Consider the following 56,494-nt stretch of genomic DNA (forward strand, 5'->3'; position numbering starts at 1 on the left):
CCGTCGCGGAGGCGGTGGAAGCCGTGGAAGCCGTGGAAGGCGCGGGAGCCGCGGAGGCAGTCGATTCGTCCATGACCATCCGTGCTGCCAGGGCAGTGAATCCGCGGCTCACCAGCCCCGCACACCCCCCGGACGGCGCTGCACGGCGCGCCGGGGGGACCCCGGCGTGCCTAGCGTGGCACCACGTAACGGGTCCGACACACCGGAGGTCAGCATGGCCCTGCGCCGTTCCCTGTCCCGCGTCGCCACGGGCGCCGCCGCCATCGCCCTGCTCTGCGCCGGGGTCGCGCCCGCCGTCGCCGGGCAGAGCCACCCCACCCCGCCGGAGGAGCGGTTCTACCAGGGCGTCGTCACCGCCCGCGGCGGGCTCCAGCTGCACACCTCACCCACCCGTGGCAGCGAGGTGATCGGCTTCGCCCCCCAGGGCGCGGTGGTCGACATCTTCTGCAAGACGCCCGGCGAGACCGTCGACGGCAACCCGCTGTGGTACCTGCTCGCCGACGGAACCTGGGCCTGGGGCCCCGCCCGCTACATCGACAACATCGGTCCCGCGCCCCGTTGGTGCGGCCCGACGCACTGACATAACGGGACATCACGGCCCACGCTTGCTACGTTCCGACCCATGACCACCCAGGCCACGCGGGACTGGAAGGCGGCCGGCCCCCCGTCCGCCACGGCGGCGCCCGTCAGCCGCCGGGGCGCGGAGCTCGCCCTGATCGTCCTCGCCGTGTTCCTCTCCGTGTGCGGCTACTGCGCCGTCGGCCTGGCCCGCACCGGTCACGTCCCGCCCGACGCCGTCCGTCACGGCGCCGGGCTCGGGGCGCTGGCCCTGGCCGCGCACGTGGTGGTGCGGCTGCGGGCGCCCCACGCGGACCCACTGCCGCTGCCCATCGCGGTGCTGCTCAACGGCCTGGGCCTGGTGCTGATCCACCGCCTCGACCTGGAGACCCCCGGTGAGCGGGCCGCGCCCGCGCAGCTGGTGTGGTCGACGTTGGGGGTCGGGCTGTTCATCGCCGTGGTGTGGCTGCTGCGCGATCACCGCACGCTGCGGCCCGCCGCCCGGGCCTGCGGGATCGCCGCGACGGTGCTGCTGGTGCTCCCGGTGTTCTTCCCCGCGGTCAACGGCGCCCGGATCTGGATCCGGATGGCCGGCTTCTCGCTGCAGCCGGCCGAGTTCGCCAAGGTGCTGCTGGTGGTGTTCTTCGCCGGGCACCTGGCCACGCACCGCGAGGCGCTCGCCGGGACCGGACGACGGGCGTGGGGGCCGGTGGTGGCGATCTGGCTGCTGAGCGTCGGCATCCTGGTCCTGGAACGGGACCTGGGGACGTCGCTGCTCTTCTTCGCCCTGTTCGTGATCCTCCTCTACGTGGCCACCGGCCGCCTCGGCTGGATCGCGCTGGGGCTGGTGCTGCTGTCGGCCGCCGCGACGGCCGTGGCGCGGATGGAACCGCATGTGCGCGGGCGGATGGCCGACTGGCTGGACCCGTTCGCCTCCGTCGAGGCGGGGCTGGGCGCCGGACAGCTCGCCCAGTCCCTCTTCGCCTTCGCGGCGGGCGGGCTGTTCGGGGAAGGGCTGGGCCAGGGGCAGTCGGTGCTGATCGGCTTCGCCGCCAAGTCGGACTTCATCCTGGCCACGGCGGGCGAGGAGCTCGGCCTGGCCGGGCTGAGCGCCGTCATCGTGCTGTACGCGCTGCTGGTCGAACGGGGCTACCGGGCCGCCCTGTCGACGCCGGACCGGTTCGGGCGGCTGCTGGCGGTGGGGCTCGCCTCACTGGTCGCCGTCCAGGTGTTCGTGATCGCGGGCGGCGTGACCGGGCTCATCCCGCTCACCGGGATGGCGATGCCCTTCCTCGCGCAGGGCGGGTCCTCGGTGGTCACCAACTGGGTGATCGTCGCCCTGCTGATCCGCCTCGGCGACGCGGCTGCCCGGCACGAGGCGGACGACGCGGAGGAGGCCGAGGAGGCGGGCGACATGGGGAACGCGGGTACTGCGGAGGCCGCGGGCACCACGAGGAGCACGGGCGACGCGGAGGACGCGGGCGCCACGGGGCACGCCCCCGCGGCCTCGGCCTCGGCCGCCGAAGGCCGGCGCGCGCCGTGACCCGGACCGTGCGCCACGCCGGGCTGTTCTGCCTGCTGCTGCTCGCCGCGCTGCTGGTGAACGCGACGCGGGTGCAACTGTTCGAGGGCGGGGCGTACGAGCACAACCCGGCCAACCGGCGGGCCGACATCGACCGCTACCACCACCCGCGCGGCGACATCCTGGTCGGCGACCGCCCGGTGACCGGCTCGGTCGACACCGGAGGGCGGCTGCGGCACGAACGCACCTACGCCGACGGCCCGTTGTACGCCCCCGTCACCGGCTTCGCCTCGCAGGCGTACGGCACCACCCTGCTGGAGCACGCCGAGGACGACGTCCTCACCGGCCGCCACCCCCTGCTCTCCGCGCTCCCGCTGCTGGGCGGCCCGGCCGACAGCGGGGGCGACGTGCTCACCACCGTGCAGCCACAGGCGCAGCGGGCCGCGTTCGACGGGCTGGGCGGCCGCAAGGGCGCGGTGGTGGCGCTGGAGCCGGCCACCGGGCGGATCCTGGCGATGGTCTCCACCCCCTCCTACGACCCGGCCGACCTGTCCGGCAACGGGCCGTCGTCGGCGCGGGCCTGGCGCCGGCTGCTGGCGGACCCGGACCAGCCGATGCTCAACCGGGCGGTGCGGCAGACCTATCCCCCTGGCTCCACCTTCAAGGTGGTCACCGCGGCGGCCGCGCTCGAGGCCAGGGTGGTGCGGGACCTGGACCAGCGGGTGGGCGAGCCCGGCCCGTACCGGCTGCCGGGCACGGACACCGAGCTGGCCGACGAACGGGCCGAGTGCGGCGGCGCCACCCTGCGGCAGGCCTTCGAGTGGTCCTGCAACACGGTCTTCGCGCGGCTCGGCGTCCGGGTGGGCGCGGAGCGGATGGCACGCACGGCGCGGGCGTTCGGATTCAACGACGACGGGCTGCGGATCCCGTTCGGTGTGGCCCGCTCCACCTTCGACCCGCGGGTCGACCCGGCGCAGCTGGCGCTGTCCTCGATCGGGCAGTACAACACCCGGGCCACGCCGCTGCAGATGGCGCGGGTCGCGGCGGTGGTGGCCGGGGGCGGGATGACGCGCACCCCCTATCTGGTGGAGCGGACCACCACCGGCCGGGGCACGACGATCGGCCGGGCCGGCCCGCGGGGCCTGCGGCAGGTGGTGCGGCCGGCGACGGCGCGGCTGCTGCGGGAGCTGATGACGGGGGTCGTCACCGACGGCACGGGTGGCCAGGCGGCGATCCCGGGCGCGGTGGTGGGCGGCAAGACGGGGACCGCGCAGCACGGGGTGGGGAACGCGGGGACGCCGTACGCGTGGTTCGTGTCCTGGGCGCGGGCGGAGCGGGAACTGGAACCGCGGGTCGCGGTGGCGGTGGTCGTCGAGGACGCGGCGGCTGACCGGGGCGACATCACCGGGGGCGACGTCGCGGCGCCCGTCGCCCGCGCGGTGATGCGGGCGGCCCTCGCCGCACCCTGACCCCAACCGCACTGCCACCGGGTCGAGTTGGGCCCCCCTCGGTCGCGTGGACATTTGGTGACCGGTGCCGTTCGGGGGATTGACGCGCTTGCTGACGCGCAGTCTCATAAGGGGTGTACCCGACGGTAACACTCGCACGACGAGGTGGAGAGCCATGACGACCGTGACGGACGCCGACACGCTCGCCGGACTGCGCGACGCGCTGGGTCTGCTCAAGGACCGCGAGCAGGTGGCCAAGCGGCTGCTCGACTCGTCGGCGAAGCACTCGTTCGACCCGGACAAGGAGCTGGACTGGGACGCGCCCTTCGAGGAGGGCAAGTGGTTCTGGCCGCCCGAGCTGGTGTCGCTGTACGGCACCCCGCTGTGGAAGCGGATGAGTGAGGAGCAGCGCATCGAGCTCTCCAAGCACGAGGCGGCCGCCCTGTGCTCGCTGGGCATCTGGTTCGAGATCATCCTGATGCAGCTGCTCTGCCGGCACATCTACGACAAGAATCCGACCAGCAACCACGTCCGGTACGCCCTCACCGAGATCGAGGACGAGTGCCGGCACTCGAAGATGTTCGCCCGGTTCATCCAGCGGTCCGGCTGCCCGGAGTACCCGGTCAGCCCCGTGCACCAGAACCTGGGCCGGCTCTTCAAGACCGTCTCCACCACCCCGGGGTCCTTCACGGCCACCCTCCTGGGCGAGGAGATCCTCGACTGGATGCAGCGGCTGACCTTCCCGGACGAGCGGGTCCAGACCCTCACCCGCGGCGTCACCCGGATCCACGTGGTGGAGGAGGCGCGCCACGTCCGGTACGCCCGTGAGGAGCTGCGCCGCCAGATGGTGACCGCGCCGCGCTGGTCGCGGGAGTTCACCCGGGTCACCTCGGGCGAGTTCGCGCGGGTCTTCTCGGTCGCCTTCGTCAACCCGGAGGTGTACACCAACGTCGGCCTCGACAAGCGGCAGGCGATGGAGGAGGTCAGGAACAGCGGCCACCGCCGGGACGTGATGCAGACCGGTGCGAAGAAGCTGACCGACTTCCTGGACGACATCGGCGTGCTGCGCGGCGTGGGCCGCAAGCTCTGGCAGACCTCCGGCCTGCTCGCCTGAGCCGCCGCGGGGTCGGCGACCCTGCGGTGGCGGCCCTGCCCGGTGCTCCGCTCCCCACCCGCGACACTGGTGGGGTGAAGACTGAAGAGACGCCCTTCGAGGGCGGCCCGCTGGACGGCAGGACGCTGCCCGTCCTGCTGGGCGCGACCGGGCAGCCGCCCAGGTACTACAAGGTCCCGGTGCCCGACCCGGACGGCGGGCGGCCCACCGTCCTGGTGTACCGGCGCGAGCCGCGCGGGCACGGCCGCCGGCTGGGGCTGCCGGTCGGCTGGAAGTTCGTCTTCGTACCCGACGCGACCGGCGACGAGGGCCGCCCCCGATGGCCCTGGTCCCGTCGTCCCCCGAAGCGGCCGGACGGGCCCGGTTCCACCGACGGGTGACCTCGTTGCGCCGCCCGCCGACCTCCGGCGCGCGGACGGTGACGGGCGCACCCATCCTGCCGGTGCGGAGCGGAAGTCCCGCCCCGTGTCGGAGGTGACGTCATGTCAGCACGCCCGTCGCGCGGGCGCGTTCCCCGCCTGCTGTGTGCCGCCGCGGTCGCGGCCGGCGCCCTGACCCCGGTGGCCCCGGCCGCCGCCGAGGACGATCCGGCGCCGCCCTCCGCGGCCCGGCAGCGGCCGGTCGCCGTGCTCCTCGCCGATCTGCGCACCCTGCACCGGCAGGCCGGGCAGGCGGCCGAGGAGTACCAGGACGCCGGCGTGCTGCTGCGCGGGCAGCGGGCGCGGGTGGCCCGGCTGGACGCCGAGCTGGCCCGTGCCCGGCTCTCCCTCGACGACAGCCGCGCGGCGGCCGGGGCGTTCGCACGGGCGCAGTACCGGAACACGGCGGGCGCCCTCTCGCCCTACCTGCGGGTGCTGTTCGCCCGCGACCCGCAGACGGCGGTGGAGGAGGGCAGGCTGGTCGCCCGCGCCTCGGACGCGCACGCGCGCGCGGTGGGACGGCTCACCGGCGGCGAGCACCGGGTGCGTGACCTGGCCCGGCGGGCACGTGCCGCGCTGGACCGGCAGCTGGTGCTGGCCGCGCAGCGGAAGAGGGCCGACCAGCGGGTCCGCGACAAGCTGGGCCGTATCGAGAAGCTGCTCGCCGCGCTGACGCCCGCGCAGCTGAAGGCGCTGGCCGCCTACGAGCGGCGCGCGGGGGCCGGCCGCAGTTGAGGCCCTCCGGAAACGCGCCGCCGCCCGGCACGGGGCCGGGCGGCGGTCAGGTCGTGGTGCGGCGAGGGCGGACCCGGGCGTCAGCCGCTGACGGAGGCCAGGTAGGCGCCCGTCTTCTCCGGGTCGAACCAGAAGTTGTCGAAGTCCGCCGGGTCGTTGAAACCGTTGGCGATCCGGTCGGCCACCGGCTGGAGCTGCCCGGCGGCGCCGATCAGGTTGAGGACGTGCTCCGGCGGCGGGGTCAGCATGGCGTTGGTCCACTTGGTGACGTGCTGGGCGGTGTCCCAGTAGCGGTCGAAGGTGGCCTGCATCCACTCCTCGTCGAACGGCTTGTCGCCGTGCTCGACGATGGACGCCAGGTAGGCCGCGGCGCACTTGGAGGCGGAGTTGGAGCCCTGGCCGGTGATGGGGTCGTTGGCCACCACCACGTCGGCGACGCCGAGCACCGCGCCGCCGCCGGGCAGCCGGCCGATGGGGTTGCGCACCGTCGGGGCGTAGCGGCCGGAGAGGGTGCCGCCCGCGTCGGTGAGCTCCACGTTGGTGGCCCGCGCGTACTCCCACGGCGTGAAGCGCTCCATCAGCTCCAGGGTGAGCGCGAGGTGCTCGGAGGGGTCCTTGACGCCCTGGAAGACGTCCAGCGGACCGCCGGGGACGCCCTCCCAGAAGAGGATGTCGGCGCGTCCGGAGAGGGTGTACGTCGGCATGATGAACAGCTCGCCGACGCCCGGCACCAGGTTGCAGCGGACCGCGTCGAACTCCGGGTGCTCCGGGCGCGGGCCCATGCCGTGGACGTACGACACGGCGAGCGCGCGCTGCGGCTCGGTGAACGGGGAGCGGGAGGCGTCCCGCTGGAACATGGAGACGAGCTCGCCCTTGCCGGCCGAGACCAGCACCAGGTCGTAGGTGCGGGAGAAGTACTCCAGGTCGGAGACGGCGGCGCCGTGGATGACGAGCTGGCCGCCGCGCTGGGCGAAGGTCTCCATCCAGCCGGCCATCTTGACCCGCTGGTCGACGGACTGGGCGTGGCCGTCCAGCTTGCCGACCCAGTCGATGAGGCGCTGCGACTCGGGGCCGGCGACCGACACGCCCAGACCCTCGATCCGGGGCGCCTGGGACTCCCAGATGTTCAGCTGGAGGTCGCGCTCGTGCTGGAGGGCGGTGTGGAACATGCACTGCGTCGACATGACGCGGCCGGAGCGGATCTCGTCCGCCGTCCGGTTGGACATCAGGGTGACCTCGTAGCCGTGCTGCTGAAGGCCGAGGGCGAGCTGGAGACCGGACTGGCCGGCTCCGACGACGAGTATCTTCCGCATGCGGGATGTCTCCTACTCGGGACGCTGGGGGACGCGCCCGGGTGCTCGGGTGTGACGGACAGGCCTCTTCGTTAGGGCCTGTTCGGGCAGGACCTGTTCGGACGGGCCTATTCGGGGAGCGCCTCGAGGGCGTGGCCGACCAGGGCCAGCAGGGTCTCGATCACCGCGATCCGGCTGCGGGCGTCGATGACCATGACCGGTACGGCCGAGGGTATGGACAGCGCCTCCCGGACGTCCTCCGGTTCGAAGCGCTCGCTGCCCTCGAAGTGGTTGACGGCCACCACGTACGGCAGACCGCAGCTCTCGAAGTAGTCGAGGGCCGGCCAGCTGTCCTTGAGGCGGCGGGTGTCCGCCAGCACGACGGCGCCGACCGCGCCCCGGGCCAGGTCGTCCCACATGAACCAGAACCGCTGCTGGCCGGGGGTGCCGAACAGGTAGAGGACCAGGTCGTCGTCGAGGGTGATCCGGCCGAAGTCCATCGCCACGGTGGTCGTGGTCTTGCCGGGCGTGGCGGTGATGTCGTCGGTGCCGGCACTGGCCTCCGTCATCAGGGCCTCGGTCTCCAGAGGCTGGATCTCCGAGACCGTGCCGACCAGCGTGGTCTTGCCGACGCCGAAGCCGCCGGCCACCAGGATCTTGGTGGCCACCGGCGCCCGGTTGCGGTCGGTCTGCCACGGCCGGAGGACCTCCTCCTCGGCGTCGGCCACGGCGGCCGGCACGGCCTCGGGGACGCCGGCGTTCCTGGCGTCAGAGACGGCGAAGGCCATGGAGCACCCTTTCGAGCAGTGCGCGGTCGGGACGGCCGGTGGGGTGCCCGGTCCCGTACACGCGGATCTTTCCCTGGTCCGCGAGGTCGCTCAGCAGTACGCGGACGACGCCCAGCGGCATCTTGAGCAGTGCGGCGATCTCCGCCACCGTGCGCATGCGGCGGCAGAGTTCGACGATGGCCCGCATCTCCGGCATCACCCGGCCGACGAGGGAGCCGTTCGGCAGCTCCTTGCGCTCCGGGGGCGCGTCCAGCGCCGCCACGAAGGTCTCCACCAGCAGCACGTGGCCGAAGCGGGTCCGGCCGCCGGTGAGCGAGTAGGGCCGCACGCGGGCGGGTTTGCGGTCCCCGCCGCGCACCGGGAGTTTCGAGGCGCTCATCGTCCGCTCCTCACGTCGCCGGCCTTCCGTTCCATCGAGTCACGGAGCTCGTCGCGCAGTTCGGGGGTCAGCACGTGTCCGGCACGGCCCACGAAGAGCGCCATGTGGTACGCGATCACGCTCATGTCGCAGTCCGGCGCGGCGTGCGCGCCGAGCAGGGAGCCGTCGCTGATCGCCATGACGAAGAGGCTGCCCTCCTCCATGGCGATCATGGTCTGGCGGACGCCGCCGAACTCCAGCAGCTTGCAGGCGCCGACGGTCAGGCTGCCGATGCCGGACACCACGGTGGCCAGGTCGGCGGCCGAGCCGCGCGGGCCGGTGGGGGCGTCCTTCTTCTCCTTCGGGGCGTGGTCGGCCAGGTCGGAGGAGAGCAGGAGCAGTCCGTCGGAGGAGACGACCGCCACCGACAGGAGCCCGGGCACCTCCTCGACGAGGTTGGTCAACAGCCAGTGCAGGTTGCGAGCCTCACTGCTCAGTCCGACGGTGCTGGGCGCGGTCAACTGCTTGCCTCCTCGACGGTTCCCCCCATGGCCTGCTCGGATGCGTTCCCCTGACGAGGGCCCGGCGCGCCGGTGGCGTCGCCTCGTCCCTCCCCCTGCGGTCCGGGCGCCCCCTGCGCACCCGGTCCGCCCGTCGACCCCGCCAGCTCCGCCTCGACGTCGCGGCGGCCGGCCCGGGATCCCGTGTGGAACCCGCCCAGCCTGCGCCGCAGCGCGTCGGCGTCCACCGCGCCCGTGCGCGGGCGCGGGGCAGGGGCGGACACCACCTTGGGCGTGCGCTTGGGCAGGCCCTTGTCGGTCACCGGCTCGGCCTCGGCCTCGTCGGCGACGCGCTCGTGCCGCTCGGGGCCGATGGCGTACGGGTCCGTCGCCCCCTGCCCGTCCGCGTCGGCGTCCGCGCCGTCGCCCTGACCGGCGCCGTGGTCGGTGGCGTGGTCGGAGCGGTGGCCGGCGGTGGAGTCGGTGCGCCGGTCGGCGGCGTGGTCGGCGGCGTGACCCGCGGCGATGCGTTCGGCGTCCTCGCCGGACATCTGGGCGGGCAGCCGGAAGGTCGCCGTCTCCTCGGCCACGGCCTCGTGCCGGTCCCCACCGGCCCGGGCCGCGTCGGCCACCTCGTCGTCGTCCGCGACGGTCCCGGCCGCCTCGTCGTCGTCGTCCGCGGCGGTCCCGGTCGCCTCGGCGGCGGTGTCCTCACCGGCGTCCGTGGCGGCGGGGGTACGCGCCTCCGGCGGGAGGGCGGCCCCCGCCGGCGTGGCCGTGCCCGAGGTGGTGGCCGTGGGCCCGGCCACGGAGGCGCGGGCCGCCTCGGCGGCGGCCTCGGCCGCGCCGATGGCCTTCTCGGCCGCGGCGATCACCGGGTCCTTCGCCTGCTCGACGACGGGCGCCGTCACGCCGGGCGCGTCGCCGTCGCCCGAGACGGTCCCCGCCTGCGGCCGGGGCGTCGGAGCGGGACCCGCCTCCACCGCCTCGGCGGCGAGCAGGTCCTCCCCCGCGGCCGGCTCCGCGCCGCACGGCAGGGCCGCCTTCGCCTCGGTGCGGCCGCGCAGCACGTTGGAGTTGGCCTCCGCGTCGGCGCCCGGCAGCGAGGTCGGAGCCCCCTGCCGGCCGACCGGAGCGGTGGTGACCGGAGCGGCGGCCGGGGCCGCCGCCAGCAGCGACGTGGGCAGCACCGCGACCGCGGTGACCCCGCCCTGCTTCTGCTCCCGCAGCCGCACCCGCACCCCGTGCCGGTGCGCGAGGCGGGACACGACGTAGAGGCCGAGGCCCAGGCCGTCGTCGCCGTCCGGGGCGTGCGGCTGTTCGGGGTCGAAGTCGGCCAGGCGGCTGTTGAGGCGCTCCAGGCGCTCCTCGGTGACGCCGATGCCCTCGTCCTGCACGGAGAGCATCACCTCACCGCTCTCCAGCAGCCACCCGGAGACCTCCACCGGCAGCTCCGGCGGCGAGAACGCGGTGGCGTTCTCCAGCAGCTCGGCCAGCAGGTGGCTGAGGTCGTCGGCGGCGAAGCCCGCCAGGTGCGCGGCCGGCGGCAGCGCGCCGATCCGCACGCGCTCGTACCGCTCGATCTCGCTGACCGCGGCCCGCACCACGTCGACCAGCGGGACCGGCCCGGCGTGCTGCTGTCCGTGCTCGACGCCCGCCAGCACCAGCAGGTTCTCGCTGTGGCGGCGCATCACGGTGGCGAAGTGGTCCACCTTGAAGAGCGTGGACAGACCCTCGGGGTCCTCCTCGCGGGCCTCCAGGCCCTCGATGACGGTGAGCTGACGCTCGACCAGCCCGAGGATGCGCAGCGCCAGGCTGACGTACGGGCCCTCGGTCGAGTTCTGCGACCGGTCCAGCTCCTCCTGCGCGGACTTCAGCTCGGCGCGCAGCTCCTCGCGCGCGTCGGCCATCCGCTGCCGCTCGCCGATCAGGTGCTTGCGGTCGGCCTCCAGCGTGCTGATCCGCTCCTGGAGGGCCAGCGCGTGAGCGTGCAGGGTGTTGACGGAGCGCACGACCTGGGCGAACTCGTCCTTGCGGCCGGTGAACCGGATGGGCTCCTCGTCCTCCGGCTTGTCCGCGAGACGCGCCGAGCCGAGGCGCAGCACGGCCAGCGGCCTGGTCAGCGAGCGGGCCAGCCCGGTGGCGATGCCGATCGCGAGCAGCAGCAGCGCGACCAGCGCGGCGATGCGGATCTCCAGCTCGGTGACGTCGTCGGCGCGCAGCTCCTCCAGGGCCTTGACCCGGCTCTCGTAGAGCGAGGACTCGGCGCCGCGCATCAGGTCGAGGCGGGCGGACAGCGCGGCGGAGAGCTTCTTCGGGTCGGTGGCCAGTTCCTTGTCGTTCAGTACCGGCCGGTCCGTGAGGGTCCGCAGGTACTTGCCCGCGGTCTCGGACTCCCGGCCGGTGACCGTGGAGTCGAAGGCGTCCGCCGCCTCCTCGGGGGCGTTGGCGCGGAACTCGGCCAGCGCGGCGTCGGAACGGACCCGGGCCTGCTGGGCTGCCGAGGTCAGCGCGTCGCGCCGGGAGGCGTCGGCCGGGGTGGACACCCGGGAGGTGGAGGTGGTGCCGGTGACCGGGTCGTAGACGGGGGTGGAGGTGCTCGGCACCGCCAGCGCGGCCAGCAGCAGACCGCGGGCGGCCGCCGCCTGCTGGACGGCGGTGTCCAGGTCGGCCAGCGCGTGCGCGCCCGCCCCGGCGCGCGGCGGCATGCGGTCGGCCAGCTCGCCGGCCAGGCGGTGCAGTTCCGCGATGGCCCTGGAGTACGCCTCGTGCGCCTCGAGAGCGCTGCTCTTGCCGGAGAGCGCCGCTCTGCGGACGCTCGCGATCTCGTCGAGGTCGGCCCGGAGCGCGGCAGGGAGGTCCGCGTCCTCGCGCAGATCCTCTATCTCCCGGTCCACCCGGGCGCCGCGCTGCTCGGAGGGCGCCCGCGACTCGGGGCGTCCCCCCGCGATGTACGGGGTGACCTCGTCCCGCTCGTCGGCGAGGGCGTGGGCGAGGGTCAGCGCGTCCTGGGTCTGCCGGGTGAGCGTGACCAGGTCCTTGCTCTCGTCCAGCCGCCCCGCGGAGGAGAGGAGGGAGGGGGCGCCGGCTCCCGCGACCGCGGCGGCCACCACGGCCACCGCGACGATGAGCCGGTTGCGTACATGCGTGGGCCGGCCCCGGCCCACCTCGCCGCCGGCCGGGGCGGACGCGCCCGGGGTGCCGGTGGGGGTGGGCGAGTTCTCCGTGCCCTCGCGGGAGGCCTTCTTCTTGCCCGTACGCCGAGGCCGCGTCTTCTGCACCGGTGCTCGCATTCCTGACTCGTGTACCCAAGGCCCGGGTGACCTGCCGTCAACTGGGGCGACACTCACCCGGTACGGTTCCGGTTTTCGGTGTCCGACCCTCCCAGTGCCGGTGGGCGGTGACCGGTCATCAACCGCCCCGCCACCCGAAGGAGTGAACATCGGAGGGTAGTTGAGGGGCAAGTTCCAGCCCCCCACCCGCAGGGTCGTCCGGACGGGTGTCCGGAGCCCCAGGTGGACGACCGACACGGACTTTGGCAGGATTCGCCGCCACGCCTTCACAATCGCACCGCAATCCCCACCAACCGGGCAGCGACGCGGAGTTCCGCCGGGTGACGGTGGAGGTGCTGGTGCTCCCCCTGTCCCGGAAGCCGCCTGCGGGGCGTGCGGGTGCAGACTGGGCGGATGCGCACCGAACTTGCCTCCGAGCCCTCCGAACTCGGCTTTCCCAACGAGGACTTCGTCTCCGTCGGACTGCCCGCCTCCGGTCTCGGCGGCGTGGTGGTGGTGCTCGACGGGGTCACTCCCCCACGGGGTGAGACCGGCTGTGCGCACTCCGTACCGTGGTTCACCGCCCGGCTCGGCGGGGCACTGACCGAACTGTCCCTTTCCCGGCGGGATCTCACGCTGCCCGAGGTGCTGGCCTCGGCCGTCGCGCGTACGGCCGCGGCCCACGCGGACCGCTGTGACCTTTCTCACCCGCGCACGCCGCAAGCCACGGTGGCCCTCGCCCGCTGGGACGCCGGGACGCTGGAACACCTGGTGCTGGCCGACTCGGTGCTGCTGGTGGAGCGCTCGGGGGGAGACGGTGAAGGCCCTGCGGTGACCGCCCTGACCGACGACCGGCTCGCCCGGATCCCCCGGGAGCGGCTGCGGTCGGCGGCGGTGGTCGACGCGACGCTGCGGAACAAGGAGGGCGGCTTCTGGACCGCGGCGGCGGACCCCTCGGTCGCGGAACGCGCCGTCACGGGTTCCGCGCCGCGGGAGGGGGTGCGGTCCCTGACCGCGCTCACCGACGGGGCGACGCGGTGGGTCGAGGTCTTCGGCCGCGGCGGCTGGGCCGACGTCGTCTCCCTCCTCCACGCCCGGGGGGCGGCGGCACTCGTCGCGGAGGTCCGCGAACTGGAACGCGCCGACGCACAGGACCGCCGCCTGCTGGGCCCCTCCAAGACCCACGACGACGCCACGGTCGCCCACATCGTCTTCTGACCCCCGGGCCACCCCCCGGCGGGAGGCTTCGCCTCACCCCGCTGGGGGCAATCGTGCCGCTGGGGCGGCACGGGTGGGCCCAGCCAGCACGTACGCACCCGACCCCACGCCCGCAAGGGCCAAGTCGCGGTCACCGCCGCAGGCAGCGCGTACGCACGCGACCTCACGCCCCGCGAGGCCCAGGCGCGGTCAGCGCGCCGCAGGCGGCCCCGTACCGCCCCCGCCGCCCCCGCGTTGCAGCCGCCCCCCGCCGGGGCGAGCATGGCGAAAGGTAGCCCCGCCGCCGGAAGGACCCCGCGTGCGCAGACGCAGAGCCGCCGCCGCCGTGACCGCGGCCGCCGCCCTCACCGCCCCCCTGCTCCTCGCGGCCTCCCCCGCGCCGGACCCCGGAGGCCCCGGCGGCCCCGGGGAACCCAAGGACCCCGCGGCCGCCGCGAACGCCCTCGCCGCCCGCCTCGTGCGCGCCGCCGACGCGAGGGACGCGCACACCCACCTCGGCGCGTTCCAACGCATCGCCGACGCCCACGGCGGCAACCGCGCCGCCGGCACCCCCGGCGGCGAGGCCACCGCCGCGTACCTCCGCAAGGCCCTCCAGCGGGCCGGCTACCGCGTCACCACCGTCCCGTTCACCTTCACCTACGCCGAGGCCCTCGCCGAGAAGCTGGGCGTCACCACCCCCGGAACGCCCCCGCGGGACGTCGACGTGGCGCTGATGACGTACACCGTCTCCACCCCCGAGGGCGGCCTCACCGCCCCCCTCACCGCGCCGGCCCCCAAGACCGGGGGCGACGGGACCGCGGACGCGACCCCCGGCTGCGAACCGTCCGACTACGCCCCGCACGACGTCAAGGGCAAGGTCGTGCTGATCCCCCGCGGCGCCTGCTCGTTCGCCGAGAAGCAGAAGGCCGCCGCCACCGCCGGCGCCGTCGCCGCGCTGATCGTGAACAACGCGGACGGCCCGCTGCGCGGCACCCTCGGCGACCCCTCCGCCGCCGTGATCCCCACCGGCGGCGTCACCCGCGAGGACGGCGCGGCCCTCGCCGCCGCGGCCGCGAAGGCGGGGACCACCGTCACCCTCGACCTGCGCGAGCGCCGCGAGCAGCGCACCGCCCACAACGTGATCGCCGAGACCCGCGGCGGCGACCCGTCCCGCACGGTGATGGCCGGCGCCCACCTGGATTCGGTCGTCGAGGGCCCCGGCGTCAACGACAACGGCTCCGGCTCCGCGGGCCTCCTGGAGGTGGCCCTCGAACTCGCGCGGGCCGAGCGCCGCCCGGCCGACCGGGTGCGTTTCGCCTGGTGGGACGCCGAGGAGTTCGGCCTGCTCGGCTCCACGGACTACGTCTCCAAGCTGTCGCCCGAAGAACGCGAGCAGATCCGGCTGTACCTGAACTTCGACATGATCGCCTCGCCCAACGCCGCCCAGTTCGTCTACGACGGCGACGACTCGGACGGCGCCGGCGAGGGCCCCGGCCCCGCCGGCTCCGCCCAGCTGGAGCGCGGGATCAACGATTTCCTCGACCGTCGCGGCCTGCGCCACCTCGGCGCGGACTTCGACGGCCGGTCGGACTACGGCCCGTTCATCGAGGCGGGCATCCCCGCCGGGGGGACGTTCACCGGCGCGGAGGGCGTGAAGACCGAGGAGATGGCCGCCCTCTTCGGCGGCACGGCGGGCAAGCCCTTCGACCCCTGCTACCACCAGGCGTGCGACGACCTCGACAACGTCTCGATGAAGGCTTTCGACGTCAACATCGACGTCATCGCCCACGCCGTCGGCTCCTACGCCCACGACCTGTCGCCCCTGACCGCGCCCGTCCCGGCGGCCGCCCCGGCGCCCGCCGGGACCACGGCGACCACCGGCCGCCCCGTCGAGGGCCCCCACCCGGGACACACGGGCGTCACCCGCTGACCGGGCGCGTCGCCCGCCGCCCGCAGGCGTCACCCGCTGCCCGCGAGCCGGTGCCGAACGCCGGCACCGGCCCCGGCACCGGCCCGGGCCCGGGCCCGACGACGTCAGCCCAGCGCCAGCGCCTGCACCCGGTCGTACGCCCCGTTGAACCGGTTGTGGTCACCGACGATCGGCCCCGTCGAGGTGTACTGCCACATCGTGTAGTACGACCATCCGGCCGGCAGCGTCCCCACCGCGGTGGCGTACCGCGCGACCCACAGCGGGTTGGTCGCGCCGAAGCCGCTGTTGTTGCCGGTGCACTCGGTCCACCAGCTCGTGGCGGTGTAGATCACCGCGTCCCGCCCGGTGCGCGCCTTGTAGGTGTTCACGAAGTCCCGGATCCAGGCCACCATCTGGCTCTGCGTCTTGCCGTAGCAGGACGCCCCGTACGGGTTCCACTCGATGTCCAGCACGCCCGGCAGGGTCCTGCCGTCGCGGGACCAGCCGCCCCCGTTGTCGACGAAGTAGTTGGCCTGCGTGGCGCCCGACGTGGTGTCCGGGGTGGCGAAGTGGTACGTCCCGCGGATCATCCCGATGTTGTACGAGCCGTTGTACTGCTGCGTGAAGGAGGTGTTCTTGTAGTACGTCCCCTCGGTGGCCTTCACGTAGGCCCACTTCACGCCGCTGTTCCACAGCGAGCCCCAGTCCACGTTGCCCTGGTGGCCCGAGACGTCGACGCCCTCGGTCTGGACGGCGTCCGCCCGGCCGCCTGAGGGGTCGCCCTGCTGCCCGTCGTGGGAGAGGACGCCCATGCCCAGATGGGCGGTGCCGCGGGCCGGGTACTTGGTCCTGCCGTCGCCGGCGGCGTGGGCGGGGGTGACGGTGAGCGCGGCGAGGGCCGCGAGAAGCACGCCGGCGAGTACGGCGCGCGCGGGTCTGAGCACGGACATGCGAACCTCCGGTGGGGGAACGGGAGACCTGCCGCTTGGCGCGGACATGTCAGTGATGCCACGTCGAAGCTACGCCCGTAGACGTCCCCAGGAAAGGGGGCCTCCCTCCGCTCCGCGCCCGCGGATCAGCCGTTCGCCGATATCCGGCCACCGCCCTTGGCAGGATGGACGGCATGTCCACCACGCACGCCCCCGCACCGGACGGGGAGAACGAGACCTCTGACCAGACACCGGTCGTCGTGGACCGCCGCACCGGGCCCCACGGCGAGGTCGTGCTGCGCCGTCACGGCGCGCTGCTGCAGATCATCGCGAACGGCTGCTTCCTGATGGACACCTCGGACGGACGCTCCGAGCGCCTCCTGGTCGACGCGGCCGCCCGCGGACTCGACGGGACGGGAGCCCGCGGGTCGCGACGTCTGCTGATCGGCGGGCTGGGCGTCGGATTTTCGCTCGCACACGCCACCGCGGACACCCGCTGGGACCGGATCACGGTGATCGAGCGGGAGCCGGCGGTGATCGACTGGCACCGCTCCGGGCCGCTGCGGCACCTCACCGCGGACGCCCTCGCGGACCCCCGGACGGAGATCGTCGAGGCGGATCTGATTCGTTATCTGGATGTGACTTCCCACACGTGGGACGCACTCTGCCTCGACATCGACAACGGCCCCGGATGGACCGTCGACGAGGGCAACGACAGCCTCTACTCACCGGCCGGACTCGCGGCCTGCGCACGGGTTTTGCGGCCCGACGGGGTGCTGGCGGTCTGGTCGGCGCAGCCCTCCCCGGAATTCGAAGGTACCTTGCGGAATGCCGGGTTCCGGCAGGTGCGTACCGATGAGGTCGCGGTTGCCCGGGGAGTTCCGGACGTGGTGCACCTGGCTCTGCGGCCCGGGATGGCTCTTGCCGGGTGAATCCGCATACGCTGCCCCTTGGCGCCGATCATCGGTGCCAGGACCGCAGGCACGGGAATCACCCCACGGATTCCGGAAAGCACACCAGGGGCGGGCGATGGAGCAGACACACACCTCGCACAGCGGAAGCACGGCGACCTCACAGAGCGGAAGCACGGCGACCCAGGGCGCTCAGCGCAGAGTCCTGGTGGTCGAGGACGACCCGACGATCGTCGACGCCATCGCGGCCCGTCTGCGCGCCGAGGGATTCCTGGTGCAAACGGCGGGCGACGGACCGGCCGCGGTGGACACCGCGGAGGCCTGGCAGCCGGACCTCCTGATCCTCGACATCATGCTGCCCGGCTTCGACGGCCTGGAGGTCTGCCGCCGCGTGCAGGCCCAGCGCCCGGTGCCGGTGCTGATGCTCACGGCGCGCGACGACGAGACGGACATGCTGGTGGGTCTCGGCGTCGGCGCCGACGACTACATGACCAAGCCGTTCTCCATGCGGGAGCTGGCGGCGCGCGTCCACGTGCTGCTGCGCCGCATGGAGCGCGCCGCCCTGGCCGCCGCCACGCCGCGTTCCGGCGTGCTGCGCCTGGGCGAACTGGAGATCGACCACGCCCAGCGCCGGGTGCGGGTCCGCTCCGAGGACGTCCACCTGACGCCCACCGAGTTCGACCTTCTGGTGTGCCTGGCCAACACCCCGCGGGCGGTGCTCTCCCGGGAGCAGCTGCTCGCCGAGGTGTGGGACTGGGCGGACGCGTCCGGCACCCGGACCGTCGACAGTCACATCAAGGCGCTGCGCCGGAAGATCGGCGCGGAGCGCATCCGTACGGTGCACGGCGTGGGCTACGCCCTGGAGACGCCGACGCCATGACCAGCGACCCGGTGGCCGGGCGACCGACGGGCCGGCGCAGACCCCACGGGCCGCCCTGCTCCCGGCGGGCGGCCATGCGGCCGTTCTCGATCAAGACCAAGCTGTGCGTCCTGGTCGTGGCCTCGGTGCTGATCACCACGGGCTTCCTGCTGATAGCGGTGCGGACGGCCACCGAGCTCCGGTTCGTCATGGTGTTCTCGATGATCGCGACGCTGCTGATCACCCAGTTCGTGGCGCAGTCGCTGACCGCGCCGCTGGACGCCATGACCGGCGTCGCCCGCGCCATCGCGCACGGCGACTACGGCCGACGGGTGTCCGAGGGCCGGCGTGACGAGCTGGGCGACCTGTCCCGGGCCATCAACCGGATGGCCGACGAGCTGGACGCGCAGGACCGCCAGCGCAAGGAGCTTGTGGCAAACGTCTCGCACGAGCTGCGCACCCCGATCGCCGGCCTGCGGGCGGTGCTGGAGAACGTGGTGGACGGCGTCTGCGAGGCGGACCCGGAGACCATGCGGACCGCGCTGCGGCAGACCGAGCGGCTGGGGCGCCTGGTGGACACCCTGCTCGACCTCTCCCGGCTGGACAACGGCGTGGTGCCGCTCAAGGCCCGCACCTTCGAGGTCTGGCCGTACCTCTCCGGGATCATCAAGGAGGCCGGGATGGTCGCCGCGGCCCGCCCCGGCCTCGCCTCCGGCTCCGGCACCCACACCCGCAGCGACGTCCACCTGCACCTGGACGTGCAGCCCACGCACCTGAGCGCGCACGCCGACTCCGAGCGGCTGCACCAGGTGCTCGCCAACCTCATCGACAACGCGATGAAGCACAGCCCGCCGCGCGGCCGGGTGACCGTACGGGCCCGCCCCGGCCCGTATCCGGGCTCGCTGACGCTGGAGGTCCAGGACGAGGGTCCGGGCATCCCCCGCGCCGAGTGGCACCGCGTCTTCGAACGTTTCAACCGGGGCTCGGCCGCCCCTTCGCACGGCCCGGGCAGCGACGGCGGCACCGGACTGGGCCTCGCGATCGCCCGCTGGGCCGTGGAACTGCACGGCGGACGCATCAGGGTGGCCGAATCCGAGCGCGGGTGTCGCATGCTCGTCACCCTTCCGGGAAACATCCCGGAAGAGGGTTGACGTAAAGTTCGGACCAAGACCCCTTCAAGATCCATCGGCGTTCGCGCCGGTGGGGGCGTGTCAGCACGTGGAAGGGGGGAACAGGCTCGTGCGGAGGCCGTGCGCGGCTTCCGCCGTCGCACCCGTACACACCTGTTTCATAGGGGAACCCCGGTTGTTTCCCGCCATTTCCGCCGCCGAAACACGCTCGCGGATGTGATGTGCGTGACGATGACCGGGCCCGGCCTGACCATCACTGCCGGGGAGGCGTAGCTTTGTTCCCGCTGTCCATAACCTTGTGAAGCGGAAGAGGGCGGTTGCCGCCGTGTCGCCACAGTCCCCCAGTAACTCGAGTGTCTCGACCGACGCAGGTTCGGCGGGTAAGAACCCCGCGGCCGCGTTCGGTGCCAACGAGTGGCTCGTCGACGAGATCTATCAGCAGTACCTCCAGGACCCGAATTCGGTAGACCGCGCCTGGTGGGACTTCTTCGCCGACTACAAGCCGGGCTCCTCCGCCCAGCAGTCCGCCGCGCCGGCCCCGGCCGCCCCGGCCCAGCCCGCTGCTCCCGCCGCCCCGCGGCAGGCCGCGGCTCCGGCGCAGGCCGCCGCTCCCGCCGCCCCGCAGCAGGCAGCCGCTCCGGCCGCGCCCGCCAAGCCCGCCCCGGCGAAGCCCGCCGCCGCCCCGGCTCCGGCCGCGCCCGCGGCGAAGGCCCCCGCCAAGGCGAAGGCCGAGCCCGAGGCCGAGGCGAAGTCGGGACCCGAGTACGTCACGCTCCGTGGCCCCGGCGCCGCCGTCGCGAAGAACATGAACGCCTCCCTGGAGCTGCCGACCGCCACGTCGGTCCGCGCGGTCCCGGTGAAGCTGCTGTTCGACAACCGCATCGTCATCAACAACCACCTCAAGCGCGCCCGCGGCGGGAAGATCTCCTTCACGCACCTCATCGGGTACGCGATGGTGCAGGCCGTCAAGGCCATGCCGTCGATGAACTGGTCCTTCGCGGAGAAGGACGGCAAGCCGACGCTGGTCAAGCCCGAGCACGTCAACCTGGGCCTGGCCATCGACCTGGTCAAGCCCAACGGCGACCGCCAGCTCGTCGTCGCGGCCATCAAGAAGGCCGAGACGCTGAACTTCTTCGAGTTCTGGCAGGCCTACGAGGACATCGTCCGTCGCGCCCGCGACAACAAGCTGACGATGGACGACTTCACCGGCGTGACGGTCTCCCTCACCAACCCCGGCGGCATCGGCACCGTGCACTCCGTGCCGCGCCTGATGCCCGGCCAGTCGGTGATCATGGGCGTCGGCGCCATGGAGTACCCCGCGGAGTTCCAGGGCACCTCCCAGGACACCCTGAACAAGCTGGGCATCTCCAAGGTGATGACCCTCACCTCGACGTACGACCACCGCACCATCCAGGGCGCCGCCTCCGGCGAGTTCCTGCGGATCGTCTCGAACCTGCTGCTCGGCGAGAACGGCTTCTACGACGAGATCTTCGAGGCGCTGCGGATCCCCTACGAGCCGGTCCGCTGGCTCAAGGACATCGACGCCTCGCACGACGACGACGTCACCAAGGCCGCCCGCGTCTTCGAGCTGATCCACTCCTACCGGGTCCGCGGCCACGTCATGGCCGACACCGACCCGCTGGAGTACCAGCAGCGCAAGCACCCCGACCTGGACATCACCGAGCACGGTCTCACCCTGTGGGACCTGGAGCGCGAGTTCGCCGTCGGCGGCTTCGCCGGCAAGTCGATGATGAAGCTGCGCGACATCCTCGGCGTGCTCCGCGACTCGTACTGCCGCACCACCGGCGTCGAGTACATGCACATCCAGGACCCGAAGCAGCGCAAGTGGCTCCAGGACCGCATCGAGCGCCCGCACTCCAAGCCGGAGCGCGAGGAGCAGCTGCGGATCCTGCGCCGCCTGAACGCCGCCGAGGCCTTCGAGACGTTCCTGCAGACGAAGTACGTCGGCCAGAAGCGCTTCTCGCTGGAGGGCGGCGAGTCCGTCATCCCGCTGCTCGACGCGGTGATCGACTCGGCCGCCGAGTCCCGCCTGGACGAGGTCGTCATCGGCATGGCCCACCGCGGCCGCCTGAACGTCCTCGCCAACATCGTCGGCAAGTCCTACGCGCAGATCTTCCGCGAGTTCGAGGGCAACCTCGACCCGAAGTCGATGCACGGCTCCGGCGACGTGAAGTACCACCTGGGCGCCGAGGGCACCTTCACCGGCCTGGACGGCGAGCAGATCGCCGTCTCGCTGGTGGCCAACCCCTCGCACCTGGAGGCGGTGGACCCGGTCCTGGAGGGCGTCTCGCGCGCCAAGCAGGACATCATCAACAAGGGCGGCACGGACTTCACCGTCCTGCCGATCGCCATACACGGTGACGCGGCCTTCGCGGGCCAGGGCGTGGTGGCCGAGACCCTGAACATGTCGCAGCTGCGCGGCTACCGCACCGGCGGCACGGTCCACATCGTCATCAACAACCAGGTCGGCTTCACCGCGGCCCCCGAGTCCTCGCGTTCCTCGATGTACGCGACGGACGTGGCCCGCATGATCGAGGCCCCGATCTTCCACGTCAACGGCGACGACCCCGAGGCCGTCGTCCGCGTCGGCCGGCTCGCCTTCGAGTTCCGCCAGGCGTTCAACAAGGACGTGGTCATCGACCTCATCTGCTACCGCCGCCGCGGTCACAACGAGTCGGACAACCCGGCCTTCACCCAGCCGCTGATGTACGACCTGATCGACAAGAAGCGCTCGGTGCGCAAGCTCTACACCGAGTCCCTCATCGGTCGCGGCGACATCACCCTGGAAGAGGCCGAGCAGGCGCTCCAGGACTACCAGGGCCAGCTGGAGAAGGTCTTCACGGAGGTCCGCGAGGCCACCGCGCAGCCCGTTCCCTCCGAGGCCTACGACCCGCAGGCCGGCTTCCCCGTCCCGGTGACCACCGCGATCTCCAGCGAGGTCGTCAAGCGGATCGCCGAGTCGCAGGTCAACATCCCCGACCACATCACCGTGCACCCGCGCCTGCTGCCGCAGCTGCAGCGCCGTGCGGCGATGGTCGAGGACGGCACCATCGACTGGGGCATGGGCGAGACCCTCGCGGTCGGCTCGCTGCTCCTCGAGGGCGTCCCGGTCCGCCTGGCGGGCCAGGACTCGCAGCGCGGCACCTTCGGTCAGCGTCACGCGGTGCTCATCGACCGCGCGACCGGCGAGGAGTTCACGCCGCTGCTGTACCTGGCGGACGAGCAGGCCCGCCTGAACGTCTACAACTCCCTGCTGTCGGAGTACGCGGCGATGGGCTTCGAGTACGGCTACTCGCTGGCCCGCCCCGAGGCTCTGGTCATGTGGGAGGCGCAGTTCGGCGACTTCGTCAACGGCGCGCAGACGGTGGTGGACGAGTTCATCTCCTCCGCCGAGCAGAAGTGGGGCCAGACCTCCGGCGTCACGCTGCTCCTGCCGCACGGCTACGAGGGCCAGGGCCCGGACCACTCGTCCGCCCGCCCGGAGCGCTTCCTGCAGCTGTGCGCGCAGAACAACATGACGGTCGCCATGCCGACCTCGCCGGCGAACTACTTCCACCTCCTGCGGTGGCAGGTGCACAACCCGCACCACAAGCCGCTGGTGGTCTTCACCCCGAAGTCGATGCTGCGCCTGAAGGCCGCCGCGTCGAAGGCGGAGGAGTTCACCACGGGCGGGTTCCGCCCGGTCATCGGCGACGAGTCGGTGGACCCGGCCGCGGTCCGCAAGGTCGTCTTCTGCGCCGGCAAGGTCTACTACGACCTCGACGCGGAGCGGAAGAAGCGTGGTGACACCGAGACGGCGATCATCCGCCTGGAGCGGCTGTACCCGCTCGCCGGCGAGGAGATCCAGGCCGAGATCGCCAAGTTCCCCAACGCCGAGAAGTACCTCTGGGTGCAGGAGGAGCCGGCGAACCAGGGCGCCTGGCCGTTCATCGCGCTGAACCTGATCGACCACCTCGACCTGAAGGTCGGCGCGGACGTCCCCGCCGCCGAGCGCCTGCGCCGCATCTCGCGTCCGCACGGCTCCTCGCCGGCGGTCGGCTCCGCGAAGCGGCACCAGGCCGAGCAGGAGCAGCTGCTCAACCAGGTCTTCGAGGCGTAAGCCCTCCCAGCCCTCCAGGTAAGGCCCGGCCCGGGGTTCCCGGTCCGGGCCTTACCCTTTCTTCCGTAGCCGTCCAATGCGCAGGAGACACCACCCCATGTACTTCACCGACCGCGGCATCGAGGAGCTGGAGAAGCGACGCGGCGAGGAGGAGGTCACCTTCGAGTGGCTCGCCGAGCAGCTCCGCACGTTCGTGGACCTCAACCCGGACTTCGAGGTCCCGGTCGAACGCCTCGCCACCTGGCTCGCCCGCCTCGACGACGAGGACGACGAGTAGCCCCCTCCCGCCCGACCGCGCGGCGCGTCCCTTTCCCCGTCCGCCCCTCCCTCTGTGGGCGGGCGAGGCCGATGTCCAGGGTGCCGACCGCGCGTGACCCGCTCCCGGCACCTGCGGGTAAGGCCGCTGCCGGGAGCAGACCGCACGTCTGCTCCCACCCCCTGCGGGCAATCGTGCCGCTGGGGCGGCACGGGTGGGCGCAGGGGCCCACGTCCTCGCGAGACGGCTCGCTCCACGGAACCTCAGTCCCTCCTGGGGAGGGGGCGGGTCGGGGGATCAAACGGTGCTGCCCCCGGGGCTCAGCCCGATTCGCGCTGCGGCAAGCTCACGTGCGTACGGAACCGTCAGCTTGCGCAAGGCGAGTGGAACCGCTCGCCCTGGAGGCTCGGGCCCGCGCCCGCCCGTGCCGCCCGTGTCGCCCCCGGGCGGCCCAGCCGCCCGCAGGGGCGGGAGGCAAGCTGTGGACGCCGACGCGACGCAGGCTGCACAGCGGGAGCCGGGCTGCGCTGCGGGAGCCAGGACGGCCGGTGCAGGCCACAAGGGGACGGCAAGGCGCGGCCCCGCACGGCGGACGCCCCTCCACACCCGGTGAAGGCCGACGTCACGCCCGAGCCCGGTGCAGCACCCCGTACGCCACCCCCACCACCCCCTGCGCGACAAGCACCGCCCCGGCGCCCACCACCCCCGCCCTCCCTCTCCGCACCCCGGTCACCACCATCGGCACACCCACCGCCACCTGACCCACCGCGAGCCCTCTCGCCCGCCACCCCCCATTCCACGGCATCCACGCCCCCAGCCGGCCGCCGCCCGCGACGTCGAGCTCCCCGAGGACCGCCTCCCGCCAGCCCGGCCATTCCAGCCGCCGGGTCCCCGCCCGCCCGCGCAGGGCCTCGCACAACGCCCCGGCGGGGCTTCCCGGCTCCACCCCCGCCGGCAACGCGACCCCCGCCCGCGTCAGCACCGCGAGCAGCCCCCGCAGCCGCGCCCCCGCGTCGGCCTCGGGGTCCGCCGTCCTCAGGCCCTCCAGCAGCTCCGCGTCCAGCACCGGGTCCAGCCCGAGCCGCCCCACCAGTGCCAGCACCAACGCCTCGCCCTCCCCGGCCCAGGCCCCGCCACCGTCCGCGTCGGCCCCGCTCCCGGCCCCGCCGTCGCCCGCGCCGCCGCCACCCACCCCAGCCCCTGCGTCCCCGCCGACCCACCACCCGCCCGTCGCCGCCCCCGCCCCCACCACCGTCCCGTCCTCCCGCCATACCAGTCCCACCGCCCGGCGGAACCCGGAGGCCAGCACGAACCCGCTGCCCTCCGCGTCCCACCACATCCCCAGCACCGGCCAGGTCGCCGCCACGGCGAGCGCCGACGACGTCCAGCCGCCGACGACCCGTCCCGCGGACACCCCGTCCTCCGCCCCCGTCCACGGCGTCCGCTCCGGCACCAGCACGCTCCATCCCGTGCCGGCCCCGCCGAGCAGCAACCGCTCCCGCAGCAACCGCGCCACGGGAGCCACCACCCGCGGCGCGGCCCGGCAGAGCAGCAACGCCCCCGCCCCACCGGTCCACCCCGTCCCACCAGCCCCGTCGGCCCCGCCGGTCCCACTCGCCCCATCCGCACACTCACTCACCATGATCGCCACGCTAGACCGGCCCAGCCGATTCCTCCCCCTTTGTTCACCCACTCCAACCTCACTCGAAAGAGCACCTTGACTTCCCCTCACCGCGATATATCGTGTTTGACAGAAGACGCGATACACCGCGTCCTGTCGAGGAGGTCCGCATGCCCGAGTGGTCCGTGACCGAGCCGCTCAAGCTCGCGTTCGACGAGCCCGTCACGTCCTTGCACATCCGCCTGGTCAACGGCGCCGTGAACGTGGTCGGCACGGAGGAGCCCGGCGCCCGCCTGGAGGTGTCGGAGGTCGAGGGGGAGCCCCTGGACATCTCCTTCGAGGACGGCACGCTGACGGTGTCCTACCGCGACCTCGTCCGGAAGGACTTCCACCGGCTGTTCAACCGCAGCTCCTGGCGCCGCCGCGCCGTGGTGTCCCTGGCGGTCCCGGCCGGTACGGCCGTGCGGATCGGCACGGTCGGCGCCTCCACCGTGGTGTCGGGCATCAAGGCCCGCACCGAGGTCCAGGGCGTCAACGGCGCCACCACCCTCGTGGGCCTGGCCGGCCCGGTCACCGCGGCCACGGTCAACGGCGCCGTCGAGGCGCAGGCCCTCACGGGAGACCTGCACTTCAGCTCCGTCGGCGGCGACCTCACCGTCGTCGAGGGCTCCAGCCCTTCCGTCCGGGCCGAGTCCGTCACCGGCTCGGTGATGATCGACCTGGGGCGCACCGGCCCCGCCGACCTCAAGCTGTCGAACGTCTCGGGCGAGATCGCCGTCCGCCTCCCGGAGCCCACCGACGCGGAGGTGCACGCGGACACCGCCGCCGGTTCCATCTCCAACGCCTTCGAGGACCTGAGAGTGGGCGGCAGGCCCGGCACGCGCCGGGTGACCGGCCGTCTCGGCGCGGGCAAGGGCCGCATCCGGGCGACCACCGTCTCCGGTTCGATCGCCCTGCTCCGGCGGCCCGCCGCACAGGACCCCGAGGCTCCCGACAACAGCTCGAGTGACGCCCCTACCGGGAAGGTGCTCTGACATGCCCCCCGTCTTCGCCCACGGCCGTCTGCGCCTCTACCTCCTCAAGCTCCTCGACGAGGCGCCCCGGCACGGTTACGAGGTGATCCGCCTCCTCGAGGAGCGGTTCCAGGGCCTCTACGCCCCCTCGGCCGGGACGGTCTACCCGCGCCTGGCCAAGCTGGAGGCCGAGGGTCTGGTCACGCACACCACGGAGGGCGGGCGCAAGGTCTACTCGATCACCGACGCGGGCCGCCAGGAGCTCGCCGACCGCAGCGCCGAGCTGGCGGACCTGGAGGTGGAGATCCTCGAGTCGGTCGCCGAGCTCGCCGCCGAGATCCGTACCGACGTGAGCAACGCGGCCGGCGACCTGCGCCGGGAGATGCGCGCCGCCGCGGGCCGCACGAACCAGGGCACGGGCCCGCGGGCAGCGCGGGGCGGCGGCCCGAAGGGCGGCCCGTTCGGCCCGTTCACCGAGGGCGGCGGCTTCGGCGACAAGGACGCCTGGCAGGCCGCCAAGGAGGAGATGCGCCGGGCCCGCCACGAGTGGAAGGAGCAGGCCCGCCGGGCGAAGGACGAGAGCCGTCGCGCCCGCGAGGAGGCCGACCGGGCCCGCCGGCAGGCCCGGGAGGCCCAGCAGGAGGTGGAGCGGATCGCCCGCAAGGTCCAGGAGCAGGTGCAGGACCACTTCGCCCGCGGCGACTGGCCCACCGGTCTGCGCGAGGGTCTGTCCGAGCTCACCAAGGAGTTCGGCCAGTTCGGTCCGTTCGGCAAGAACGGCCCCTTCGGCAGGCCCGCCCCCGTGGAGGAGGACGCGACGCCCGCCGCCGCGGACTCCACCACGAAGCCCGCTCCCGCCCCCGTACCCGACGTCCCGGGGCCCGTCTTCGCTCCGGTGGCCGACGGGCTGGAGGTCGGCTACGAACCGCAGTGGGCCCACGAGAGCGGCACGGGTGACCCCTCCCGTGACCTGGAGCGCCTGCTGGACCGCTTCCGGGACGATGTCCGTGACGCCGCCCGCGACCACGGGGTCACCTCGGAGCAGGTCTCCGAGGCCCGCACGCACCTGGCCACGGCGGCCGCCCGCATCGCCGCGATACTCCACGCCCCGCGGTCCTGACCGACCCCGCCCCCTGACCGACCCGGCCTCCTGACCGGGCGGGTGCCGCCCGTCGGCGCCTCCCGCCCGGTCGGAGCCGGGGCGTGGCCCTGGCCGGGGCGTGGCCCTGTCAGCTCGCGGCGGCCTCTCCCCCGCCCCAGAGCACCCGTTCCAGCGCCTCCGGGGTCACTCCGTGCTCGGCGAGGACGCCTGAGGCGATGCCGGGGCCGCCGGCGAGGGCGAGCAGCAGGTGCTCGTCGCCGATGTGCCGCTCGCGGTGGGCGAGGGCTCCGCGCAGGGATTGTTCGAGGACGCTCTTCGCTCCCCGGGTGAACGGCCGGTGCCCGCGCAGCTTGCGGCGGCCTCCGAGCCCCTTCCTGCTTTCGAGCGCTCCCGCGCCGTGGGTGGCCTCCACCCGCGAGACGATCTCGTCCAGGTCGATGCCCAGACCCGACAGCGCCTCGACGTCGGGGCCGGTGAGCCCGCCGCGGCGCCGCGCCGCGGCGAGCGACGCGGCGACCGCCTCCCGCCGCTCGGCCAGCCCCAGGGCCGCGAGGCCGAAGGAGCCCCGGCTGCCGTTGCGGTCCAGCAGGGCGAGCAGCAGGTGCCCCTCGTCCACCCGCTCGTCGCCGGCCCGCTCCGCGTGCTCGACGGCACCGGTGACCACGTCCCGGGCGTCCTTGGTGAACCGTTCGAACATCACTGCCTCCCGTACTTCTTGTGCACGGCCTGCCTGCTCACACCGAGCTCGGCGGCGATCTCCTGCCACGACCAGCCCTGGTTGCGCGCGTTGCGCACCTGGACGGCCTCCAGTTGCTCCAGCAGCTTCCGCAGTGCGGTGACCGCACGCAGTCCCACGCGGGGATCGCGGTCCCCGGCCCGCTCGGCGAGGTCCGTTGCTTCCGTCATGATGTCAACCATGGTTGACACACCGACCCTTTGTCAACCCTGATTGACAAGCGCGCACCCACACCCGCACCGGCACCGGCACGGCAAAAACCTCCGCCGCCCGGTCCTGGACCGGGCGGCGGAGGTTGAGGTGAGCGTGGGGCCGGGGTCAGCCCGCGGTGAGCACGATCTTGCCGAACAGCTCCCCGGACGCCATCCGCTCGAAGCCCTCGCGGGCGCGGTCCAGCGGCAGCACCTCGTCGATGACGGGCCGCACGCCGGTGGCGGCGCAGAAGGAGAGCAGGTCCTCCAGCTCGTCCTTGGTGCCCATGGTGGAGCCGACCACCTTGAGCTCCAGGAAGAAGATCCGGGTCAGCTCGGCCTTGGAGGGCGCGTCACCGCTGGTGGCGCCGGAGATGACGAGCGTGCCACCGGGCCGCAGCGACTTGACCGAGTGGGACCAGGTCGCGGCGCCGACGGTCTCGATGACGGCGTCGACCCGCTGCGGCAGCCGGGCCCCGCTCTCGACCGCCTCGACGGCCCCGAGCTCCAGGGCGCGCTTGCGCTTGGCCTCGTCGCGGCTGGTGGCGAAGACCTTGAGCCCGGCGGCCTTGCCGAGCACGATCGCGGCGGTCGCGACGCCGCCGCCGGCGCCCTGGACCAGCACCGAGTCGCCCGGGCGGACGCCGGCGTTGGTGAAGAGCATCCGGTAGGCGGTCAGCCAGGCGGTGGGCAGGCAGGCGGCCTCCTCGAAGGAGAGCTCCTTGGGCTTGGGCAGTACGTTCCAGGTGGGCACGGAGACCTGCTCGGCGAAGGTGCCCTGGTACCGCTCGGTGAGGATGGAGCGCGGCTCCCGCGGGCCGACGCCGTGGCCGGTCTGCCCGATGACGGAGTGCAGGACGACCTCGTTGCCGTCCTCGTCGACGCCCGCGGCGTCGCAGCCGAGGATCATCGGCAGCTTGTCCTCGGCGAGGCCGACGCCCTTGAGGGACCACAGGTCGTGGTGGTTGAGCGAGGCGGCCTTCACGTTGACGGTGGTCCAGCCGGGGCGCGCCTCGGGCGCGGGGCGCTCCCCCAACTCGAGTCCGTTCAGCGGCTGGTCCCGGTCGATACGTGCGGCGTAGGCAGCGAACATGACCTCGACCCTAGGTCGCCCACGGGCCTCGGGGAACCATCCGGCACTGTGACGTGGCCGTCACGCCCCGCGTGAGGCTCCCCACCGCCCCTGGCCGCGCGCCACCGCCCCCGACCGCGCGCCGCGGCCCCCGGCGCCGCGAGGGGGCGCCGGGGGCCGCGGGGGTACGCGCACGGGGTGCCGTCCGGTCAGGCCCGGGCGACGCCCTCGGCCCGCGCGGCCGCCGCCACGGCCGCGGTGACGGCGGGGGCGACCCTCTCGTCGAAGGGCGAGGGGATCACGTAGTCCGCCGCCAGGTCGTCGCCGACCACCGCGGCCAGCGCCTCCGCGGCGGCCAGCTTCATGCCCTCGGTGATCCGGGAGGCCCGCACCTGGAGGGCGCCCGCGAAGATGCCGGGGAAGGCCAGCACGTTGTTGATCTGGTTGGGGAAGTCGGACCGTCCGGTCGCCACCACGGCCGCGTACTTGTGCGCGATCTCGGGGTGGACCTCCGGGTTCGGGTTGGCCATCGCGAAGACGAAGGCGTTGTCCGCCATGGAGGCCACGGCCGGCTCGGGCACGGTGCCGCCGGAGACGCCGATGAAGACGTCGGCGCCCGCCAGCGCCTCCTCCAGGGAGCCGCTGATCCCGGACTTGTTGGTCATCGCGGCGATCTCGGCCTTGACCGGGGTGAGGTCGGTCCGGTCGCTGGAGACGACCCCCTTGCGGTCGGCGACCGCCACGTCCCCGATGCCCGCCTCGAGCAGCATCTTCGCGATGGCGATGCCCGCGGCGCCCGCGCCGGAGATCACCGCGCGCAGCTGGCCGAGGGTCCGGCCGGTCAGTCGCGCCGCGTTGCGCATCGCGGCCAGGGTGACGATGGCGGTGCCGTGCTGGTCGTCGTGGAAGACGGGGATGTCGAGGCGCTCGCGGAGCCGGTCCTCGATCTCGAAGCAGCGGGGCGCCGAGATGTCCTCCAGGTTGATGCCGCCGAAGGACGGGGCGAGCCGGACGACGGTCTCGACGATCTCGTCGACGCCGGTGCAGGCGAGGGCGATCGGCACCGCGTCGACGCCGCCGAACTGCTTGAACAGGATGGCCTTGCCCTCCATCACGGGGAGGGAGGCCTCGGGCCCGATGTCGCCGAGACCCAGGACGGCGGTGCCGTCGGTGACCACCGCGACCACCGAGGACTTCCAGGTGTAGTCGTTGACCAGCTCGGGCTGCTCGGCGATGGCGCTGCACACCCGGGCGACGCCCGGCGTGTAGGCGAGGGACAGGTCGTCCTTGTCCCGGACCGGCACGGTGGCCTGCACGGCCATCTTGCCGCCCCGGTGCAGGGCGAACGCCGGGTCGATGGAGTCGAGGCCGTCCTGGCCCTCGATGGTGTGGTCACTGCGAGGATTGACGATCTCCGCTGACACGTGTCGTACCCCTTAAGGCTTTTTGGTTGAGGGTGACCGCTCCTTGTGAGGAGCGGGCGGGCACCGCGCACGACCATGGAGGGATGCCATGACCGGCCGCGCGCGACGGGCGCGCCGCACACGCGCCCCAGCCCCCGATGTGGGGTGTAAAGAACTTTCTTACCCGACGACGATCCCGGGGACGAGTCCATACCGGGAACCTCACACGTCAGTGACATGACTCATGCCCGGAAAGATGGACAAGTCGCCCCACTCCACCCACGGCCGCCCGAGCCGCCTTCCAGGTCCGTCCGCATCCCGAGACGGACGGGAGATCTTTCGGTCCGTTCCGGATATGACCGGAGAAGTGCCGCCCATCTCCTGCCTGTTCTTGGCCTTTCGGGCGTGTCCGTTATGCGATTTTGACCTGGGAGTTCACCTGAACGGGTGAGTCCGAATGGCAGGATGCGGTCATTACCCCGCGCGACACCCAAAGCCGTGTGTTCGCGGCGGTGGCTCGCACTCCATCCACCCGCCGGAGGATCCCACCATGACCGCACGCCCCACCCGTCGTCCGTCCGTCGCGCTGCGCCCCACTGCGATCGGCGCGATCGCGGTCGCCGGCGCGCTGCTGCTCACCGGTTGCGGTGACCAGACCAACGAGGCCGAGGCCAAGCAGTCCAAGGACTCCGGCTCCTCCGCGGCCGCCGCCCCGCTGGCCAACCTGCTCCCCGAGGACGTCAAGGCGAAGGGCGTCGTCAAGGTCGGCTCGGACATCGCCTACGCCCCGGTCGAGTTCAAGGACGACTCCGGCAAGACCGCGGGCATCGACCCCGACCTCGCCGACGCCCTCGGCAAGCAGCTGGGCGTGAAGTTCGAGTTCGAGAACGGCACCTTCGACACCCTCCTCACCGGTCTGCGCTCCGGCCGCTACGACATCGCGATGTCGGCGATGACGGACACCAAGGACCGCCAGGAGGGCGTGGACTCCGACACCGGCAAGAAGGTCGGCGAGGGCGTCGACTTCGTCGACTACTTCACCGCCGGTGTCTCGATCTACACCAAGAAGGGCGACGACAAGGGCATCAAGACCTGGGCCGACCTGTGCGGCAAGAAGCTGGTCGTCCAGCGCGGCACAGTCTCCGAGGACCTCGCGAAGTCCGAGTCGAAGAAGTGCGGCAAGGGCAAGAAGATCACCCTCGAGGCCTTCGACAACGACCAGCAGGCCCAGACCCGTCTGCGCGCCGGTGGCGCCGACGCCGGTTCCTCCGACTTCCCGGTCGCCGCGTACGCGGTGAAGACCTCGGGCGGCGGCAACGACTTCCAGCTGGTCGGCGAGCAGGTCGAGGCGGCCCCGTACGGCATCGCCGTCGCCAAGGACGACGCCAAGCTCCGCGACGCCCTCAAGGCGGCCCTGGACGCGGTCATCAAGAGCGGCGAGTACCAGAAGATCCTGGACAAGTGGGGCGCCTCCGAGGGTGCTGTCACGGAAGCCGTGATCAACGGCGGCAAGTGACCGCTCCAGCGGCCGTAGGCCACGCGAAAGGCAAGTCCCGTGACTGAAGACATCGACAAGACGGCAGGTCCGGCCCCCGCGGCCGGGCCGGAGGCCGTCAGGGCCATCCCGGTCCGGCACTACGGGCGGTACGTCTCCGCCCTGGTGGCGATCGGGCTCCTCGGCTCGATCGTGTGGGCGTTCTCCCAGGGCAGGATCAACTGGGGGGCGATCCCGGACTACTTCTTCGACGACCGCGTGCTCGAGGGCGTCGGCAAGACGCTCCTGCTGACCGTGCTGTCCATGCTGATCGGCATCGTCGGCGGCGTGCTGCTCGCCGTGATGCGGCTGTCGAAGAACCCGGTGACCCGGGCCGTCTCCTGGTTCTACATCTGGTTCTTCCGGGGGACCCCGGTCCTGGTGCAGCTGGTGGTCTGGTTCAACCTCGGCCTGGTCTTCGAGTACATCGTGCTCGGTCCGCTGTACAAGGACGAGTGGTCGGACTTCATGACCCCGCTCCTGACGGTGCTGCTGGGTCTGGGCCTCAACGAGGCCGCCTACATGGCCGAGATCTGCCGTGCCGGTCTGATGTCGGTCGACGAGGGACAGACCGAGGCGGCGCACGCGCTCGGCATGAGCCACTCGAAGACCCTGCGCCGGATCGTGATCCCTCAGGCCATGCGGGTGATCGTGCCGCCCACCGGCAACGAGGTCATCAACATGCTGAAGACCACGTCGCTGGTCTCGGTGGTCCAGTACGCGGAGTTGTGGCGCATCACCCAGGACATCGGCCAGGTCTCGGGCGCGCCCGTGGAGATGTACTTCCTCGCGGCCGCCTGGTACCTGGTGATGACCTCGATCCTCAGCGTCGGCCAGTACTACATCGAGCGGCACTACGCGCAGGGTTCCAGCCGGCAGCTGCCGCCCACCCCGTGGCAGTCGTTCAGGAGCACGGTCCTGTCCGTGTCGAGCCGGAAGGGAGCGGCGGCATGACCGAGCTGAGCAAGACGGCGGGCACCACGGGATCCTCCGGCATCCCCATGGTGAAGGCCGACAACGTCCACAAGTCGTACGGCCACGTCGAGGTCCTCAAGGGCATCGACCTGGAGGTGAGGAAGGGCGAGGTGTTCTGCCTCATCGGCCCTTCCGGCTCCGGCAAGTCGACCTTCCTGCGGTGCATCAACCACCTCGAGAAGGTCAACGCCGGCCGGCTGTACGTCGACGGCGAGCTGGTCGGGTACCGGCAGAAGGGCGACAAGCTCTACGAGCTGAAGGACAGCGAGGTCGCCCTCCAGCGCCGGGACATCGGCATGGTCTTCCAGCGCTTCAACCTCTTCCCGCACATGACCGCGGCGGAGAACGTGATGGAGGCGCCGATCCAGGTCAAGGGCGTCAGCAAGGCGGCCGCCCGGGAACGGGCGCACCACCTGCTGGAGCGCGTGGGCCTGGGCGACAAGGCCGGGAACTACCCCGCGCAGCTCTCCGGCGGTCAGCAGCAGCGGGTGGCGATCGCCCGCGCGCTGGCCATGGACCCCAAGCTGATGCTCTTCGACGAGCCGACCTCGGCGCTCGACCCCGAGCTGGTCGGCGACGTCCTGGACGTCATGCGGGACCTGGCCGAGACCGGCATGACGATGGTGGTCGTCACCCACGAGATGGGCTTCGCCCGTGAGGTGGGCGACAACCTGGTCTTCATGGACGGCGGCGTGGTCGTGGAGTCCGGCGACCCGCGCGAGGTGCTGACCAACCCGCGGCACGAGCGGACGCAGTCCTTCCTGTCGAAGGTGCTGTGACGCCGCCCGGCCCAGGCGCCGGTACCGGTACCGGTTGAGCACGTCCGAAGGGGCGGTGCGGGGCGACCCGCACCGCCCCTTCGCTTTTCCCTCCCGCGAGGTAATACCTTGTACTCGCGATCGGCCATTACCGCCGGGCGCGCGAGACCACAGAGCCCCGCGTAAGGACGACAAGTGGAACTGGCCTATTACTCGGATTACGCCGTCCGGCTGGTCAACAGCGAGGAGCCGGCCCGGGGCAAGGACGAGCTGACGTCGGTGGACGCCGTCCGGGACCTGTTCGGCGCCAACCGTTCCGCGGCCCGGCGGGCCACCGACGCCGACGTCACCCGGCTGAGGTCGGTGCGGGGCCGGCTGCGGTCGGTCTTCGAGGCGGCCGCCTCGGGCGACGAGACGCTCGCGGTCGACCTGCTGAACTCGCTGCTGCTGGAGTTCCCGGTGAGCCCGCAGATCTCCGGCCACGACCACCGCGACGAGGACGGCCGCCCGCTGTGGCACCTGCACCTGGCCGACCATCCGTCCAACGCGACGGCCGGCTACGCGGCCATCGCCGCCATGGGGCTGGCCTTCCACCTCACCGAGTACGGGGTGAACCGGCTGGGCCTGTGCGAGGCGGCGCCGTGCCGCAACGCCTTCCTGGACACCTCCACCAACCGCTCCCGCCGCTACTGCTCCGACCGCTGCGCCACCCGGGCCAACGTGGCGGCCTACCGGGCCCGCAAGCGCCTGGAGGCGGCCTCGCCGGGCCGGGCGCCGAGCACCGGCCGCACCGAGGAGAGCGCCCAGCCCAGCAGCGCGGGCACCGACCGCTGACCGGCCGGACGCGGACGCACCCGCAGCAGCACCCGGGCCAGCACGAGCTCGGACGGGACGACGCCGTAGTCGGTGCTGTCCCCGCCCGCGAAGGCGTTGTCCCCAAGCACCCACCAGCCGCCGTCGCGGCGCTCCGCGGCCCGCTTCACCACCAGCAGGTCCTGCTGGAACGGATGGCGCAGCACCACGACGTCCCCGGGCCGCACGCGCGCCCCGTAACGCACCACCAGACGGTCCCCGTGGCGCAGCGTCGGCACCATCGACGGCCCGGTGACCTCGGCCGTGCCGAAGGGCAGCAGGGGCCGCTCCTGCCCGCCCTCGCCCGGTGACTGCTCCGTCATGCCCGTTCCTCCTAGCTCGACTCCTCCGGAAGTCCCGGTCCCACCCCGTACTTTTGCCGTACGCCCCTGGGGGCACCCGCGATTTCCCGGGGCCTACGGAGTAATGTCCCACCTGAGAAGACGATCACGAGGAAGGATTGCTTCATGCTTTCCCGCCTGTTTGCCCGTAGCGTGAAGGTCAGCGCCCACTGCGACCTCCCCTGCGGTGTGTACGACCCGGCCCAGGCCCGTATCGAGGCCGAGTCGGTCAAGGCCACGCAGGAGAAGATGCAGGCCAACGACGACCCGCACTTCCAGACGCGCGCCACCATCATCAAGGAGCAGCGCGCCGAGATTGCCAAGCACCACGTCTCGGTGCTGTGGAGCGACTACTTCAAGGCTCCGCACTTCGAGAAGTACCCGCAGCTGCACCAGCTGGTCAACGACGCGCTGAAGGCCCTCTCGGCCGCCAAGGCGTCGACCGACCCGGCGACCGGTCAGAAGGCCCTGGACCTCATCGCCGAGATCGACAAGATTTTCTGGGAGACCAAGAAGGCCTGACCTTCGCGGCTCCACCGCAAGGGGCCCGGCTCGTCACGAGCCGGGCCCCTTCGCGTGCGTACCGCCGCGCCCGTTCCCCCGGGCCGCGGCGGGCGGGTCACAGCCCTTGCCACTCCGGCTTGTGGGACCAGGTGTGGCGGAAGTAGTCCGCCAGCCGCAGCTTCGCGGCGGCGGCCTCGTCGACGACGACGGTGGCGTGCGGGTGGAGCTGGAGCGCCGAGGCGGGGCAGACGGCCGCCAGCGGGCCCTCCACGGCGGCGGCCACGGCGTCCGCCTTGCCCGCGCCGGTCGCCAGCAGGACCAGGTGCCGGGCGTCCAGGATGGTGCCGATGCCCTGGGTGATGACGTGTCGCGGCACCTGGGCGACGTCGCCGTCGAAGAAGCGGGCGTTGTCGGCGCGGGTCCGCTCGGTGAGCGTCTTGAGGCGGGTCCGGGAGGCCAGGGAGCTGCACGGCTCGTTGAAGCCGATGTGGCCGTCGGTGCCGATGCCGAGGAGCTGGAGGTCCACTCCGCCGGCCTCGGCCAGCGCCCGCTCGTAGGCGGCGCAGGCGGCCGTCAGGTCGGCGGCGCCGCCGTCGGGGCCGAGGAAGGCGTCCTCCTTCAGGCCCAGCGGCTCCAGCACCTCGCGCGCCAGCACCGAGCGGTAGGACTCCGGGTGACCGGCCGGCAGACCCACGTACTCGTCGAGCTGCGCGATCCGGGCCCGGGAGACGTCCGCCCGGCCGGCCCGCACCAGCGCGGCCAGCGCCTCGTACACCGGGAGCGGTGTCGAGCCGGTGGCGACGCCCAGCACGGCGTCGGGCTTCACGCGCAGCAGGGACGCCATGGCGCCGGCGACGAGCTCGCCGCCCGCCCGCGCGTCGGGAACGATGACGACTTCCACGCCGAGGACCACCATCCTGGTATAGACCTATGGTTTAGACCAATCTAGCAAGAACGGCCGCCCTGGGGAACCGTCCGGGAGCGCTCCCGCATCCGGCCCGGGCGGGCTAGGCTTCACCGTGCGGGAGCCCACGCCTCTGCCCATGGACACGGCCCGGCGGCCGGTCCACAATCGGGTGAGAGGCAGGGACGCACAGACGCCGCCTTCCCCGCACAGGAAGGCGGACCGAGGAACCGGGCCTCTCTGCCCTGACTGCGCCCGGGTCCTCACCGGTCGGTTCCGGGCCGCACACCCGAGGCCGAACGCTGCTCCGGGCTGCGGTGCCGGGAGGGTTGAGGGTCCCTTCCAGCGCCGCGGCCCGTGGGTGCGGCGCCCGCGCGCGGCCCGGGTACGCTCGCAGTCGTGCCCTCCATGAACGAACTCGTACGCCAGCACACCGATCTCGACGACACCGATCTCGAGTGGCTCCACCTGCTGGTCTCCGAGTGGCAGCTGCTCTCCGACCTCTCCTTCGCCGACCTGGTCCTGTGGCTGCCCACCCGCGACGGCGCCAAGTACGTCTCGGTCGCGCAGATGCGCCCGAACACCGGGCCGACCTCGTACCACGACGACATGGTCGGCCACCTCGTCCCCCGCGGCCGCCGTCCGCTGCTGGACGCGGCCCTGGACGAGGGACGCATCGTGCGCGAGGGCGACCCGGAGTGGCGTGAGGAGGTCCCCGTCCGGGTGGAGTCGATCCCGGTGCGCCGCGACGGCCGGGTGCTGGGCGTCATCGCCCGCAACACCAACCTGCTGACCGTGCGCACGCCCAGCCGGCTGGAGCTCACCTACCTGCAGTCGGCCTCCGACCTGGCGCAGATGATCGCCGCCGGCGCGTTCCCCTTCCCCGACCAGCAGGTCGACATGGACGCGGCCCCGCGGGTCGGCGACGGGCTGATCCGGCTGGACGCCGAGGGCGTCGTCACCTACGCCTCGCCCAACGCCCTGTCCGCGTACCACCGGATGGGTCTGGCGGCCGACCTGGTCGGCTGCCACCTCGGCCGCACCACGGCCGAACTCGCGCCGTCCCGGGGCCCGGTGGACGAGGCGCTGGCGAAGGTGGCGAGCGGCTGGGCGCCCCGGGAGTTCGAGATCGAGGCCAGCGAGGGCGTCATCCAGTTCCGGGCCATCCCGCTCAAGCCCAAGGGCACCCGCATCGGCTCGCTGGTGCTGCTCCGGGACGTCACCGAACTGCGGCGGCGCGAGCGTGAGTTGATCACCAAGGACGCCACCATCCGGGAGATCCACCACCGGGTGAAGAACAACCTCCAGACGGTCGCCGCGCTGCTGCGGCTCCAGGCCCGCCGGATGGACTCCGACCAGGGTCGCGAGGCGCTCCAGGAGGCCGTGCGCCGGGTCGGCTCGATCGCCATCGTGCACGAGACGCTCTCCCAGACCCTGGACGAGCGGGTCGAGTTCGACGAGATCGCCGACCGGGTGCTCGCGATGGTCGCCGAGATCTCGCCGGGCAAGGTCACCGGCCGGCGCAGCGGGCGCTTCGGCATCCTGGACGCCGAGGTGGCCACCCCGCTGTCGATGGTCCTCACCGAGGTGCTGCAGAACGCCCTCGAGCACGGCTTCCGTCCCGGCGACACCGGCGCCGTCGAGGTGTCCGCGGTGCGCGGTGGAACGCCTCGCGACGAGCGGCTCCTGGTGACGGTGCTGGACGACGGAGTGGGCCTGCCGGAGGACTTCGACCCGCACAGCTCCGGCAACCTCGGTCTTCAGATCGTGCGGACGCTGGTCGAGGGCGAACTCGGCGGCGCCTTCGACATGGTCCGGGTCGGCCCCGAGGGCGGCACCCGGGTGCTGCTGGACATCCCGGTCCGCACCCCGAAGTGACGTGACGCACGCTCGCGCCCGCCCCGCGGGTCGCGAACGGGCGGGCACGAACGGGGCGGGACATGGCTCGAGCCCCGGACCGAGGACGGTCCGGGGCTCGAGATCAGATCCCGGTTACTGCGCGCTGCGGCTCGGGGGCGGGAGATGCGTACACGCTGTACGCGCCGCCAAGCTCAGGCTGTCGCGGGGTGGGTTGTCAGGCGGAGGCCTGACGGGCCCGGTTGCGGGCGGCGCGGCGCTTCATGGCGCGGCGCTCGTCCTCGCTGAGACCACCCCAGACGCCGGAGTCCTGACCGGACTCGAGCGCCCACTGCAGACACTGCTCCATCACCGGGCAGCGGCGGCAGACGGCCTTGGCTTCCTCGATCTGCAGCAGCGCAGGACCGGTGTTGCCGATGGGGAAGAAGAGCTCGGGGTCTTCTTCGCGGCAAACGGCGTGGTGACGCCAGTCCATGGCTGCTACCTCTCCTGTGTATTCGTGCAAGTGCTTGTGAATGTGAACGCTTTCACGAAACCCCCAACAAGTGAAGGGCCACAATCCGGTTTCCCGGGGAGGCCATCCTTGGCTTGGAGAGGGGTTCGGGGCTCTGGCGGGAGGCCGTCTGTCGGGCCGTCCCGAGCGCCACGTAGAGACTCGCAAACCTCAGCGGCGGATACAACCCCTTCCGGAAAGTTTTTTTTGATTCTTCGGTGTCTGCTAGGTCACAGCCGTACTTCCATGGGGTGGACCCTACTCAATACGTTCGAGTGAAAGGTTTAAGGCAGGATCCACTCACACAATCACACGCAGTGCACGGCGTACGCCTGTGAACTTCACGCCCGTCCGCAGCCCCAGGTGGTCACCGTCCACCTGGAAGGGCAACGGGACCTTGGAAACCAAGGTGAACGCACTGAGATCGTGGAGCGACATCGCGTGCTTTCCGCGCGGCCCCCGGTCCGGCGTCGACGCCACCAGCTGGCTGCCGTAGCGCATCGCCGAAACCGTCGACATGCTGGTCAGACCCAGGACGTCCAGCCCCTTGTCGAACGACGCTCCGGGCGAGGGGTACAGCGGCTTGTTGCCGAGGTACGACCACGGGGCGGTGTTCGAAATAAGGGTCACCACGAGTCCGTCCACCGGATCCTCGCCGTCCCGCTGGAGGGAGATCGTCCCGCGGGTGCGGTGCGGATCGCCCAGGAACTGGCGGAGCACCTGGCGTACGTACAGGGGGTGCGTGGACCGCCTGCCGCGCTCCCGCTGCTGCTCCACCCTCCCGACGACCCCCGCGTCGAAGCCGAGGCCGGCGCAGAAGGTGAACCAGCGCACCGGAGCGCCGTCGTCCCCGGTACCCGGGGCGGGCTCGGCCAAACCGAGACCCACGGTGCGTTCCCGTCCCTGGCGCAGGGCGTCCAGGAGGGCGCCGGTGGCCTCCACCGCGTTGTTGGGCAGACCGAGGGCGCGGGCGAAGACGTTGGTGGAGCCGCCGGGGACCACCGCGAGGCCGGGCAGGCGCTCCGGGTCGGGTCCGTCGTGCAGCAGTCCGTTGGCCACCTCGTTGACGGTGCCGTCGCCGCCGAGGGCGACCACCAGGTCGATGTCCTTGCTGCGGGCGGCGGCGCGGGCGAGGTCGTGGGCGTGGCCGCGGTACTCCGTGGTGACGGCCTCCAGCTTCACCTCGCTCGCCAGCGCGTGGATGAGGACGTCACGCGTCCGGGCGCTGGTGGTGGTTGCCGCCGGGTTGACCACGAGGAGTGCGCGCATGGTGTGCAGGTTACCTACTGATCGGTACCCGGCCCATACGGACGGTCCCGACGCACGGACTACCCTGGCCGTCGTGAGCGCTCAGCGGAAACCCACCCCTGCTTCCCCCTCCCCCGCCGGCCCGCCCGCCGACCCGGAGAAGTCCGAGGGCCCGCGGCCCGGACGGCTGACCGCCGCCGCGGCGATCTCCGGGCTGGAGGGACTCGCCCTGCTGGCCGGGGGCATCGCGATGATCGCCCTCGGGGCGGGCGACGGCGATGTCCGGTCCGGTGTCACCGGAGGGCTGACGCTGCTGGTGCTCGCCCTGCTGCCGCTCACCGCGGCGCGCGGCCTGCTGGCCCGGCGCAGCTGGAGCCGCGGGCCGGCGGTGATCACCCAGCTGCTGGCCCTCCCGGTGGCGTACAGCCTGCTCCAGGCGGACAGCGTGGCCATCTGGGCCGGGATCCTGCTCGGCGCCGCCGCCGTGGTGGGCCTGGTCCTGCTGGTCCACCCGGCGACGGCCCAGGCCCTCGGGGTGCGAGGGCCCGGCGGCGAGTAGGCGGGCGTCCCGCCACTCGGCCCACCGCTCTGCCCGCTCCCCGGCTCACGCCCAGCTAACTCCCGGCTCGCTCCCGGCTCACTCCTCGACGAGGAGCTTCTCCCGGAGCTGGGCGAGGGTGCGGGCCAGCAGTCGGGAGACGTGCATCTGGGAGATGCCGACCTCCTGCGCGATCTGCGACTGCGTCATGTTCCCGAAGAACCGCAGCAGCAGGATGCGCTTCTCGCGCGGCGGCAGATCCTCGAGCAGCGGCTTGAGCGACTCGCGGTACTCGACGCCCTCCAGCGCCTCGTCCTCCGCGCCCAGCGTGTCGGCGACGGCCGGCGACTCGTCGTCGGTGTCGGGCACGTCCAGCGAGAGGGTCGAGTAGGCGTTGGCCGACTCCAGCCCCTCCAGCACCTCCTCCTCGGAGATCCCCAGCCGCTCGGCGAGCTCGTGGACCGTCGGCGACCGGCCGTGCGTCTGGGAGAGCTCGGCGGTCGCCGTGGTCAGCGACAGCCGCAGCTCCTGGAGGCGCCGCGGTACCCGCACCGCCCAGCCCTTGTCGCGGAAGTGCCGCTTGATCTCGCCGACCACGGTGGGCGTGGCGTAGGTGGAGAACTCCACGCCCCGGTCGGGGTCGAAGCGGTCCACGGACTTGATCAGCCCGATGGTGGCGACCTGCGTCAGGTCGTCCAGGGGCTCGCCGCGGTTGCGGAACCGGCGGGCCAGGTGCTCGACCAGCGGCAGGTGCATGCGCACCAGGCGGTCCCGCAGCTCCCCGTACTCGGGCGTGCCGGGCTCCAGCGAGCGCAGCCGGACGAACAGCGCCCGCGCGGCGCTGCGGTCCTGCGCCACCCGCTCCTCACGGGTCTGCCGGCGGCCCGGGTCACGGGCCGCCTCGACGGCCTCGTGGTACGACTGCCCGGCGGGCCGCTGGTGGTCCGACGCCGCCTCGTGGCCGCCCTCCGCCCCGGCGGGCGCGGCGGAGACCGCCGCGTCCGCGGCCGGCTCGTGGCCGCGCTCGGCCCGGGGCGCGGTGCCCGCACCCTGTCCGGCATCCCGGTCCTGCTCGCTCATCGCCCTGCCCGTAGCCCTTCCCCGAGCCCCCCGACGCCCGGTCTCCCCCGTCGTGCGAGGCCTGCCGGGCACGCCGCTCGGCTCGGTCGCCTCGTCCGGATGCGGCCGGGCCTGCCCGGGAATCCCGTCGGCTCCGTCCGCCCGCCCGTCCGCTCCGGCCGCGGCCCCGAGGGCGCCGCGTTCGTCGTCCCGCACCGGCCCCTCCCCGTTCCTCACGTCGTCCCGGGCCCCGCGCCGCGCTGTTTGTAGAGGCTGATCGACACGGTGCGGTCCTCGTCCACGGCGGACGAGACCTTGCCCGCCAGGGCCGACAGGACCGTCCACGCGAAGGTGTCGCGCGACGGGGCGTTCCCGTCCGTGGTCGGCGCCGAGACCGTGACCTCTAGCGAATCGTCGACCAGCCGGAACACACAGCTGAGGACCGAACCCGGCACGGCCTGCTGGAGCAGGATCGCGCAGGCCTCGTCCACCGCGATGCGCAGGTCCTCGATCTCGTCGAGGGTGAAGTCCAAGCGGGCGGCGAGACCGGCCGTGGCCGTCCGCAGCACCGACAGGTAGGCACCCGCGGCCGGCAGCCGGACTTCCACGAAGTCCTGGGTCGCGGGCTCGCCTGCGATCTGGGACACCCTCACCTCCAAGGTGGTACAAGCGTTTTCAGGTCCCCGGGAGTCGCCCCTCCGGGGTAACGCGATACATGGTTCAGCGGTGACGCTACCGCGCGCGGGACATTCCTGTCCCCGGGACCCCGTCGCTTGAACTCACTCCCAGTGAACACCTGTTCACGGAGCGTGTCCAGAGGGTGCGTCGTCGCACGTCGTCACTCTGTGCCGGGTTGACGTACCCATCCGTCACACCCGTCAACCGCGTCACGCGCAAGGGGTGCCGGATCCGTACGCCAGGCCCGCCGGGAACCGGACGGGACGGCAGCGCGACGCCCCGCCCGGCGAACTGCCGGGCGGGGCGTGGCGGGACGGGGCGGGACGGGCTGGTGTCGACCGGAGGGGCGTGCGGGCGGTCGACGGGATCAGCGACGGCCGCGGCGGCGGTGGTGGACGGCTCGTTCGTGGGGCACCTCGGCGGCGGGGGCCCGCAGGTGCTCCTCGTCGGGCGCGTGCCCCTTGGCGGGGCATCCCTGGGACTCGCAGCGGCCGGGACGCCACACGGGCACGAAGGTGCCCATCATCTTGTGACGCCGGACCACCATCGGTACGGGTCGCCCGCACGAGGGACAGACATATCGGTCACTGTCCATACCGCCAGGGTAGATCTCCCGGCGGAGCCCCGCACGCGGCCGGCCCCGCGCCCCTCGCCGCCCACCCCGAGGGCGCGGGACGCCGGGGCCGGACCGCGTCGGTCGACCGGTGCGGCGGTCGACCGGTGCGGCGGTCAACCGGTGCGGCGGTCAACCGGTGGCGCGGTCCACCGGTGCGGCGGTCAACTGGTGCGGCGGGTGACGAACTCGGCGAGGGCGAGCAGGCCTCCGGCCGCCTCCGGGTCGGGCACGGCGCGGGACAGCTCGTGCATCGCCCGCGCCATCCGGTCGGCCGCCTCGACGTGCGCCCAGTCCCGGCCACCGGCCTCCTCGACCGCCCGCAGCACCGCCTCCAGGTCGTCGCCGGGCCCGGGCGGGGCCGCGTAGAGCTGGGCCAGCCGGTCCCCGGCCGCGGTGCCGGAGGCGAGCGCGGCGGCCACCGGCAGCGACTTCTTGCGCGCCGTCAGGTCGGCTCCGGCCGGCTTGCCGGTGCGTTCGGGGTCGCCCCACAGGCCGATGAGGTCGTCGATCAGCTGGAACGCCAGGCCGGCCTGGCGGCCGAAGGCGTCCAGCGCCCGGACCTGTTCCTCGTCCGCCCCGGCGTACAGGCCGCCGACGGCGCAGGCGCAGCCGAGCAGCGCGCCCGTCTTGGCCTCCGCCATGACCAGCACCTCCTCGACGGTGACCTCGCGCGGGTCGCGCCGCTCCAGGGCGGTGTCCGTCTGCTGGCCCTCGCACAGCTCGATCACGCAGTCGGCGAGCCTGGCCGCCGCCGCGGGCGCCGCGGGGTGCGGGTCCTCGGCCAGCAGCCGGGAGGCCAGGGCCTGGAGGGCGTCCCCGGTCAGGACGGCCGCGCTCTCACCGAACACCGTCCAGGCCGTGGCGCGGTGGCGGCGGGTGGTGTCGCCGTCCATCACGTCGTCGTGCAGCAGCGTGAAGTTGTGGGTCAGCTCCACCGCGACGGCCGCGGTGACCGCGGCCCGGGCCGCCTCCTCGCCGGCCGGTCCGCGGCCTCCGCCCAGCGCGGAGGCCGCGGTCAGCACCAGCGCGGGGCGAATCGCCTTGCCGGTGGGGGCAGCCGTCGGGGCGCCGTCGGCGTCCTCCTGGCCGAAGTGGTAGCGGGCGATGCGGCGGATCTGGCCGGGCAGGCCGTCCACCGCGCGCAGCAGCGCCGGCTCCACGACCGCCTTGACCCGCTCCAGCAGGGCCGCTGCCTCCGGTTCGTCCCCGCCCGGGCGGTCACGGGCCCGCCCCTCCTCCGCGGCCCGCCCCACCTCCGCGGCCCGTCCGCCGTCCGCGGCCGGCTCGTCCTCCGTGGCCCGGCGCGCCCGCGGCACGGTGAAACCGTCCCGCGCCCCCCGCGCTCCGTCCTGTCCGTCCCGTGCCTGTGTCGTCACGTGGCTCATGGCCCCCCTCGGGGAACTCCCTTCACTTCCGTCACAGTGGTCTCCCCCGCAATGTCCCCACCCTGCCGGGCGGGGACACCGCCCGGCAGGGGTCAGCTCACCTCCATCGCCCGATCTCCACGTTCTCCAGCACTCCGAGCGCGTCCGGGACCAGGACGGCCGCCGAGTAGTAGGTCGTCACCAGGTAGTTGATGACCGCCTGCTCGTTGATGCCCATGAACCGCACCGACAGGCCGGGCTCGATCTCGTCGGGGATCCCCGTCTGGTGCAGGCCGACGACGCCCTGGTCGTCCTCGCCGGTACGCATCGCGATGATCGAGGTGGTGCGCGCGTCGGTCACCGGGATCTTGTTGCACGGGTAGATCGGCACGCCCCGCCAGGTCGGCACCCGCTGACCGCCGACGTCGACCGACTCCGGCACCAGGCCGCGCTTGTTGAGCTCGCGGCCGAAGGCGGCGATGGCGCGCGGGTGGGCGAGGAACAGCTTGGTGCCGCGGCGCCGGCTGAGCAGCTCGTCCATGTCGTCGGGGCCGGGGACGCCGTCGTGCGGCTGGAGCCGCTGGTCGTACTCGCAGTTGTGGAGCAGGCCGAACTCGCGGTTGTTGACCAGCTCGTGCTCCTGGCGCTCGCGGAGCGCCTCCACCGTCAGCCGGAGCTGGTGCTCGGTCTGGTTCATCGGCTGGTTGTACAGGTCGGCGATCCGGCTGTGGATGCTCAGCACCGTCTGCGCCACGCTGAGTTCGTACTCGCGGGGCCGCGCCTCGTAGTCGACGAAGGTGCGCGGGATGTCCACCTCGCCGGAGTGGCCGGCGGACAGGTCGATGGCCCGCTCGCCGTACTTGTTGGTCCGCTGGGCGGGGATGGCGCGCTGTCGCTGCAGGTGGTCGCGCAGCGGCTCGGAGCGCTCGGCGACCTGCTCCAGGTCGCGGCGGGGCAGCGTCAGCACCGTGCAGCCGGTGACGGCCCGCAGGGTGTAGTCCCAGATGGACTCCGGGTCAAGGATCGACTGGTCGCCGAAGTAGGCGCCGTCGGCCAGGACGCCGAGCACCGCGTCCTCGTCGTATGGGCCGGAGCCGACCTTCTCGACCTTGCCGTGGGCGAGCAGGTGCACCTCGTCCACCTGGCTGCCGAACGAGGCGATGATCTGGCCGGGCGCGAACTCCCGCTGCCGGCAGCGCCGGGCGATCTCCTCGAGCACCTCCAGATCCTCGAAGTCGCGCAGCGCGGGCAGTTCACCGAGCTCCGCCGGGATCACCTCGACCTGGTCACCCGTCTTGACGAAGGTGATCCTGCCGTCCCCCACGGTGTAGGTGAGCCTGCGGTTCACCCGGTAGGTGCCGCCCTGCACGTTCACCCAGGGCAGGGTGCGCAGCAACCAGCGCGAGCTGATCTCCTGCATCTGCGGAGCGGACTTGGTGGTGGTGGCCAGGTTCCGCGCGGCCGCCGTGCCGAGACTCTGCTGCGGCCGGTCCTGCTCGGTGCGGACCTCTTCGCCTACCGACATAGAGAAATGCCCTCCCGGTTGTGCCCCGCGCCGATGGAACGCGCCGGGGCCTGTTGACGAGCTCCACTCTCGGCGACGCAGCGTGTCCGCACCATTACCCGAAAGAGCGGGACTGATCGCGTACTTGACGGGGCAGGTCTCGTCCTTCGGGTCCGGATGCGCCCCGAACACGCCCGCACGCTCCGGAAACCACCTCGGGCGTGGATTCCGTTCGGCCCGACGGCGGTAATAACTCTTCGCAAGCACACGGTCACCGAGCGCGAAGGAGGGCGGTCGTGGCCAAGCCCATGGCGGCGAGGACGTTCCTGAAACTGCTGGAGGACGAGGGCCTGACGGTGGAGGAGGTGGGCGACTGGCGGGATCACCATCGCAACGCGGCCGGCCCCTGGGGGCCGGTCCACGGAGTGATGATCCACCACACGGCCACCGAGGGTGCGCGGCGGACCGTGGAGATCTGCCGCGAGGGCAGGCCGGACCTGCCGGGTCCGCTGTGCCACGGCGTGATCACCAAGGACGGCACGGTCCACCTGGTCGGCTACGGTCGCGCCAACCACGCGGGCCTGGGCGACGACGAGGTGCTGCGCGCGGTGATCGCGGAGCGGGCGCTGCCGCCCGAGAACGAGGCGCAGGCCGACGGCAACCGGCACTTCTACGGCTTCGAGTGCGAGAACCGCGGCGACGGGGACGACGACTGGCCCGAGGAGCAGCTGGACGCGATCGCCCGGGCGGCCGCCGCGCTCTGCCGGCACCACGGGTGGTCGGCGCGGTCGGTGATCGGGCACCTGGAGTGGCAGCCGGGCAAGACCGACCCGCGGGGCTTCACCATGAAGTCGCTCCGCGAGCGGGTGGCGGAACGCCTCAAGTGAGCTGGTGGACAGGGCGCCCCCGGTGACCTCGTGCGGGCCGTGTCGGGGGCCCGGGGGACAATGGGCGGGTGAGTGAGGTCCAGGTGCCGGGGCGGGTGCCGTCGCCGCTGGTGGAGGTCGCGGACGGGCGGTTCGCCCGTCACGGGGTGCGGCTGCTGCTGAAGCGGGACGACCTGATCCACCCCGCCCTGGTCGGCAACAAGTGGCGCAAGCTGGCGCCCAGCCTGCGGGCCGCCGCGGGCAGGCCGCTGGTGACGTTCGGCGGGGCCTGGTCCAACCATCTGCGGGCCACGGCGGCCGCCGGGCGGCTGCTCGGGTCCAGGACGGTGGGGATCGTCCGCGGGGACGAGCTGGCGGGCCGGGAGCTGAACGCCTCGCTGGCGCGGTGCGTCGCGGACGGGATGCGGCTGTGCTTCGTCGACCGGGCGTCCTACCGGCGCAAGGCGGAGCCGGCGGTGCTGGAGCGGCTGCTGCGGGAGGCGGGCGCGCCGCCGGACGCCTTCGTGGTGCCGGAGGGCGGGAGCAACGCGCTCGCGGTGCGCGGGTGCGTGGCCCTGGGCGAGGAGCTGCGGGGCCGGGCGGACGTCGCCGCGGTGGCCTGCGGCACGGGCGGCACGCTGGCGGGTCTGGCGGCCGGGCTGGGCCCCGGGCAGCGGGCGGTGGGCGTGGCGGTGCTGAAGGGCGGTCTCCTCGCGGAGGAGGTGCGGCGGCTCCAGGAGGAGGCCTTCGGCGGGCCGCGGGGCCGGTGGGAGATGGAGAACCGTTTCCACGGCGGCGGCTTCGCCCGCGTCCCGGCCGGACTGGAGGCCTTCGCGCGGGACTTCGAGGACCGTCACGGTCTCGCGGTGGAGCGGCTGTACGTCGCCAAGCTGCTGTCCGCGCTGACCGCCCTGGCCGAGGAGGGCGCCTTCCCGCCGGGGACCCGGCTCGCCGCGGTGATCACCGGGCGCCCGTTCCCGGAGGAGTGACGGGCGCCGCGCCCGAAGCCCTGTTCCTCAGGTGCCCTGTTCCTCGCGGAACGCGGCGGCCTCCTCCAGGTCCAGCCGCAGCAGCAGCGTGCGCAGCATCTCGTCGTCGATGTACCGGGCGTCGCGCAGCCGCACGAAGACGTCCCGCTCGGACGCGATGACCTCCCGGGCGAGCCGGCGGTAGGTGTCGTCGGTGTTCTCCCCGGTCACCGGGTTGGGCGAGCCGAGCCGCTCCCACACGGAGTTCCTGCGGCGCTCCATGACCCTGCGGAGCCGTTCCGCGAGCGGCGGCGGCAGGGCGTTGCGCTCGTCGGCCATCAGCTCGTCCAGCCGCTCCTCCGCGGCGCGGGAGGCCTGCGCCTGGGCGTTGGCCTCGACGAGGGTCTCCGCCTGGACGTCGCGCCCCGGCAGCCGGAACGCCCGGATCAGTGACGGCAGCGTCAGTCCCTGCACGACCAGGGTGCCGATGACGGTGGTGAAGGTGAGGAAGAGGATCAGGTTGCGGCCGGGGAACTCCTGGCCGCCGTGCACGGTGGCCGGGATGGAGAACGCGATGGCCAGCGAGACCACGCCGCGCATGCCGGCCCAGGAGATGACGAAGGCGCCCTTCCAGGTCGGGTTCTCCTCCCGTTCGCGGATCCTGCTCGAGAGCAGCCGCGGCACGAAGGCGGCCGGGTAGACCCAGACGAAGCGGATCACCACCACCGTCACGAACAGCGCCAGCGCGTACCAGGCGAGCTGACCGGCGGCGTACTCGTCGCCCAGGTCCCGCACCACCACCGGCAGCTGCAGGCCGATCAGCGCGAAGACCGCCGACTCCAGCACGAAGGCGACCATCCGCCACACCGCGCCCTCCTGGAGCCGGGTGGCGAAGTCCACCTGCCAGGAGCGGTGACCGAGGTAGAGGGCGACCACCACCACGGCCAGCACGCCGGAGGCGTGGACCTGCTCGGCCAGCGCGTAGGCGAAGAAGGGGATCACCAGGGAGAGCGTGTTCTGGAGCAGCGGGTCGTTCATCCGGGTGCGCAGCCAGTGCAGCGGCACCATCAGCGCGAGGCCGACGCCGACGCCGCCGACGGAGGCGACCAGGAACTCCAGGCCGCCGCCGAGCCAGCCGATGCTCTCGCCGACGGCGGCGGCCAGCGCCACCTTGTAGGCGGTGATCGCGGTGGCGTCGTTCACCAGGGACTCGCCCTGGAGGATGGTGGTGACGCGGGCGGGCAGGTGCAGCCGGCGGGCGATGGCGGTGGCGGCGACGGCGTCCGGCGGGGCGATCACCGCGGCCAGCACCAGCGCGCCGGCGGCGGACAGGCCGGGCACGAAGGTGTGCACGATCAGGCCCACCAGGAGCGTCGCGAAGAGCACGTAGCCCACCGAGAGCAGCGCCACCGGCCGCTTCTGGGCCCGCAGGTCGAGGTAGGAGCTGTCGGTGGCCGCCGTGTACAGCAGCGGGGGCAGCACCAGCGGCAGGACGATCTCCGGGTTCAGTTCGTACTCGGGCATCCCCGGCAGGTACGACACCAGCAGGCCGGTGGTGACCAGCAGCAGCGGCGCGGGCACGGGGGTCCGCCGCGCGAGCCCGGCCACGGCGGTGCTCCCTGCGATCAGCAGGAGCAGGGGCATCACATGCATCAGGTCCCGACCTCGCTCTGTCCAGGTGCTCGGACCGCACCAGACGTAACCTGAGACCCATGAAACACTGCGCGCACGTCGACTCGCTGCCGCGGCCGGAACCGGCGCCGCGGTCGGACACCTGCGAGGGGTGTGTGGCGGCCGGCACGCATCCGGTGCAGCTGCGGCTGTGCCTGGAGTGCGGGAACGTGGCCTGCTGCGACTCCTCTCCGCTGAAGCACGCGTCGGCGCACTTCGAGGAGACCGGGCATCCAGTCATGCGGACGTTCGAGCCGGGTGAGTCCTGGCGCTGGTGCTTCCTCGACCACGTCCTCGCCTGACCCTCCCCCACCCCGGGCCGCCTCCCCCGAGAGGGGGCGAGGGGCAGCCTTGCGCGGGGTGGGGTGCCGCTCGCGGGGGCCGGAACCCCCGCGAGGACGGCAGGCGACGCGTGCGCGGAACCCTCGGGGTCGGCGCGGGGCCCCTGGGGGTCACGCGGTCACGCCGCGCCGTCACGCGGTCGGAGGGTCACGCGGTGAGGAGGGATTCCGCGGCGGCGATGCCGCAGACGCGGGCGGCTCCCCGCGTCGCCACGTGCACCGCCCCCCGCGCAGGGGCCTGCGGCAGGCCCATCTCGACCACGGCCGTGTCCGGCCGCGCCGCGAGGAGCACGTCCAGCGCCCGCCCCATCCACCCGTGCCGGTGCTCGTCCCGCACCACGGCGACGATCCGCCGCGCGCCCGCGGCGGCCAGCGCCTCCTCACCGGCCCTGTCGCCGCTGAAGTTGCCCGCCTCGGCCCCCGGCAGCCTGCGCCGCAGCTCCGCCGCGATGCCCCACGGCGTCTCGTCGCCGACCGCGATGTTGGCCACCGGCGTGAACGAGGCGACGTACGGCTCTCCGGTCAGCGGGGCGAACCCCTGCCCGCCCACGGTGCGCCGTACCGCCCGGCGCGCGGCGTCCAGGCCGACCTCGGGCGCGGGCGCCGGACCACGGGTGCGGGCGAGGGCCGCGGCGGACGACGTCCAGGCCGCCAGTTCCCGCACCCGCCGCGCCGCGTCGGCCAGCCGTTCCTCCGGCAGGTCCCCCGTGCGCACCGCGTCCACCAGGGCGTCCCGCAGCCGTCGCACGGTGTCGTCGTCGGCGAGGCCGCCGCCCACGCAGATGGCGTCGGCGCCCGCCGCGACGGCGAGCACGCTGCCCCGCTCGATGCCGTAGGTGTCGGCGATCGCGCGCATCTCCATGCCGTCGGTGACGATCAGCCCGTCGTAGCCCAGTTCCTGGCGCAGCAGTCCCCCGAGGATCCGCTGTGACAGGGTGGCCGGGAGCTCCGGGTCGAGCGCCGGGACGAGGATGTGCGCGCTCATGACCGCCCGCGACCCGGCCGCCACGGCCGCCCGGAACGGCGCGAGTTCACGCTCCCGCAGCAGGTCCGCGTCGGCGTCGATCCGCGGCAGCGCGTGGTGCGAGTCGACCGCGGTGTCGCCGTGCCCGGGGAAGTGCTTGGTGCAGGCGGCGACGCCGGCGGACTGCAGCCCCTCGACGTAGGCCGCGGTGTGCCGGGCGACCGGCCCGGGCTCGTCGCCGAAGGACCGCACCCCGATCACCGGGTTGGAGGGGTTGGAGTTGATGTCGGCGGAGGGCGCCCAGTTGAGGTTGACGCCGCACTCGGCGAGCCGCCGCCCCAGCTCGGCGGCGACCCGGCGGGTGAGGTCGACGTCGTCGACCGCGCCGAGCGCGTTGTTGCCGGGGAAGGAGGAGCCGGTGCGGACCTCCAGCCGGGTGACGTCGCCGCCCTCCTCGTCGATGGCGACCAGGACGTCCTCGCGCTCCTGGCGCAGCTGCGCGGTGAGCGCGGCGAGCTGCTCCGGGGAGTCGATGTTGCGTCCGAAGAGGCCGACCGAGGAGAGGCCCTCGCCGAGCCGGCGCAGCAGCCAGTCGGGGGCGGTGGTCCCGGTGAAGCCGGGCTGGAGCACGGTCAGCGCGTCCCGGGTGAGCGTGTCCATGCGTGGTGCCGTGGTGGTCATCGGCGGGTCACCCCTTCACCGCGCCCGAGGTCAGCCCGGCGACGGCCCTGCGCTGCAGGAAGACGAAGACGATCAGGATGGGCAGGGCGAACAGCGAGGACGCGGCCATGGTGGCGCCCCAGTTGTGGCCGAAGATGGTCTGGAAGCTGGTGAGCCACAGCGGCAGGGTCTGCATCTCGACGTCCTTGTTGAGGATCAGCACCATCGGGAACTCGTTCCACGCGGTGATGAAGCCGAACAGGGAGGTCGCCATCAGGCCCGGCGCCAGCAGCGGGAAGATCACCTTGACGAAGGCCTGCGGCCGGCTGCAGCCGTCCACCATCGCGGACTCCTCCAGCTCCTTGGGCACCGCGGCGACGTAGCCGCGCAGCGTCAGGATCGTGAAGGGCAGCACCATCACCATGTAGAACGCGGTGAGCGGAAGCAGGCTGTTGAGCAGGTCGGCGTCGCGCACGATCAGGTAGATCGCGATGACCATGACCTCCCAGGGGGCCATCTGCGCGATCATGAAGACGACCACGAAGCCGCGGCGGCCCTTGAACTTCATCCGGGCCAGCGCGAAGGCCGCGGCGAGGCCGATGAGCAGGGACAGCAGCACGGCCGACACGGTGACCGTGACGGAGTTGCCGACCAGCGTCCAGAAGTGGTCCGCGCCGAACGCGGTGCGAAAGTTCTCCAGCGTGCCGTCGAGCGGCAGGAAGACCGGGGTCTCCGAGATGATGTCCCCGCGCTGCTTGAACGCGGTGGAGAACATCCAGTAGACGGGGAAGACGAAGACGGCGAAGAGCAGCACGGCAAGGGTGCCAGGCCATGTGCGGGCGAACAGCGAGCGGTTCACAGCTCGTCCTCCCCTTGCTTGAGCACGGTACGCAGGTAGTAGGCGGTCAGCACCAGCAGGATGGCGATGGTCAGGAACGAGATCGCCGCGCCCATGCCGTAGTGCTGGTTGCCGGGGCCCTCGACGAAGGCGTAGAGCGGGAGGATCTCGGTGAGCCGGTCCGGGCCGCCGCGGTTGATGGCGTAGACCTGGGTCAGGGCCTTGAAGACCCAGATGACCTCGAGGAAGGTCGTCGCCCACAGGAACGGCTTGAGGTGCGGGAAGGTCACCGAGGTGAAGCTCTTCCAGGCGCCGGCGCCGTCCAGCGAGGCCGCCTCGTAGAGCTCCTTGGAGATGGTGGTCGTCGCCGCGTAGAGGTTGATCGCGACGAACGGGATCGACTGCCAGACGATCAGCAGGATGACCACCGAGAAGGTGGAGACCTGGCTGCCGAACCAGTTGTAGTCGGCCATGGACGTCCAGCCGAGCTCGGCCAGGATCCAGTTGACGACGCCGAACCGCTGGGCGAACAGCCACTGGAAGACGGTGGTGCCGGCGACGGTCGGCATGGCCCAGGCGAGCACCAGGCCGAGCAGCAGCAGGGTCCGCATGCGGCGGCCGAGGCGGGCCAGCAGCAGGCCGACCAGGGTGCCGAGGATCATGATCAGCACCACGTTGATCGAGGTGAAGACGATCGACCGCAGGGTGACGCGCCAGAACACGTCGCTGCCGAGCGCCTCCTGGTAGTTGCTGAACCCGGCCCACTCGGTCAGGTGGAGGATCAGCTGGCGCGGGTTGAGGTTCTGGAACGAGATGACCAGGTTCTTCAGCAGCGGCCAGCCCAGCAGCACCGCCGTCACCAGCAGCGAGGGGATCAGCAGCAGGTAGGGGGCGGACGACTCGCCGCGCCGCTTCGGGCGGCTCCCGCCCGAGCTGTTCGGGATCTTGACGGACACGGGGGACCCGGCAGCCGGGTCCGCGTCCACGCGCTCGGTCTGCGCAGTCACAACACTCTCCGTGAAGTCGTCGAGACGTGGCCGGGGGCGGCCGCAGCCGCCCCCGGCGTCACATCACTCAGCTGGTCTGCGCGAGACGCTTGTTGATCTCGCCCTCGACCTGCTTGGCGGCCTCGGCGGGCGTCTTCCCGTTCAGGACGGCCGTCAGGTACGCCTTGATCGGGTTGGGGTCGTTCTCCACCGCGGCCCAGTCCGGGATCAGCGGGGTGGTGCCACCGAAGGCGGCGGCCGGGGCGGCGGCCTCGGCGGCGGCGTTGCCGGTCAGGTTGGAGTTGAGCGCCTCCTTGTTGGGGAGGACGCCGTTCTCCTTGGCCAGCTGGCCCTCGTACTTGTCGGACAGGGCGAGCTTCAGGAACTCCTTGGCGAGCTCCTGCTTCTTGCTGCCCGCGGCGACGGCCAGGTTGGAGCCGCCGAGGAAGACGCCCTCGGGCTTGTCGGCGGTCTCACCCGGGATGGTGAAGTAGCCGATCTTGTCCTCGATGGACTTGTCGGCCTCGATGGCGATGCCGGCTTCCCAGCCCATGCCGATGAAGGCGCCGACCTTGCCCTTGCCGAAGACCTCGCCCTGCTGCGGGGTGGCCTCGTCCTTGTCCTTGGGGGCCTTGGAGTAGGCCTGGAACTTCTTGTAGAGCTCCGCCGCCTCGGCGACCTTCGGGTCGGAGAGGTTGGAGACCCACTTGTCCCCGTCCTGCTTCACCAGTTCCGCGCCCTTGCCGATGGTCAGGCCGGTGAAGAAGTACCAGTTCTGGCCGGGCAGGTAGATCGGCTCGGCGTCGGTCTTCTTGTCGATGGCGTCCAGCGCCTTGAAGAACTCGTCGCGCGTCTTGGGCGTCTCCTTGACGCCGGCCTTCTCCCAGATCTCCTTGTTGTAGATCACCACGCGGTTGGCGAAGTACCAGGGAGCGGCGTACTGGACGCCCTCGTAGACGGAGGACTTGTTGAGGGCCTCGGTCCACTCGCCGCCGATCTCGGCCTTGAGGTCCGTCAGGTCAGCGAGACCGCCGGTGGCCGCGTAGGCCGGCGTCTGGGTGTTGCCGATCTCGAGGACGTCCGGCGGGTTGCTCTCCGAGAGGGCGGTGGTGACCTTCTGCTGGATCCCGTTCCACTGCTGGACTTCGATCTTCAGCTTGGCGCCGGTCTTCTTCTCGAACTCGGCGGTCAGGTCCTTCTGCCACTGCTTGGGAGTCGATCCGTCCATCGCCCAGACGGTCAGGGTCTGGCCCTTGAACCCGTCCTTGCCGGACTTCGCCTCGTCGGTCCCGCCGTCAGAGCCACCGCACGCCGCGATGGAGACCATCATGCCCGCGACGACCGTCGCGGCTGCAAGCTTGCGCTTCACGCCACCCTCCTCAGGGATGCCACGTTCCCCCCTGCCCGCCTCGGTGCCAAGCGCATGTGTGCTGCCGCCGTGTACTGCCCGTGGGGCCGGGACCTGGACCAATGGTGTAGACCAGTAGGGGGAGCTTGGCCCAGACCAATAGGGCTGTCAAGCAGTCCGCAGCAGGCCGTGGGCGTCCGTGACGCTTCCGAGATATGCAGGGTTCCTGCGGGATTGGCCCCTCTCGGGGTCCAGGCGCGAGGATGCGCGACGAGGTAGACCAATCGCCGCGGTGACGCTATGGACTAGACCAAAGCGAACGACCGGCGGTATACAGGATCTTCGCGGGGATCACGGAGCGTAGGCGCTCTCCTCCCACCCCACGGAAGGCCCCGACGAGAGGCGGAAGATGAGCACCGAGGTCAGCAGCGCGGCCGGCGAGGGCGGAGCCGTCGTCCGCACCGCACGTGTGCCGAAGTACTACCGCCTGAAGAAGCATCTGCTGGAGATGACCGAGACGCTGCCGCCCGGCACCCCGGTCCCCCCGGAGCGCACCCTCGCCGCGGAGTTCGACACCTCCCGCACCACGGTCCGCCAGGCCCTTCAGGAACTGGTGGTGGAGGGGCGGCTGGAGCGCATCCAGGGAAAGGGCACCTTCGTCGCCAAGCCCAAGGTCGCGCAGTCGCTCCAGCTCACCTCGTACACCGAGGACATGCGGGCCCAGGGCCTCGAGCCCACCTCGCAGCTGCTGGACGTCGGGTACATCACCGCCGACGACACTTTGGCCGGGCTGCTGGCCATGACCCCCGGCGGCCGGGTGCTGCGCATCGAGCGGCTGCGCATGGCCGATTCCGAGCCGATGGCCATCGAGACCACGCACCTGTCCGCCAAGCGCTTCCCCGCCCTGCGCCGCAGCCTGGCCAAGTACACGTCCCTCTACACGGCGCTGGCCGAGGTCTACGACGTCCGGCTCTCCGAGGCGGAGGAGACCATCGAGACCTCGCTGGCCACCCCGCGCGAGGCCGGCCTGCTCGGCACCGACGTGGGCCTGCCGATGCTGATGCTCTCCCGCCACTCCCTGGACATGGGCGGCGAACCGGTGGAATGGGTGCGCTCGGTCTACCGGGGCGACCGCTACAAGTTCGTGGCGCGGCTGCGGCGTCCGGAGGCCTGAGCGACCGTTCGTCGCGCCCGTCGGGCCGCTTACCGATTCGCAACCGGGACGAGCCTTCCCACCTGCGTTCTTCGTCACATACATTGCCGACGCCAATCAGCCAGCGGCAATGGAGCTGTCGATGTCCGAAACGTCAGGAGCAGGCAGAGGAACGGTGACCCCGATGCGGGTCGTCATCGCCCTGTGCCTGCTCGCGCCCTTCGTGGCGATGCTATGGGTGGGGTCCTACGCCAAGGTCGAACCGACCTTCATAGGCATCCCGTTCTTCTACTGGTACCAGATGGCGTGGGTGCTGATATCCACCGCCCTCACCATGGTCGCCTACGTCCTGTGGCGCCGCGACCAGCGCGCCCGGGCCGCCTCCGGTAACTCCTCCACCCAGGACGGGGGTGCGTCGTCGTGAACGAGGGCGTGAACGTCGTTGCGCTTGTCGTCTTCTGCCTCTTCTTCGTCGCCGTCACGGTGATGGGGTTCCTGGCGGCGAAGTGGCGCAGGGCCGCCAACGAGAACTCGCTGGACGAATGGGGCCTGGGCGGCCGCTCGTTCGGCACCTGGATCACCTGGTTCCTGCTCGGCGGTGACCTCTACACCGCGTACACCTTCGTCGCCGTCCCGGCGGCCATCTACGCGGGTGGCGCGGCCGGCTTCTTCGCGGTGCCCTACACGATCCTGGTGTACCCGCTGATCTTCACCTTCCTGCCGCGCCTGTGGTCGGTGTCCCACAAGCACGGTTACGTCACCACCTCGGACTTCGTCCGCGGCCGGTACGGCTCCAAGGGCCTGTCCCTCGCGGTGGCGGTCACCGGCATCCTCGCCACCATGCCGTACATCGCGCTCCAGCTCGTCGGCATCCAGGCCGTGCTGGACGTGATGGGCGTCGGCGGCGGCGAGAACACGCACTGGTTCGTCAAGGACCTGCCGCTGCTGCTCGCCTTCGGTGTGCTGGCCGCCTACACCTACTCCTCCGGCCTGCGCGCCCCGGCGCTGATCGCGTTCGT

General features: G+C 72.5%; 53 protein-coding genes (1 of these 53 cut by a window edge). 28 read left to right on the forward strand and 25 right to left on the reverse strand.

The window, feature by feature from the left end; translation table 11 throughout:
* Window positions 1–214 precede the first annotated feature (214 nt).
* The 6 genes from ABT026_RS26110 (at window position 215) to ABT026_RS26135 (ending at window position 5,796) form a co-directional block, all read left to right on the forward strand.
* Window positions 215–580: an SH3 domain-containing protein gene (locus ABT026_RS26110; RefSeq protein WP_351117589.1), complete on the forward strand. Its 366-nt coding sequence runs from the start codon at window positions 215–217 to the stop codon at window positions 578–580.
* 42 nt (window positions 581–622) lie between these two features.
* Entirely contained in the window at window positions 623–2,101 is a 1,479-nt protein-coding gene (locus ABT026_RS26115; RefSeq protein WP_351117590.1) for an FtsW/RodA/SpoVE family cell cycle protein, read from the forward strand.
* On the forward strand, window positions 2,098–3,549 hold the full coding sequence (locus ABT026_RS26120; RefSeq protein WP_351117591.1) for a penicillin-binding transpeptidase domain-containing protein: 1,452 nt from the start codon (window positions 2,098–2,100) through the stop codon (window positions 3,547–3,549). Before ABT026_RS26115 ends, ABT026_RS26120 begins: the two co-directional genes overlap by 4 nt.
* Window positions 3,550–3,703: 154 nt before the next feature.
* Window positions 3,704–4,642, forward strand: coding sequence for an AurF N-oxygenase family protein (locus ABT026_RS26125; protein ID WP_351117592.1), 939 nt, complete (start codon window positions 3,704–3,706; stop codon window positions 4,640–4,642).
* A 74-nt stretch (window positions 4,643–4,716) separates the two neighbouring features.
* Window positions 4,717–5,022, forward strand: coding sequence for a DUF8847 domain-containing protein (locus tag ABT026_RS26130; protein ID WP_351117593.1), 306 nt, complete (start codon window positions 4,717–4,719; stop codon window positions 5,020–5,022).
* Window positions 5,023–5,124: 102 nt separating this feature from the next.
* Window positions 5,125–5,796 (forward strand): hypothetical protein, encoded by a 672-nt coding sequence (locus tag ABT026_RS26135; protein WP_351117594.1) that lies wholly within the window; start codon window positions 5,125–5,127, stop codon window positions 5,794–5,796.
* Between the two features lie 80 nt (window positions 5,797–5,876).
* On the opposite strand, the gene ABT026_RS26140 is transcribed toward ABT026_RS26135, so the two are convergent.
* The 5 genes from ABT026_RS26140 to ABT026_RS26160 all read right to left on the reverse strand — a co-directional run bounded on the left by ABT026_RS26140 (window position 5,877) and on the right by ABT026_RS26160 (window position 12,015).
* Window positions 5,877–7,109, reverse strand: coding sequence for a styrene monooxygenase/indole monooxygenase family protein (locus ABT026_RS26140; protein WP_351117595.1), 1,233 nt, complete (start codon window positions 7,107–7,109; stop codon window positions 5,877–5,879).
* A gap of 107 nt (window positions 7,110–7,216) precedes the next feature.
* Window positions 7,217–7,876 carry a GTP-binding protein gene (locus ABT026_RS26145; RefSeq protein ID WP_351117596.1) on the reverse strand — a complete coding sequence of 220 codons (660 nt, stop codon included), beginning with the start codon at window positions 7,874–7,876 and terminating at the stop codon, window positions 7,217–7,219.
* Window positions 7,857–8,255, reverse strand: a complete 399-nt coding sequence (locus ABT026_RS26150; RefSeq protein ID WP_351117597.1) for a DUF742 domain-containing protein — start codon at window positions 8,253–8,255, stop codon at window positions 7,857–7,859. The genes ABT026_RS26145 and ABT026_RS26150 overlap by 20 nt, the downstream gene beginning before the upstream one ends.
* The gene (locus ABT026_RS26155; protein ID WP_351117598.1) at window positions 8,252–8,755 is read right to left on the reverse strand and encodes a roadblock/LC7 domain-containing protein; all 504 of its coding nucleotides are present in this window, start codon (window positions 8,753–8,755) and stop codon (window positions 8,252–8,254) included. Before ABT026_RS26155 ends, ABT026_RS26150 begins: the two co-directional genes overlap by 4 nt.
* Entirely contained in the window at window positions 8,752–12,015 is a 3,264-nt protein-coding gene (locus ABT026_RS26160; RefSeq protein WP_351117599.1) for a sensor histidine kinase, read from the reverse strand. Before ABT026_RS26160 ends, ABT026_RS26155 begins: the two co-directional genes overlap by 4 nt.
* Window positions 12,016–12,420: 405 nt before the next feature.
* On the opposite strand from ABT026_RS26160, the gene ABT026_RS26165 reads away from it, so the two are divergent.
* Window positions 12,421–13,224 carry a hypothetical protein gene (locus ABT026_RS26165; protein WP_351117600.1) on the forward strand — a complete coding sequence of 268 codons (804 nt, stop codon included), beginning with the start codon at window positions 12,421–12,423 and terminating at the stop codon, window positions 13,222–13,224.
* A 298-nt stretch (window positions 13,225–13,522) separates the two neighbouring features.
* Window positions 13,523–15,133 (forward strand): M28 family metallopeptidase, encoded by a 1,611-nt coding sequence (locus tag ABT026_RS26170; RefSeq protein ID WP_351117601.1) that lies wholly within the window; start codon window positions 13,523–13,525, stop codon window positions 15,131–15,133.
* Window positions 15,134–15,237: 104 nt separating this feature from the next.
* On the opposite strand, the gene ABT026_RS26175 is transcribed toward ABT026_RS26170, so the two are convergent.
* Window positions 15,238–16,062 (reverse strand): lysozyme, encoded by an 825-nt coding sequence (locus ABT026_RS26175; RefSeq protein WP_351117602.1) that lies wholly within the window; start codon window positions 16,060–16,062, stop codon window positions 15,238–15,240.
* A gap of 173 nt (window positions 16,063–16,235) precedes the next feature.
* On the opposite strand from ABT026_RS26175, the gene ABT026_RS26180 reads away from it, so the two are divergent.
* From ABT026_RS26180 to ABT026_RS26200, 5 genes are all read left to right on the forward strand, one after another.
* Window positions 16,236–16,973, forward strand: coding sequence for a spermidine synthase family protein (locus ABT026_RS26180; protein ID WP_351117603.1), 738 nt, complete (start codon window positions 16,236–16,238; stop codon window positions 16,971–16,973).
* A gap of 97 nt (window positions 16,974–17,070) precedes the next feature.
* Window positions 17,071–17,832 carry a response regulator transcription factor gene (locus ABT026_RS26185; RefSeq protein ID WP_351117604.1) on the forward strand — a complete coding sequence of 254 codons (762 nt, stop codon included), beginning with the start codon at window positions 17,071–17,073 and terminating at the stop codon, window positions 17,830–17,832.
* 74 nt (window positions 17,833–17,906) lie between these two features.
* Entirely contained in the window at window positions 17,907–18,962 is a 1,056-nt protein-coding gene (locus tag ABT026_RS26190) for a sensor histidine kinase (protein WP_351117662.1), read from the forward strand.
* A 304-nt stretch (window positions 18,963–19,266) separates the two neighbouring features.
* Complete coding sequence (locus tag ABT026_RS26195; RefSeq protein WP_351117605.1) at window positions 19,267–23,061, forward strand: multifunctional oxoglutarate decarboxylase/oxoglutarate dehydrogenase thiamine pyrophosphate-binding subunit/dihydrolipoyllysine-residue succinyltransferase subunit; 3,795 nt, start codon at window positions 19,267–19,269, stop codon at window positions 23,059–23,061.
* Between the two features lie 97 nt (window positions 23,062–23,158).
* Entirely contained in the window at window positions 23,159–23,338 is a 180-nt protein-coding gene (locus ABT026_RS26200) for a DUF6104 family protein (protein ID WP_003992906.1), read from the forward strand.
* Window positions 23,339–23,939: 601 nt separating this feature from the next.
* On the opposite strand, the gene ABT026_RS26205 is transcribed toward ABT026_RS26200, so the two are convergent.
* Entirely contained in the window at window positions 23,940–24,833 is an 894-nt protein-coding gene (locus ABT026_RS26205; RefSeq protein WP_351117606.1) for a hypothetical protein, read from the reverse strand.
* 275 nt (window positions 24,834–25,108) lie between these two features.
* On the opposite strand from ABT026_RS26205, the gene ABT026_RS26210 reads away from it, so the two are divergent.
* Window positions 25,109–25,972 (forward strand): DUF4097 family beta strand repeat-containing protein, encoded by an 864-nt coding sequence (locus tag ABT026_RS26210; protein WP_351117607.1) that lies wholly within the window; start codon window positions 25,109–25,111, stop codon window positions 25,970–25,972.
* 1 nt (window position 25,973) lies between these two features.
* A complete protein-coding gene (locus ABT026_RS26215) occupies window positions 25,974–27,071 on the forward strand; it encodes a PadR family transcriptional regulator (RefSeq protein ID WP_351117608.1) in 1,098 nt (365 codons plus the stop codon).
* A 109-nt stretch (window positions 27,072–27,180) separates the two neighbouring features.
* Here the strand turns inward: ABT026_RS26215 and ABT026_RS26220 are convergent, their stop codons facing one another.
* From ABT026_RS26220 to ABT026_RS26235, 4 genes are all read right to left on the reverse strand, one after another.
* On the reverse strand, window positions 27,181–27,750 hold the full coding sequence (locus tag ABT026_RS26220) for a Clp protease N-terminal domain-containing protein (RefSeq protein ID WP_351117609.1): 570 nt from the start codon (window positions 27,748–27,750) through the stop codon (window positions 27,181–27,183).
* Complete coding sequence (locus ABT026_RS26225) at window positions 27,750–27,959, reverse strand: HTH domain-containing protein (RefSeq protein ID WP_108954990.1); 210 nt, start codon at window positions 27,957–27,959, stop codon at window positions 27,750–27,752. The genes ABT026_RS26220 and ABT026_RS26225 overlap by 1 nt, the downstream gene beginning before the upstream one ends.
* A 148-nt stretch (window positions 27,960–28,107) precedes the next feature.
* Window positions 28,108–29,073 (reverse strand): zinc-binding dehydrogenase, encoded by a 966-nt coding sequence (locus tag ABT026_RS26230; protein ID WP_351117610.1) that lies wholly within the window; start codon window positions 29,071–29,073, stop codon window positions 28,108–28,110.
* Between the two features lie 188 nt (window positions 29,074–29,261).
* Window positions 29,262–30,476: an NAD(P)-dependent malic enzyme gene (locus ABT026_RS26235; protein WP_351117611.1), complete on the reverse strand. Its 1,215-nt coding sequence runs from the start codon at window positions 30,474–30,476 to the stop codon at window positions 29,262–29,264.
* 529 nt (window positions 30,477–31,005) lie between these two features.
* On the opposite strand from ABT026_RS26235, the gene ABT026_RS26240 reads away from it, so the two are divergent.
* From ABT026_RS26240 to ABT026_RS26255, 4 genes are all read left to right on the forward strand, one after another.
* Entirely contained in the window at window positions 31,006–31,971 is a 966-nt protein-coding gene (locus ABT026_RS26240; protein WP_351117612.1) for an ABC transporter substrate-binding protein, read from the forward strand.
* Between the two features lie 39 nt (window positions 31,972–32,010).
* Entirely contained in the window at window positions 32,011–32,943 is a 933-nt protein-coding gene (locus ABT026_RS26245; RefSeq protein ID WP_351117613.1) for an amino acid ABC transporter permease, read from the forward strand.
* A 47-nt stretch (window positions 32,944–32,990) separates the two neighbouring features.
* Window positions 32,991–33,743, forward strand: a complete 753-nt coding sequence (locus ABT026_RS26250) for an amino acid ABC transporter ATP-binding protein (RefSeq protein WP_351117663.1) — start codon at window positions 32,991–32,993, stop codon at window positions 33,741–33,743.
* Window positions 33,744–33,917: 174 nt separating this feature from the next.
* The gene (locus ABT026_RS26255; RefSeq protein WP_351117614.1) at window positions 33,918–34,556 is read left to right on the forward strand and encodes a CGNR zinc finger domain-containing protein; all 639 of its coding nucleotides are present in this window, start codon (window positions 33,918–33,920) and stop codon (window positions 34,554–34,556) included.
* Here the strand turns inward: ABT026_RS26255 and sodX are convergent.
* Complete coding sequence (sodX, locus tag ABT026_RS26260) at window positions 34,451–34,897, reverse strand: nickel-type superoxide dismutase maturation protease (protein ID WP_351117615.1); 447 nt, start codon at window positions 34,895–34,897, stop codon at window positions 34,451–34,453. The two genes, ABT026_RS26255 and sodX, sit on opposite strands and share 106 nt — an antisense overlap.
* A gap of 144 nt (window positions 34,898–35,041) precedes the next feature.
* Between sodX and sodN the strand changes: the two genes are divergently transcribed.
* On the forward strand, window positions 35,042–35,437 hold the full coding sequence (gene sodN, locus ABT026_RS26265) for a superoxide dismutase, Ni (protein WP_108954432.1): 396 nt from the start codon (window positions 35,042–35,044) through the stop codon (window positions 35,435–35,437).
* Window positions 35,438–35,534: 97 nt separating this feature from the next.
* Here the strand turns inward: sodN and nagB are convergent, their stop codons facing one another.
* The gene (gene nagB, locus ABT026_RS26270) at window positions 35,535–36,320 is read right to left on the reverse strand and encodes a glucosamine-6-phosphate deaminase (protein WP_351117616.1); all 786 of its coding nucleotides are present in this window, start codon (window positions 36,318–36,320) and stop codon (window positions 35,535–35,537) included.
* A 402-nt stretch (window positions 36,321–36,722) separates the two neighbouring features.
* Here nagB and ABT026_RS26275 point away from each other — a divergent pair, with 402 nt between their 5' ends.
* Entirely contained in the window at window positions 36,723–38,201 is a 1,479-nt protein-coding gene (locus tag ABT026_RS26275) for a sensor histidine kinase (RefSeq protein ID WP_351117617.1), read from the forward strand.
* 196 nt (window positions 38,202–38,397) lie between these two features.
* On the opposite strand, the gene ABT026_RS26280 is transcribed toward ABT026_RS26275, so the two are convergent.
* Window positions 38,398–38,655 carry a WhiB family transcriptional regulator gene (locus tag ABT026_RS26280; protein WP_351117618.1) on the reverse strand — a complete coding sequence of 86 codons (258 nt, stop codon included), beginning with the start codon at window positions 38,653–38,655 and terminating at the stop codon, window positions 38,398–38,400.
* A gap of 318 nt (window positions 38,656–38,973) precedes the next feature.
* On the reverse strand, window positions 38,974–39,942 hold the full coding sequence (locus ABT026_RS26285; RefSeq protein WP_351117619.1) for a diacylglycerol/lipid kinase family protein: 969 nt from the start codon (window positions 39,940–39,942) through the stop codon (window positions 38,974–38,976).
* A gap of 73 nt (window positions 39,943–40,015) precedes the next feature.
* Here ABT026_RS26285 and ABT026_RS26290 point away from each other — a divergent pair, with 73 nt between their 5' ends.
* Window positions 40,016–40,480 (forward strand): hypothetical protein, encoded by a 465-nt coding sequence (locus ABT026_RS26290; protein WP_351117620.1) that lies wholly within the window; start codon window positions 40,016–40,018, stop codon window positions 40,478–40,480.
* A gap of 78 nt (window positions 40,481–40,558) precedes the next feature.
* Here ABT026_RS26290 and ABT026_RS26295 read toward each other — a convergent pair whose 3' ends face one another.
* The 5 genes from ABT026_RS26295 to ABT026_RS26315 all read right to left on the reverse strand — a co-directional run bounded on the left by ABT026_RS26295 (window position 40,559) and on the right by ABT026_RS26315 (window position 45,701).
* A complete protein-coding gene (locus tag ABT026_RS26295; protein ID WP_351117621.1) occupies window positions 40,559–41,755 on the reverse strand; it encodes an RNA polymerase sigma factor SigF in 1,197 nt (398 codons plus the stop codon).
* Window positions 41,752–42,165 carry an ATP-binding protein gene (locus ABT026_RS26300; RefSeq protein WP_108954438.1) on the reverse strand — a complete coding sequence of 138 codons (414 nt, stop codon included), beginning with the start codon at window positions 42,163–42,165 and terminating at the stop codon, window positions 41,752–41,754. The genes ABT026_RS26295 and ABT026_RS26300 overlap by 4 nt, the downstream gene beginning before the upstream one ends.
* Before the next feature lie 398 nt (window positions 42,166–42,563).
* Window positions 42,564–42,791, reverse strand: a complete 228-nt coding sequence (locus tag ABT026_RS26305; protein ID WP_351117622.1) for a hypothetical protein — start codon at window positions 42,789–42,791, stop codon at window positions 42,564–42,566.
* 182 nt (window positions 42,792–42,973) lie between these two features.
* Window positions 42,974–44,197, reverse strand: coding sequence for a family 2 encapsulin nanocompartment cargo protein polyprenyl transferase (locus tag ABT026_RS26310; RefSeq protein WP_351117623.1), 1,224 nt, complete (start codon window positions 44,195–44,197; stop codon window positions 42,974–42,976).
* A 97-nt stretch (window positions 44,198–44,294) separates the two neighbouring features.
* A complete protein-coding gene (locus tag ABT026_RS26315) occupies window positions 44,295–45,701 on the reverse strand; it encodes a family 2B encapsulin nanocompartment shell protein (protein WP_351117624.1) in 1,407 nt (468 codons plus the stop codon).
* A gap of 275 nt (window positions 45,702–45,976) precedes the next feature.
* On the opposite strand from ABT026_RS26315, the gene ABT026_RS26320 reads away from it, so the two are divergent.
* Together ABT026_RS26320 and ABT026_RS26325 are read left to right on the forward strand one after the other, a co-directional pair.
* Window positions 45,977–46,567 carry an N-acetylmuramoyl-L-alanine amidase gene (locus ABT026_RS26320; RefSeq protein WP_351117625.1) on the forward strand — a complete coding sequence of 197 codons (591 nt, stop codon included), beginning with the start codon at window positions 45,977–45,979 and terminating at the stop codon, window positions 46,565–46,567.
* A 68-nt stretch (window positions 46,568–46,635) separates the two neighbouring features.
* Window positions 46,636–47,535, forward strand: coding sequence for a 1-aminocyclopropane-1-carboxylate deaminase/D-cysteine desulfhydrase (locus ABT026_RS26325; RefSeq protein ID WP_351117626.1), 900 nt, complete (start codon window positions 46,636–46,638; stop codon window positions 47,533–47,535).
* 27 nt (window positions 47,536–47,562) lie between these two features.
* Here the strand turns inward: ABT026_RS26325 and ABT026_RS26330 are convergent, their stop codons facing one another.
* Window positions 47,563–49,167 (reverse strand): Na+/H+ antiporter, encoded by a 1,605-nt coding sequence (locus ABT026_RS26330; protein ID WP_351117627.1) that lies wholly within the window; start codon window positions 49,165–49,167, stop codon window positions 47,563–47,565.
* A gap of 59 nt (window positions 49,168–49,226) precedes the next feature.
* Here ABT026_RS26330 and ABT026_RS26335 point away from each other — a divergent pair, with 59 nt between their 5' ends.
* Window positions 49,227–49,487 (forward strand): UBP-type zinc finger domain-containing protein, encoded by a 261-nt coding sequence (locus ABT026_RS26335; protein WP_351117628.1) that lies wholly within the window; start codon window positions 49,227–49,229, stop codon window positions 49,485–49,487.
* Window positions 49,488–49,674: 187 nt separating this feature from the next.
* Here the strand turns inward: ABT026_RS26335 and ABT026_RS26340 are convergent, their stop codons facing one another.
* The 4 genes from ABT026_RS26340 to ABT026_RS26355 all read right to left on the reverse strand — a co-directional run bounded on the left by ABT026_RS26340 (window position 49,675) and on the right by ABT026_RS26355 (window position 54,343).
* Window positions 49,675–51,171 (reverse strand): glycoside hydrolase family 3 protein, encoded by a 1,497-nt coding sequence (locus ABT026_RS26340; protein WP_351117629.1) that lies wholly within the window; start codon window positions 51,169–51,171, stop codon window positions 49,675–49,677.
* 7 nt (window positions 51,172–51,178) lie between these two features.
* Complete coding sequence (locus ABT026_RS26345) at window positions 51,179–52,009, reverse strand: carbohydrate ABC transporter permease (protein WP_351117630.1); 831 nt, start codon at window positions 52,007–52,009, stop codon at window positions 51,179–51,181.
* Window positions 52,006–52,995: a carbohydrate ABC transporter permease gene (locus tag ABT026_RS26350; protein ID WP_502968057.1), complete on the reverse strand. Its 990-nt coding sequence runs from the start codon at window positions 52,993–52,995 to the stop codon at window positions 52,006–52,008. The genes ABT026_RS26345 and ABT026_RS26350 overlap by 4 nt, the downstream gene beginning before the upstream one ends.
* A 67-nt stretch (window positions 52,996–53,062) precedes the next feature.
* Window positions 53,063–54,343, reverse strand: coding sequence for an extracellular solute-binding protein (locus tag ABT026_RS26355; RefSeq protein WP_351117631.1), 1,281 nt, complete (start codon window positions 54,341–54,343; stop codon window positions 53,063–53,065).
* A gap of 388 nt (window positions 54,344–54,731) precedes the next feature.
* Between ABT026_RS26355 and ABT026_RS26360 the strand changes: the two genes are divergently transcribed.
* The 3 genes from ABT026_RS26360 to mctP form a co-directional block, all read left to right on the forward strand.
* Entirely contained in the window at window positions 54,732–55,496 is a 765-nt protein-coding gene (locus tag ABT026_RS26360; protein ID WP_351117632.1) for a GntR family transcriptional regulator, read from the forward strand.
* A 121-nt stretch (window positions 55,497–55,617) separates the two neighbouring features.
* Window positions 55,618–55,899: a DUF3311 domain-containing protein gene (locus tag ABT026_RS26365; RefSeq protein ID WP_351117633.1), complete on the forward strand. Its 282-nt coding sequence runs from the start codon at window positions 55,618–55,620 to the stop codon at window positions 55,897–55,899.
* Window positions 55,896–56,494 carry the 5' portion of a monocarboxylate uptake permease MctP gene (mctP, locus tag ABT026_RS26370; protein WP_351117634.1) on the forward strand. The gene runs 1,027 nt beyond the window's last position, so only the first 599 of its 1,626 coding nucleotides appear in the window; its start codon is at window positions 55,896–55,898; the stop codon falls past the right edge of the window. The genes ABT026_RS26365 and mctP overlap by 4 nt, the downstream gene beginning before the upstream one ends.

The sequence above is a fragment of the Streptomyces sp. NPDC002734 genome (genome assembly GCF_040295685.1).
Taxonomy (GTDB): domain Bacteria; phylum Actinomycetota; class Actinomycetes; order Streptomycetales; family Streptomycetaceae; genus Streptomyces.

Coding starts and splice junctions, on each gene's coding strand:
- ABT026_RS26110 (WP_351117589.1), top strand. CDS start 215: ATGGCCCTGCGCCGTTCCCTGTCCCGCGTCGCCACGGGCGCCGCCGCC.
- ABT026_RS26115 (WP_351117590.1), top strand. CDS start 623: ATGACCACCCAGGCCACGCGGGACTGGAAGGCGGCCGGCCCCCCGTCC.
- ABT026_RS26125 (WP_351117592.1), top strand. CDS start 3,704: ATGACGACCGTGACGGACGCCGACACGCTCGCCGGACTGCGCGACGCG.
- ABT026_RS26135 (WP_351117594.1), top strand. CDS start 5,125: ATGTCAGCACGCCCGTCGCGCGGGCGCGTTCCCCGCCTGCTGTGTGCC.
- ABT026_RS26140 (WP_351117595.1), bottom strand. CDS start 7,109: ATGCGGAAGATACTCGTCGTCGGAGCCGGCCAGTCCGGTCTCCAGCTC.
- ABT026_RS26145 (WP_351117596.1), bottom strand. CDS start 7,876: ATGGCCTTCGCCGTCTCTGACGCCAGGAACGCCGGCGTCCCCGAGGCC.
- ABT026_RS26150 (WP_351117597.1), bottom strand. CDS start 8,255: ATGAGCGCCTCGAAACTCCCGGTGCGCGGCGGGGACCGCAAACCCGCC.
- ABT026_RS26165 (WP_351117600.1), top strand. CDS start 12,421: ATGCGCACCGAACTTGCCTCCGAGCCCTCCGAACTCGGCTTTCCCAAC.
- ABT026_RS26175 (WP_351117602.1), bottom strand. CDS start 16,062: ATGTCCGTGCTCAGACCCGCGCGCGCCGTACTCGCCGGCGTGCTTCTC.
- ABT026_RS26180 (WP_351117603.1), top strand. CDS start 16,236: ATGTCCACCACGCACGCCCCCGCACCGGACGGGGAGAACGAGACCTCT.
- ABT026_RS26185 (WP_351117604.1), top strand. CDS start 17,071: ATGGAGCAGACACACACCTCGCACAGCGGAAGCACGGCGACCTCACAG.
- ABT026_RS26190 (WP_351117662.1), top strand. CDS start 17,907: ATGCGGCCGTTCTCGATCAAGACCAAGCTGTGCGTCCTGGTCGTGGCC.
- ABT026_RS26200 (WP_003992906.1), top strand. CDS start 23,159: ATGTACTTCACCGACCGCGGCATCGAGGAGCTGGAGAAGCGACGCGGC.
- ABT026_RS26210 (WP_351117607.1), top strand. CDS start 25,109: ATGCCCGAGTGGTCCGTGACCGAGCCGCTCAAGCTCGCGTTCGACGAG.
- ABT026_RS26215 (WP_351117608.1), top strand. CDS start 25,974: ATGCCCCCCGTCTTCGCCCACGGCCGTCTGCGCCTCTACCTCCTCAAG.
- ABT026_RS26220 (WP_351117609.1), bottom strand. CDS start 27,750: ATGTTCGAACGGTTCACCAAGGACGCCCGGGACGTGGTCACCGGTGCC.
- ABT026_RS26225 (WP_108954990.1), bottom strand. CDS start 27,959: ATGACGGAAGCAACGGACCTCGCCGAGCGGGCCGGGGACCGCGATCCC.
- ABT026_RS26230 (WP_351117610.1), bottom strand. CDS start 29,073: ATGTTCGCTGCCTACGCCGCACGTATCGACCGGGACCAGCCGCTGAAC.
- ABT026_RS26240 (WP_351117612.1), top strand. CDS start 31,006: ATGACCGCACGCCCCACCCGTCGTCCGTCCGTCGCGCTGCGCCCCACT.
- ABT026_RS26250 (WP_351117663.1), top strand. CDS start 32,991: ATGGTGAAGGCCGACAACGTCCACAAGTCGTACGGCCACGTCGAGGTC.
- sodX (WP_351117615.1), bottom strand. CDS start 34,897: ATGACGGAGCAGTCACCGGGCGAGGGCGGGCAGGAGCGGCCCCTGCTG.
- sodN (WP_108954432.1), top strand. CDS start 35,042: ATGCTTTCCCGCCTGTTTGCCCGTAGCGTGAAGGTCAGCGCCCACTGC.
- ABT026_RS26280 (WP_351117618.1), bottom strand. CDS start 38,655: ATGGACTGGCGTCACCACGCCGTTTGCCGCGAAGAAGACCCCGAGCTC.
- ABT026_RS26285 (WP_351117619.1), bottom strand. CDS start 39,942: ATGCGCGCACTCCTCGTGGTCAACCCGGCGGCAACCACCACCAGCGCC.
- ABT026_RS26305 (WP_351117622.1), bottom strand. CDS start 42,791: ATGGACAGTGACCGATATGTCTGTCCCTCGTGCGGGCGACCCGTACCG.
- ABT026_RS26310 (WP_351117623.1), bottom strand. CDS start 44,197: ATGAGCCACGTGACGACACAGGCACGGGACGGACAGGACGGAGCGCGG.
- ABT026_RS26315 (WP_351117624.1), bottom strand. CDS start 45,701: ATGTCGGTAGGCGAAGAGGTCCGCACCGAGCAGGACCGGCCGCAGCAG.
- ABT026_RS26330 (WP_351117627.1), bottom strand. CDS start 49,167: ATGCATGTGATGCCCCTGCTCCTGCTGATCGCAGGGAGCACCGCCGTG.
- ABT026_RS26335 (WP_351117628.1), top strand. CDS start 49,227: ATGAAACACTGCGCGCACGTCGACTCGCTGCCGCGGCCGGAACCGGCG.
- ABT026_RS26340 (WP_351117629.1), bottom strand. CDS start 51,171: ATGACCACCACGGCACCACGCATGGACACGCTCACCCGGGACGCGCTG.
- ABT026_RS26360 (WP_351117632.1), top strand. CDS start 54,732: ATGAGCACCGAGGTCAGCAGCGCGGCCGGCGAGGGCGGAGCCGTCGTC.
- ABT026_RS26365 (WP_351117633.1), top strand. CDS start 55,618: ATGTCCGAAACGTCAGGAGCAGGCAGAGGAACGGTGACCCCGATGCGG.